Annotated in this window: 55 protein-coding genes (1 of these 55 running past the window's edge); 22 read left to right on the forward strand and 33 right to left on the reverse strand. The window is 65.0% G+C overall.

Features of this window, described 5'->3' with window-relative positions; genetic code table 11:
• Positions 1–205 precede the first annotated feature (205 nt).
• The 15 genes from RA21_RS16055 to ruvC all read right to left on the reverse strand — a co-directional run bounded on the left by RA21_RS16055 (position 206) and on the right by ruvC (position 13637).
• The gene (locus RA21_RS16055; protein WP_019298087.1) at positions 206–781 is read right to left on the reverse strand and encodes an MOSC domain-containing protein; all 576 of its coding nucleotides are present in this window, start codon (positions 779–781) and stop codon (positions 206–208) included.
• A gap of 163 nt (positions 782–944) precedes the next feature.
• A complete protein-coding gene (ftsH, locus tag RA21_RS16060) occupies positions 945–2858 on the reverse strand; it encodes an ATP-dependent zinc metalloprotease FtsH (RefSeq protein ID WP_019298088.1) in 1914 nt (637 codons plus the stop codon).
• A 78-nt stretch (positions 2859–2936) separates the two neighbouring features.
• Complete coding sequence (gene tilS / locus RA21_RS16065; protein ID WP_082008979.1) at positions 2937–4190, reverse strand: tRNA lysidine(34) synthetase TilS; 1254 nt, start codon at positions 4188–4190, stop codon at positions 2937–2939.
• Positions 4187–5020: a tol-pal system protein YbgF gene (gene ybgF, locus RA21_RS16070; protein ID WP_019298090.1), complete on the reverse strand. Its 834-nt coding sequence runs from the start codon at positions 5018–5020 to the stop codon at positions 4187–4189. The genes tilS and ybgF overlap by 4 nt, the downstream gene beginning before the upstream one ends.
• A gap of 4 nt (positions 5021–5024) precedes the next feature.
• Positions 5025–5531 carry a peptidoglycan-associated lipoprotein Pal gene (gene pal / locus RA21_RS16075; RefSeq protein WP_019298091.1) on the reverse strand — a complete coding sequence of 169 codons (507 nt, stop codon included), beginning with the start codon at positions 5529–5531 and terminating at the stop codon, positions 5025–5027.
• Between the two features lie 91 nt (positions 5532–5622).
• Positions 5623–6948 (reverse strand): Tol-Pal system beta propeller repeat protein TolB, encoded by a 1326-nt coding sequence (gene tolB / locus RA21_RS16080; RefSeq protein ID WP_019298092.1) that lies wholly within the window; start codon positions 6946–6948, stop codon positions 5623–5625.
• A complete protein-coding gene (locus RA21_RS16085) occupies positions 6945–8072 on the reverse strand; it encodes a hypothetical protein (protein WP_039150777.1) in 1128 nt (375 codons plus the stop codon). Before RA21_RS16085 ends, tolB begins: the two co-directional genes overlap by 4 nt.
• A gap of 15 nt (positions 8073–8087) precedes the next feature.
• Positions 8088–8579, reverse strand: a complete 492-nt coding sequence (gene tolR, locus RA21_RS16090) for a protein TolR (protein WP_039150780.1) — start codon at positions 8577–8579, stop codon at positions 8088–8090.
• A gap of 4 nt (positions 8580–8583) precedes the next feature.
• Positions 8584–9279 carry a protein TolQ gene (gene tolQ, locus RA21_RS16095; RefSeq protein WP_019298095.1) on the reverse strand — a complete coding sequence of 232 codons (696 nt, stop codon included), beginning with the start codon at positions 9277–9279 and terminating at the stop codon, positions 8584–8586.
• 106 nt (positions 9280–9385) lie between these two features.
• On the reverse strand, positions 9386–9769 hold the full coding sequence (ybgC, locus tag RA21_RS16100) for a tol-pal system-associated acyl-CoA thioesterase (protein WP_019298096.1): 384 nt from the start codon (positions 9767–9769) through the stop codon (positions 9386–9388).
• Positions 9770–9831: 62 nt separating this feature from the next.
• Positions 9832–10374, reverse strand: a complete 543-nt coding sequence (gene thpR / locus RA21_RS16105) for an RNA 2',3'-cyclic phosphodiesterase (protein WP_082008980.1) — start codon at positions 10372–10374, stop codon at positions 9832–9834.
• The gene (locus tag RA21_RS16110) at positions 10374–11039 is read right to left on the reverse strand and encodes a hypothetical protein (protein WP_019298098.1); all 666 of its coding nucleotides are present in this window, start codon (positions 11037–11039) and stop codon (positions 10374–10376) included. The genes thpR and RA21_RS16110 overlap by 1 nt, the downstream gene beginning before the upstream one ends.
• Before the next feature lie 235 nt (positions 11040–11274).
• Positions 11275–12294, reverse strand: coding sequence for a Holliday junction branch migration DNA helicase RuvB (gene ruvB, locus RA21_RS16115; protein WP_019298099.1), 1020 nt, complete (start codon positions 12292–12294; stop codon positions 11275–11277).
• A gap of 159 nt (positions 12295–12453) precedes the next feature.
• Entirely contained in the window at positions 12454–13143 is a 690-nt protein-coding gene (ruvA, locus tag RA21_RS16120) for a Holliday junction branch migration protein RuvA (RefSeq protein WP_019298100.1), read from the reverse strand.
• Complete coding sequence (gene ruvC / locus RA21_RS16125; RefSeq protein WP_039150947.1) at positions 13140–13637, reverse strand: crossover junction endodeoxyribonuclease RuvC; 498 nt, start codon at positions 13635–13637, stop codon at positions 13140–13142. Before ruvC ends, ruvA begins: the two co-directional genes overlap by 4 nt.
• 338 nt (positions 13638–13975) lie before the next feature.
• Here ruvC and RA21_RS16130 point away from each other — a divergent pair, with 338 nt between their 5' ends.
• A complete protein-coding gene (locus RA21_RS16130) occupies positions 13976–14194 on the forward strand; it encodes a DUF1127 domain-containing protein (RefSeq protein WP_019298102.1) in 219 nt (72 codons plus the stop codon).
• 178 nt (positions 14195–14372) lie between these two features.
• On the opposite strand, the gene RA21_RS16135 is transcribed toward RA21_RS16130, so the two are convergent.
• The 4 genes from RA21_RS16135 to RA21_RS16150 form a co-directional block, all read right to left on the reverse strand.
• Positions 14373–14717 carry a hypothetical protein gene (locus tag RA21_RS16135; RefSeq protein ID WP_039150785.1) on the reverse strand — a complete coding sequence of 115 codons (345 nt, stop codon included), beginning with the start codon at positions 14715–14717 and terminating at the stop codon, positions 14373–14375.
• 103 nt (positions 14718–14820) lie between these two features.
• Entirely contained in the window at positions 14821–15693 is an 873-nt protein-coding gene (locus RA21_RS16140) for a 50S ribosomal protein L11 methyltransferase (protein ID WP_019298105.1), read from the reverse strand.
• A 136-nt stretch (positions 15694–15829) separates the two neighbouring features.
• Positions 15830–17065: an MFS transporter gene (locus RA21_RS16145; RefSeq protein ID WP_019298106.1), complete on the reverse strand. Its 1236-nt coding sequence runs from the start codon at positions 17063–17065 to the stop codon at positions 15830–15832.
• A 202-nt stretch (positions 17066–17267) separates the two neighbouring features.
• Positions 17268–19463 (reverse strand): primosomal protein N', encoded by a 2196-nt coding sequence (locus tag RA21_RS16150; protein WP_039150788.1) that lies wholly within the window; start codon positions 19461–19463, stop codon positions 17268–17270.
• Positions 19464–19544: 81 nt separating this feature from the next.
• On the opposite strand from RA21_RS16150, the gene fsa reads away from it, so the two are divergent.
• The 6 genes from fsa (at position 19545) to RA21_RS16180 (ending at position 23366) form a co-directional block, all read left to right on the forward strand.
• The gene (gene fsa, locus RA21_RS16155; RefSeq protein WP_039150790.1) at positions 19545–20198 is read left to right on the forward strand and encodes a fructose-6-phosphate aldolase; all 654 of its coding nucleotides are present in this window, start codon (positions 19545–19547) and stop codon (positions 20196–20198) included.
• Positions 20199–20393: 195 nt separating this feature from the next.
• A complete protein-coding gene (locus RA21_RS16160) occupies positions 20394–21101 on the forward strand; it encodes a DUF484 family protein (RefSeq protein ID WP_039150793.1) in 708 nt (235 codons plus the stop codon).
• Positions 21098–22018, forward strand: coding sequence for a tyrosine recombinase XerC (locus tag RA21_RS16165; protein ID WP_019298111.1), 921 nt, complete (start codon positions 21098–21100; stop codon positions 22016–22018). The genes RA21_RS16160 and RA21_RS16165 overlap by 4 nt, the downstream gene beginning before the upstream one ends.
• Positions 22019–22068: 50 nt before the next feature.
• Positions 22069–22296, forward strand: a complete 228-nt coding sequence (locus RA21_RS23450; RefSeq protein ID WP_019298112.1) for a GDCCVxC domain-containing (seleno)protein — start codon at positions 22069–22071, stop codon at positions 22294–22296.
• A 113-nt stretch (positions 22297–22409) separates the two neighbouring features.
• Positions 22410–22616 carry a hypothetical protein gene (locus RA21_RS16175; protein WP_039150796.1) on the forward strand — a complete coding sequence of 69 codons (207 nt, stop codon included), beginning with the start codon at positions 22410–22412 and terminating at the stop codon, positions 22614–22616.
• Between the two features lie 39 nt (positions 22617–22655).
• Complete coding sequence (locus tag RA21_RS16180) at positions 22656–23366, forward strand: CDP-alcohol phosphatidyltransferase family protein (RefSeq protein ID WP_039150799.1); 711 nt, start codon at positions 22656–22658, stop codon at positions 23364–23366.
• 125 nt (positions 23367–23491) lie between these two features.
• On the opposite strand, the gene RA21_RS16185 is transcribed toward RA21_RS16180, so the two are convergent.
• Positions 23492–23944, reverse strand: coding sequence for a methylated-DNA--[protein]-cysteine S-methyltransferase (locus tag RA21_RS16185; RefSeq protein ID WP_039150802.1), 453 nt, complete (start codon positions 23942–23944; stop codon positions 23492–23494).
• 179 nt (positions 23945–24123) lie between these two features.
• Between RA21_RS16185 and RA21_RS16190 the strand changes: the two genes are divergently transcribed.
• Both RA21_RS16190 and RA21_RS16195 read left to right on the forward strand, forming a co-directional pair.
• A complete protein-coding gene (locus RA21_RS16190; RefSeq protein ID WP_039150805.1) occupies positions 24124–24498 on the forward strand; it encodes a hypothetical protein in 375 nt (124 codons plus the stop codon).
• Positions 24499–24626: 128 nt separating this feature from the next.
• Positions 24627–24977 carry a hypothetical protein gene (locus RA21_RS16195; RefSeq protein ID WP_039150808.1) on the forward strand — a complete coding sequence of 117 codons (351 nt, stop codon included), beginning with the start codon at positions 24627–24629 and terminating at the stop codon, positions 24975–24977.
• Positions 24978–24987: 10 nt separating this feature from the next.
• On the opposite strand, the gene RA21_RS16200 is transcribed toward RA21_RS16195, so the two are convergent.
• The 4 genes from RA21_RS16200 to ileS form a co-directional block, all read right to left on the reverse strand.
• Entirely contained in the window at positions 24988–26010 is a 1023-nt protein-coding gene (locus RA21_RS16200) for a transporter substrate-binding domain-containing protein (protein ID WP_039150810.1), read from the reverse strand.
• Positions 26011–26024: 14 nt separating this feature from the next.
• The gene (locus RA21_RS16205) at positions 26025–27104 is read right to left on the reverse strand and encodes a transporter substrate-binding domain-containing protein (RefSeq protein ID WP_039150948.1); all 1080 of its coding nucleotides are present in this window, start codon (positions 27102–27104) and stop codon (positions 26025–26027) included.
• A 140-nt stretch (positions 27105–27244) separates the two neighbouring features.
• Complete coding sequence (locus RA21_RS16210; protein WP_039150814.1) at positions 27245–28000, reverse strand: hypothetical protein; 756 nt, start codon at positions 27998–28000, stop codon at positions 27245–27247.
• A gap of 234 nt (positions 28001–28234) precedes the next feature.
• A complete protein-coding gene (gene ileS / locus RA21_RS16215; RefSeq protein ID WP_039150816.1) occupies positions 28235–31177 on the reverse strand; it encodes an isoleucine--tRNA ligase in 2943 nt (980 codons plus the stop codon).
• 286 nt (positions 31178–31463) lie between these two features.
• On the opposite strand from ileS, the gene RA21_RS16220 reads away from it, so the two are divergent.
• On the forward strand, positions 31464–31886 hold the full coding sequence (locus RA21_RS16220) for a group III truncated hemoglobin (RefSeq protein WP_039150950.1): 423 nt from the start codon (positions 31464–31466) through the stop codon (positions 31884–31886).
• A 6-nt stretch (positions 31887–31892) separates the two neighbouring features.
• On the opposite strand, the gene RA21_RS16225 is transcribed toward RA21_RS16220, so the two are convergent.
• From RA21_RS16225 to RA21_RS16235, 3 genes are read right to left on the reverse strand one after another with little or no spacing between them, the layout of a single operon-like run.
• Positions 31893–32882 (reverse strand): YcjF family protein, encoded by a 990-nt coding sequence (locus RA21_RS16225; RefSeq protein WP_039150818.1) that lies wholly within the window; start codon positions 32880–32882, stop codon positions 31893–31895.
• Complete coding sequence (locus tag RA21_RS16230; RefSeq protein WP_039150821.1) at positions 32879–33334, reverse strand: GNAT family N-acetyltransferase; 456 nt, start codon at positions 33332–33334, stop codon at positions 32879–32881. The genes RA21_RS16225 and RA21_RS16230 overlap by 4 nt, the downstream gene beginning before the upstream one ends.
• Positions 33331–34746, reverse strand: coding sequence for a YcjX family protein (locus RA21_RS16235; RefSeq protein ID WP_039150823.1), 1416 nt, complete (start codon positions 34744–34746; stop codon positions 33331–33333). The genes RA21_RS16230 and RA21_RS16235 overlap by 4 nt, the downstream gene beginning before the upstream one ends.
• Before the next feature lie 112 nt (positions 34747–34858).
• On the opposite strand from RA21_RS16235, the gene truA reads away from it, so the two are divergent.
• From truA to RA21_RS16250, 3 genes are all read left to right on the forward strand, one after another.
• Positions 34859–35626 carry a tRNA pseudouridine(38-40) synthase TruA gene (truA, locus tag RA21_RS16240; RefSeq protein ID WP_039150826.1) on the forward strand — a complete coding sequence of 256 codons (768 nt, stop codon included), beginning with the start codon at positions 34859–34861 and terminating at the stop codon, positions 35624–35626.
• A 193-nt stretch (positions 35627–35819) separates the two neighbouring features.
• The gene (locus RA21_RS16245) at positions 35820–36554 is read left to right on the forward strand and encodes an NYN domain-containing protein (RefSeq protein WP_019298127.1); all 735 of its coding nucleotides are present in this window, start codon (positions 35820–35822) and stop codon (positions 36552–36554) included.
• A gap of 80 nt (positions 36555–36634) precedes the next feature.
• Positions 36635–37570: an NAD(P)-dependent oxidoreductase gene (locus RA21_RS16250; protein ID WP_039150828.1), complete on the forward strand. Its 936-nt coding sequence runs from the start codon at positions 36635–36637 to the stop codon at positions 37568–37570.
• Between the two features lie 25 nt (positions 37571–37595).
• Here the strand turns inward: RA21_RS16250 and RA21_RS22055 are convergent, their stop codons facing one another.
• The 3 genes from RA21_RS22055 to RA21_RS16265 all read right to left on the reverse strand — a co-directional run bounded on the left by RA21_RS22055 (position 37596) and on the right by RA21_RS16265 (position 40604).
• Positions 37596–38654 carry an ankyrin repeat domain-containing protein gene (locus RA21_RS22055; protein ID WP_082008982.1) on the reverse strand — a complete coding sequence of 353 codons (1059 nt, stop codon included), beginning with the start codon at positions 38652–38654 and terminating at the stop codon, positions 37596–37598.
• The gene (gene gcvH, locus RA21_RS16260) at positions 38623–38982 is read right to left on the reverse strand and encodes a glycine cleavage system protein GcvH (protein WP_019298130.1); all 360 of its coding nucleotides are present in this window, start codon (positions 38980–38982) and stop codon (positions 38623–38625) included. The genes RA21_RS22055 and gcvH overlap by 32 nt, the downstream gene beginning before the upstream one ends.
• A 173-nt stretch (positions 38983–39155) precedes the next feature.
• A complete protein-coding gene (locus RA21_RS16265) occupies positions 39156–40604 on the reverse strand; it encodes a glutamine synthetase family protein (RefSeq protein ID WP_039150830.1) in 1449 nt (482 codons plus the stop codon).
• 214 nt (positions 40605–40818) lie between these two features.
• Between RA21_RS16265 and RA21_RS16270 the strand changes: the two genes are divergently transcribed.
• The 3 genes from RA21_RS16270 to RA21_RS16280 all read left to right on the forward strand — a co-directional run bounded on the left by RA21_RS16270 (position 40819) and on the right by RA21_RS16280 (position 43095).
• Positions 40819–41595, forward strand: coding sequence for an IclR family transcriptional regulator domain-containing protein (locus tag RA21_RS16270; protein ID WP_039150955.1), 777 nt, complete (start codon positions 40819–40821; stop codon positions 41593–41595).
• A gap of 80 nt (positions 41596–41675) precedes the next feature.
• Positions 41676–41990: a hypothetical protein gene (locus RA21_RS16275; protein ID WP_019298133.1), complete on the forward strand. Its 315-nt coding sequence runs from the start codon at positions 41676–41678 to the stop codon at positions 41988–41990.
• Positions 41991–42111: 121 nt separating this feature from the next.
• Positions 42112–43095, forward strand: coding sequence for a type I glyceraldehyde-3-phosphate dehydrogenase (locus RA21_RS16280; RefSeq protein WP_039150834.1), 984 nt, complete (start codon positions 42112–42114; stop codon positions 43093–43095).
• Between the two features lie 51 nt (positions 43096–43146).
• Here RA21_RS16280 and RA21_RS16285 read toward each other — a convergent pair whose 3' ends face one another.
• Together RA21_RS16285 and RA21_RS16290 are read right to left on the reverse strand one after the other, a co-directional pair.
• Entirely contained in the window at positions 43147–43755 is a 609-nt protein-coding gene (locus RA21_RS16285; protein ID WP_039150837.1) for a hypothetical protein, read from the reverse strand.
• Between the two features lie 66 nt (positions 43756–43821).
• Positions 43822–44124, reverse strand: coding sequence for a hypothetical protein (locus tag RA21_RS16290; protein WP_029205023.1), 303 nt, complete (start codon positions 44122–44124; stop codon positions 43822–43824).
• Positions 44125–44560: 436 nt separating this feature from the next.
• Here RA21_RS16290 and RA21_RS16295 point away from each other — a divergent pair, with 436 nt between their 5' ends.
• The 4 genes from RA21_RS16295 to RA21_RS16310 all read left to right on the forward strand — a co-directional run bounded on the left by RA21_RS16295 (position 44561) and on the right by RA21_RS16310 (position 52051).
• The gene (locus tag RA21_RS16295; protein ID WP_039150839.1) at positions 44561–46363 is read left to right on the forward strand and encodes an autotransporter assembly complex protein TamA; all 1803 of its coding nucleotides are present in this window, start codon (positions 44561–44563) and stop codon (positions 46361–46363) included.
• Positions 46360–49989, forward strand: a complete 3630-nt coding sequence (locus RA21_RS16300; RefSeq protein WP_039150841.1) for a translocation/assembly module TamB domain-containing protein — start codon at positions 46360–46362, stop codon at positions 49987–49989. The genes RA21_RS16295 and RA21_RS16300 overlap by 4 nt, the downstream gene beginning before the upstream one ends.
• A 77-nt stretch (positions 49990–50066) precedes the next feature.
• Positions 50067–51104 carry a glycosyltransferase family 2 protein gene (locus tag RA21_RS16305; protein WP_241483514.1) on the forward strand — a complete coding sequence of 346 codons (1038 nt, stop codon included), beginning with the start codon at positions 50067–50069 and terminating at the stop codon, positions 51102–51104.
• Positions 51101–52051: a glycosyltransferase gene (locus RA21_RS16310; RefSeq protein WP_039150846.1), complete on the forward strand. Its 951-nt coding sequence runs from the start codon at positions 51101–51103 to the stop codon at positions 52049–52051. Before RA21_RS16305 ends, RA21_RS16310 begins: the two co-directional genes overlap by 4 nt.
• Positions 52052–52058: 7 nt before the next feature.
• Here RA21_RS16310 and RA21_RS16315 read toward each other — a convergent pair whose 3' ends face one another.
• Entirely contained in the window at positions 52059–52811 is a 753-nt protein-coding gene (locus RA21_RS16315) for a WecB/TagA/CpsF family glycosyltransferase (RefSeq protein WP_039150848.1), read from the reverse strand.
• Between the two features lie 193 nt (positions 52812–53004).
• On the opposite strand from RA21_RS16315, the gene RA21_RS16320 reads away from it, so the two are divergent.
• Positions 53005–54468 carry a membrane protein gene (locus tag RA21_RS16320; RefSeq protein ID WP_039150850.1) on the forward strand — a complete coding sequence of 488 codons (1464 nt, stop codon included), beginning with the start codon at positions 53005–53007 and terminating at the stop codon, positions 54466–54468.
• Positions 54469–54729: 261 nt separating this feature from the next.
• Positions 54730–55721: the 5' portion of a type I polyketide synthase gene (locus RA21_RS16325; RefSeq protein WP_039150853.1), read on the forward strand. 5458 nt of this gene lie beyond the right edge of the window; 992 of the gene's 6450 nt are visible here — the first part of the coding sequence; it begins with the start codon at positions 54730–54732; its stop codon lies off the right edge, out of view.

The raw sequence follows: 55721 nt of genomic DNA on the forward strand, positions 1-55721 counted from the left end.
TCACTCTTGTAGCTCATGGCAAGGTTCCTGCTGAGTTTGCATACAATCGCCGGCACGGGAATGCCGGTTTGGCGGTAGACTTAGCCAAAATGCGGCACAATACGCGCGTGATTTCCGACATTATCACGCCTTGATGCGGCGTGGGGTCTTTCGCAGGCCCTGCCAAGGTTCCTTAAAGGAAACGGAATTCCCCAAAACTGGCCGCCTAGGGCGCCCAGGCGCGCTGATCCGGTACAAAGAGCGCAAGTTCGCCGCCCAACTGCAGGGAGCCGGGACGTTCGACCCAGGCGGTGATTCCCCGGCGATTCTGTGCGGCGGGCTTGAAGCGCGCGCCAAAGCCTGTGTGGTCTTTCTCAATCTCGCGGCCCGGCAGCACGCAGGGACGGTTTTCCATGTCGACCGTCAGCGTTACCCCGTCCGGTCCCTGCAGACGCGAGGACGGCGGCACGAAGGTGAAGTCAGGGATGCCGCGCAGCACGATGGTTGCGCCCAGATGCGCAGGGTTAACGCTGTCCATCCCCATGTCCGCCGCGATTAGGGCCAGTTCCTCTTCCGACAGGATGGTCAGCTGGCGCACGTTGCGGATTTCGGTGCCTTCCGGGTACAGGTTCCTGACCCGCACGCAGGAGGGGCGGTTCCCGCCCTCGTGGCGCCCGCCGGCAATGCCGCCAAAGCCGAGGTCCAGATGATCTGCGGGCACCGCCTGCAGGCCGCTGTCCGCGGGCACATGGCCCAGCCAGGTAATCTGTCCTGTGAATTCCGTTTTCCGCAGCACCGGCATGCCCGCTCTCCCTCGCATAAGTCTTTGACGTTGCAGTGAGCATACAGGCGGCGCGGACCGGCACCAGTGGTGCCGCGATGGTTTTTTGTGGTCCCGCAGTTCAGCGCCGGAAATGAAAAACCCCCGGAGGCCAGCGGCATCCGGGGGTCAAAGCCTTGGGTCATCAGGCGGAGGGCTCAGGCTCCATGCCGCCCTCTGGCGGGGTCTTTTTGGGCTTCGCCTTGGGGATCGCGGTGACCGAGGCGTTGCCCTGATCCTCGCTGTCGTCCTCATCGTCGCCGGCCTGCGGCGGCTCGCCGTTCATCACCCGCTTGATCTCGTCGCCGGTCAGGGTTTCGTATTCCAGAAGGCCCTGCGCCAGACGCTCCCATTCCTCGTTCTTGTCCTTGAGGATCTCCAGCGCCTGCTCATAGCCCTGCTGGATGAAGCGTTTGACCTCTTCCTCGATCAGCTCTTTGGTATTGGCGGACACAGAGAAACCCGCAGTGTTGCCGGAGTAGCCTTCATGGGCCTCGGCATAGTCGATGTTGCCGACCTTGTCCGACATGCCCCAGCGCAGCACCATGGCACGGGCCAGCTGGCTGGCCTGCTGGATGTCGCCGGCCGGACCGTTGGAGACATGGTCCTCGCCATACTTGATGACTTCGGCTGCCTTGCCCGCCATGGTCATTGCCAGTTTCTGCTGGCACTCATCGCGGTGGTAGTTCAGCCGGTCCATTTCGGGCAGCGACACCACCATCCCCAGAGCGCCGCCGCGCGGGATGATCGTTGCCTTGTAGACTGGATCGCACAGCGGCAGGGCCAGACCGACAACGGCATGGCCGGCCTCGTGATAGGCGGTCTTTTCCTTCTGGTCCTGGGTTAGCACCATCGAACGGCGCTCGGCCCCCATCATCACCTTGTCCTTGGCGGATTCGAAATCCTCCATAGTGACAAAGCGGCGGCCGACACGGGCGGCCATCAGCGCCGCCTCGTTCACGAGGTTGGCCAAATCGGCACCGGAGAACCCAGGCGTGCCGCGGGCGATGATGCGCAGGTCCACATCGGGCCCGAGCGGAGTCTTGCGGGCATGCACGCCAAGGATCTTCTCGCGGCCCTTGATGTCGGGGTTGCCGACGGTCACGTTGCGATCAAAGCGGCCGGGGCGCAGCAGCGCCGGGTCCAGCACATCCTTGCGGTTGGTGGCGGCCAGGATGATGACGCCTTCGTTGGCCTCAAAACCGTCCATTTCCACCAAGAGCTGGTTCAGGGTCTGCTCGCGCTCGTCATTGCCGCCGCCATAACCGGCGCCGCGGTGACGGCCCACCGCGTCGATCTCGTCGATAAAGACGATGCAGGGCGCGTTCTTTTTGGCCTGCTCGAACATGTCGCGCACTCGGGAGGCGCCGACGCCAACAAACATCTCGACGAAGTCGGAGCCGGAGATGGTGAAGAACGGCACGCCCGCCTCGCCCGCAATGGCGCGGGCCAGCAGGGTTTTACCGGTGCCCGGAGGGCCGACCAGCAGCGCGCCCTTGGGGATCTTGCCGCCGAGGCGCGAGAATTTTTGCGGGTTGCGCAGGAATTCGACGATCTCTTCCAGTTCTTCCTTGGCCTCGTCGATGCCCGCCACGTCGTCAAAGGTGACGCGGCCGTGCTTCTCGGTCAGCATCTTGGCCTTGGACTTGCCGAATCCCATGGCGCCGCCTTTGCCGCCGCCCTGCATCCGGTTCATGAAGTAGATCCAGACGCCGATCAGCAGCAGGAACGGCAGCAGCGTGATCAGGAAGGACTGGAAACCCGACTGCTGCTGCTTTTCAGCGCGCACCGGGATGTTCTTCTCGATCAGAAGAGCGGTGACTTCGGCATCGGCCGGTTTGATGGTCACATAGTTTTGCCCGTCCGAGGTCGTGTAGCGCACCTGTTCCCCATCCAGAGTGACAGTGCTGACCTTGCCGGTCTCCACCGAACTCACGAAGTCCGAGAAAGTGCGTTCACGGCTCTGCATCGTGCTGCCGGAACCGCTGAACAAATTGAACAGCGCCAGAATCAGCAGAAACAGAACAACCCAAAAGGCGATATTGCGAGCGTTGCCCAAGGAAAGTTCTCCCTATCAGTAAGGCGCACCTGTCAGGCCGCCTGCGTTGAGCTTAAAATAAGGATCATTCGAGCAGGTTCAATGCGATAAAAGGGATGCAAAGAACTCTTCTTCATTTGCCACCGGTTCGGCCGTCCAGCCATTGCCCATTCCGGCCACCGGTGCAGCCGCCAGTTCGGCACCGCGCCACACGGCAGGCGAGGCCTCCAGAACGGTTCCCGGAACCCCGGTTGCACGCCAGGACGGACAGCTGAACAGCCCGTCGCGCCCCAGGGGCCGCACTTCGCAACCCTTTGCATCGCCTCCGAAAACCTTCCATCTGTCATCCCAGATCTGGCCGGGAAGCGAGGTCACGCCTGCAACCGCATTGGCTTCGCGGCAGATCCAAATCTGTTTGGAGGTTGTCAGAAGGTGGCAGCCGGCAACTGTAGCCGCGCCGCCGCCGCGCGCCGCCAGAACGGCGATTTCCATCGGCACCCGGCGCGGCGGATAGGAGGAGCCTGACACCCATTGGATGGCCTTGACCAGCAGGCGGTAGCCGGTTTCGCCGGGGAGAGTGCGGAACTTCCGCTGGCAAAGAACCACCGCGCCGGCCTGCACATGGGCCATGTCGCGGGCGGCCAGGAAGACGTACCAATCCAGCGCTTCGCGCGCCTTGTTCATGTTTTCGGCAACCCGGGACAGCACCGTCGGCGTCAGGCCCAGCGGTGCCAGTTCCGCCAGGGCGCGGCGTGCCCGAACCCGTTCATAGCGGATGTCGCTGTTGCTGGGATCCTCGCACCATTCGATGCCGCGCTCCTGCAGGAACTGGCGCAGTTCGCTGCGGGTCACTTCCAGCAGCGGCCGCACCAGGGTAACGCCCTTGTGCACGCGGCGCGGCGGCATGCCGGAAAGCCCCGACACGCCAGAGGCCCGGGCCATGCGCATCAGCAGGGTTTCGGCCTGATCGTCCGCTGTATGCGCCACGCAGAGGGTAGAGATGCCATGGCGCCTAGCCCAGGCACACAGCAGATCATAGCGCGCTTCGCGCGCCTGTTTCTGCAGGTTGCCCTTGCCGGGACCATCCTCCCACCGGATCACCTCGTGCGTGATCCCAAGTTCAGAAGCAACTTCGCCAACCCAGGCGGCTTCAGCCGCTGATTCCTCCCGCAAACCGTGGTCCACAGTCGCGGCAAGGAGCTCAACCGGCTCACCTTGGAAGGCTTCTTTCATCAGATGCAGCAGCGCCATGGAATCGCTGCCGCCAGAGACGGCAATGCCCAGCTTGCCAGTCAGCCTGGACTGGAACTGGCCGCGCAGCAGTCCCAGGATATCGCGCCGCAGCCCGGTCAAGAACAGCCCAGTTTGGCCATTTCTGCCGCGGCCTCAGCCTGCTGCGCAGCGCCGGGGAACCGCACTCCGACTTCAGACAGCGTGACACAGGCCTGATCGGTCTGGCCCAAGCGGCCCAGGGCCGCGCCCAGTTCGAACAGCGCCTTGGGGGCCACAGGCCCGGCGGAGTTTCCGGTAAACGCCGCCAGATAGGCCCGCGCTGCTTCGCGGGTGTCACCCAGACCGTCCAGCGCCTTGCCGCGGCTGAATTCGGCAGCGGGTGCCAGCGGGCTGCCTGGATAGGACTGGTTGAAGGCCGCGAATTTCTCTGCCGCGTCCTGATACGCGCCGTCCGCCAGAAGCTTTTCGGCGGCATCAAAGTCCGCCTGCTCGCCAATGGCCAGCTCTCCGGCCGCCGGTTCGGTGCCGGCCGTGCCGGCCACCGCACCCGAGCCGCCGGCGGCAGGCAATTCCCCGCCGCCCAGCGTGGTGGTTTCCTTCAGCGCGCCGACATCGCCGCCTTCCAGCTCAACCAGGCGGAACTCCAGGTCGCCGATCCGGTTGGTGCCATCAGTGACGATCCGGTCGACCCGGTGGCCCAGCTGCTCGGTCTGCAGCGTCAGCCGCTGCAGTTCGCTCTCGATCGCGGCAACCCGGTCCAGAACCGTGTCGCCTGACACATTCGCCGAGGGGGCGCCTGTCGTCGACATCTCGCGCTTCAGCCGCTGGATTTCGACATGCAGAACGGTCAGCTCCTGGCGGATGTCCGCCAGCGTTTGGCTGTCCTGCGCCGCCAGCGGCAGCGGCAGGGCCAGAACGGAGGCCAGAAGAACTGTGCGCAGGCGTTTCATCGCGTTACCCCGTCAGCCCGCCGGCCAGCACGGTGACCGCGCGGCGGTTCTTGGAATAGCAGGCCTCGTTTGAGCAGATCTCCAGCGGGCGCTCTTTGCCATAGCTGACGACCTTCAGGCGGTGGCCTGCAACCCCTTGCGAAATCAGGTATTCCCGCGCGGCATTGGCGCGGCGGGCACCCAGGGCCAGGTTGTACTCGCGGGTGCCCTGCTCATCGGCGTGGCCCTCGATGGTGACAACATAATCGGCGTTCTGGGTCAGCCAGCGCGCCTGGCCCTGAAGGATGCCTTGTGCCTCAGGCGTCAGCGTCGACTGGTCCACAAGAAACAGAACCCGGTCGCCGATGGACTGCTGGAAATAAGCCGGGCTTGCCGGATCCAAGGCCCCTGCCCCGGCACCTGCCCCTGCGCCGGCTCCGCCGCCGTTTGCCGTATCATCCCACCGGTTGTTGCTGCAGGCCGCAAGGCCCAGGACGGCAACAGCCGCAATTGCCAATTTCAAACCGCTCATGTTGTCTGCCTATCCCTTTGCGTTTCTTGACCGGAAATTAACATATGCCCGGTTCAGGTTCCATGCGGGTATCCCCGCCTTATAGATTCAATTAATTCTGCAATGGCGACCAGGCCGGGTCCGAGGCCCCGTCCGGTGTCTTCACAGGTTTAAGGTTGCGCCCGGTGATGTCCACAGAATACAGCAGCGCCCGCCCAGCACTGCCCTGGCTTTCGCGGGTAAACATGATCACCCGGCCATTGGGCGCCCAGGTCGGCCCCTCGTCCAGGAAGGACGCTGTCAGCAGCCGTTCCTCGCTGCCGTCGGTACGCATCACGCCGATGTGGAAACGGCCCTTGTTCTGCTTGGTAAAGGCAATCATGTCGCCGCGCGGCGACCAGACGGGCGTGCCATAACGGCCCTGGCCAAAGCTGATCCGCCGCGCCTCGCCGCCGCCTGCCGGCATGACATAAAGCTGCTGGCTGCCGGAGCGGTCGCTTTCGAACACGATCTGGCTGCCATCCGGCGAGAACGACGGCGCGGTCTCGATCGACGGGGCCGAGGTCAGCCGCGACTTGGCCCCGGTTTGGATATCCATCGAGAACAGGTCGGTATTGCCGCCCTGGGTCTGCGAATAGACAATGGTGCGCCCGTCGGGCGCAAACCGCGGCGCAAAGCTCATGGTGCCATCTCCGCTGGACAGCACCTTGCGCTGCACCTGGCCCACGTCCAGCACATGGATCTGCGGGAAGCCGCTCTCATAGCTGGTATAAAGCACCCGGTCGCCGGTGGGCGAGAACCGCGGCGCCAGCACGATCGAGGCGCTGTTGGTCAGGTACTGCACATTGGCACCGTCGTAATCCATCACCGCCAGCCGCTTGCGGCGGTCGTTCTTGGGGCCGCTTTCAGAGACATAGACCACACGGCTGTCGAAATAACCGCTTTCACCGGTGATCCGGCTGTAGATGGCATCCGCCACCTTATGCGCCATCCGCCGCCAGCCGTCGGTGGTGCCATTGAACTGCAGGCCGGTGCCCAGCTCTTTCTCGGCGAACACATCATGGCCGCGGAACCTGACCGTCAGCTGATTGCCGTTGACGCTGACTGCGCCGGTGATCAGCGCCTGCGCATTCACGGCTTTCCAGTCGGCGTATTTCACCGGATTGTCGAAGCCCGTCACCTTGGAGATATGGGCGCTGGCCGGCACTTCCCGGAACAATCCGGTGCCGCTCAGGTCCGCCGCGATAACCCGCGCAATCTGCGCCGCATATTCCGAGGCTGCCGGGGTTTCCGGCACGAAATCCGGCACCGCATAAGGCAAGGGTTCGATCACGCCCTGGTCGATCTCGATGCGAAGCGGGCCATCCTGAGCCATGGCCGCGCCCGCGCCTGCCGCGGCTGCGGCTCCGATCAGAAGGGCTGCCAGTATTTTCCTCATTTGATCCGCATCCTTTCAGGATTGAATGTCATCTCAATATCGCGCCATTGCGCGTATTTTTCAGGGGGAAGCTGAAAGCCTGAGGACCCGCAGCGGATAATCGCCCGCCGGGCCGCCTCATAGGCCTGCTTTGCCGCTGCCGAAGACCCGCCGGTGCTGGACAGCATCCGGATCGAGCCGGTGTCCGGCTTGCCGTCCTGGGACAGCGACACACCGACAACCACAGTTGTCTTCAGCGCATCCGTGGACAGGGAGCCAACGTTCCAGCAGCGCGACACCTCAACCCTCAGCGCGTCCTTTTCGCCCAGCGTCAGCGGCGGGCCGGAGGGTTCCGGCGCCTCCACATCGGCGCCGCCCGCCAGCGCCTCGGCCAGCGCATCCGCCACTGCATCGGCAGTATCCGTCTGCTCTGTTTCAACCGGCTGCGCCGCTTCTGTCACCTGCGGTTCCAGGTCCGGCTGGGGCCGAGCGGGCCGGGTCTTGGGCCGTTTGGAGACCGCGGGCGCGGCGGAGGCTGCCACATCCTCGCCCTCGTTCTCCTCAGTCACAATCCGGTCGCTCGCGGCCTCACGCGCAGTGGCGTCTTGCACGTCCTGCTCAGTCTCGGCGCCTTCTTCCGGCGCCACCTCGGGCTGGACGATATCGTCGATCCTGGTGTCCGGTTCCGGCGGTGCAACCGGTTCCGGCGCCACCCGGTCCACCGGGCGCGGCGCCGTTTCGGGCCGGACCTGCGGCACCAGCGAAGCCACATCCGGCTCTTCCGCAGCAGAGGGCAGCTCGATCGGCACTTCCGGTTCCGGCGGCTGTTCCGGCAGCTCTGTTACCTGCGGATCCGGCTCTGCCGGGGCAATGGGTTCCGGCTGGGTGATTTCCGGTTCCGCATCCGGCTGCGGTGCCGGTTCCGGCGCGGGCTGCACCGCGGCGGGCTCGTTCAGCGGAGCAGGCTCCGGCGACACCTGCGGCGCCTCACGCTGCTGGCTCAGCTTCTCGAATTGCTCGGATGAAATCAGCGCGACCTGCTGCACGTTGGACGGCAAGGGTTCGGACGGAAACCAGGCACCGAAGACAACCCATGTCATCAGCACCCCGTGCCCGGCAAGTGAGATCTTGGTTCCGGTCTGCACCGTCCGCGTCCCCGCCTACTGCCCTGTGCTTTCAGCCCGCTGCCCGTCCAGCGCCGGGCCACCGGTGTCAGTGACCAGCCCCACGTTGGAAAAACCGCCCGCATTCAGCGCGCCCATCACCTGCATCACGTCCGAATAGGCAATCCGCCCGTCGGCGCGCAAGAACACCCGGTCCGAGGAGCGCTCTGCCGCAATCGCGCGCAGTTTGGCCACCAGTTCCTCGCGCGCGACCGGCGTGGTTTGGATTTCCACGCCGCCCTCGGCGGTCATGGTGACGGTCAGCGGTTCTTCCTCGTCGCCGGGCAATGCGCCCGCGGCGGTCTTGGGCAGTTCCACCGGCACGCCCACGGTCATCAGGGGGGCTGCCACCATGAAGATGATCAGAAGCACCAGCATGACGTCCACAAAAGGCGTCACGTTGATTTCGGACATCGGCCGGCCGCGCCCGCGGCGGCGGCCCCGGCGGCGGTTGCTGCCGCCTGAAGGCTGCTGGACTGCGGCGCCCATAGCCTCAGGAATCCAGCTGGCGGCTGAGGATGGTGGCGAACTCGTCGGCAAAGGCCTCGTAGCCGCCGATGATGCGGTCGCTGTCCGCGCTCAGCTTGTTGTAAAAGACCACCGCGGGGATCGCCGCCAAGAGGCCCAGACCGGTCGCCATCAGCGCCTCGGCAATGCCCGGCGCCACAACGGCGAGGTTGGTGTTTTGCTGTTCTGCGATCTCGATGAAGGCGGTCATGATGCCCCAGACGGTGCCGAAGAGGCCAATGAAAGGCGCAGTGGAGCCAACAGTTGCCAGCACCGACAACCCGCCCTGCAGCCCTTCGGTTTCCTTGGCAATCGCCACATCCATCGACCGGTCAATGCGCGCCTGCGCGCCTGGGATCAGCCCGCCGTCGCTGCGGTGGCTGCGCCGCCATTCGGTCATACCGGCCGAAAAGATGCGCGCCGCCTGGCCGGGCGGCTCTGCCCCCACTTGGTCAAACAGCTCATCCAGCGGATTGCCGGACCAGAAGGCGCGGTCAAAGGCGTCTGCCTCCCCGCGCGCTTTGCGGTAGTTTATCGTTTTCTGAATGATGATGCCCCAGGACCAGACCGAGGCCACGATCAGCATCAGCATCACCAGTTTCACGGTTACGGTGGCCCGCGCGAAAAGGCCCCACATGGAGAAATCAATCTCCTGCGCCAGCGCCAGAGTTTCTGCTTCCATTCGCCTGCTCTACGGTTTTCCCAGCCGTTTATCCGGCCTTATTTGGCAAGACGCTAGCGCAGTTCAATGGCAAAGGCCAATAAAACAGGCGGCCGGGCGCCAAATGTTACCGCAATGCGCGAATCTCTGCCGGAAGCCGGGCCGGTTTGCCGCCTGTGGTTATGCAAACAATGGTGACCTGCGCGCGGAACAGCACCTGGCCGTCCCGTGCGACCTCCTGATTCAGGACCATCCGGGCGGGGGTAACATTGTGCATGGAGGTGATGACCAGCAACTCCTCGTCGAACTTGGCAGGTGCCAGGTAATCCGCCTCGATCCGGCGCACCACATAGATCAGCCCTGCCTCGCGCATGGCGTTCTGATCGACCCCGATGCCGCGCACCCAGTCACTGCGGGCGCGCTCGATGAAGCGCAGGTAGTTGGCGTGATAGACAATCCCGCCCATGTCGGTGTCCTCATAGTAGACCCGGACGGGAAATTGGTGGTTCATTGCCTGCTCTCCTGCGTTTGCCCGCGCACCCTATGGGCGGCGCCAAACCGCTGCAAGCCGGCTCATCCCTCTAGCGGATACTCCGCCAAGTTGTCATACCGCGCGCCCTCTGGCGCCAGCGTCGATTGGAACAGCGCAAAGCTCTCCGCTTCGCATTCCAACCGGAACTCCGATGCTACGGCCAGAAAACGGGCAATCTTTTCGACCTGCCCCGCCTCCATGTGCCGGGGAAAACGCGCCAGCGTCACATGGGGGCGGAAGCGTTCGCGGGACAGCTCGATCCCGGCAGTGCGGCAGGCGCTGCGGACGTGGTCGCGCAGGCGGGTCAGCTCCGGCGTTTTCCGCACCTCTGCCGCCAGCACCCGCGGAAGCTTGCCGCCAAAGGTGTCCAGACCGTTGAAGGTCAGCTGCAGGGGCGGCACGCTGATCTCTGCCAGAAGCTGATGCAGGGCCTGCAGCGCGGCCTCCGGCTGGTCATCGAGGAAGGCCAGCGTCAGGTGCATGTTCTCTGCGGGGACTTGGCGTCCCACGGTCAGCCGCTCCTGCACGCGTTCCAGCGCATCCAGGGCTGAGTCCGGCAGCGGCAGGCCGACAAAGGCGCGCATCAGCTCTGCGGCGGTTCCGCCGGCGCCTGAAGCCGCGCAAACAGCCGCAGAGCATGGGATTTATCCTCCGCCGCAACCGGCATCATCCGGTCGTAAGCGGCCGCGATTACTCCCGCGATTTCGGGCCGCAGGATGGTGGCGCCGGTCTCCGGCAGAACCGCCAGCGGCGAGGCCTCGGCGAAGGCGGAGTCGCCCCACATCAGCGCCACCTGCACCGCCTGAGTGAGCGCCAGCGTCTCGGCCGGCATCTGCGCCATTGGTCCTTTCATCCGCAGGAAAACAAACGCCGCCTTGATGCCGCCCTGATCGTCAAAGCGGAAGGCGCGGTACTGGCTGGCATCACCGTCTCTCAGCCGTGCGACCAGCGTCTGCAGCCCCGGGATCAGCCGGTCCAGGTCCGGCACCTCCAGCAGTTCCTCCCACTCGCGGAAGAAGAAGAACATCAGGTTGGAGCCCAGCTCCGGATCGGTTTCGGCCATCTGGTGGCCTGCCAGCGTCATCACTGCTTCCAGTGCGCCCTTGACGGTCTTCAGGGTCTCGTCCTGCACCCCGAACACAATCGGCGCCACCGGCCGGCCCCAACGGGCAAAGGCGTAGGCGCCGTCATTGCGGGTGAACAGGGTTTCGATCTGCTCCGGCGTCAGGTCTGGCAGCTGGGCGGTCATTTGCGTCTCCTTGGTCCTGCCCCGTCTATGCCGTCTGTATGCCGGGACAGCAAGGGGAAGGCTCCCGCGCCTGGCCGGCCTCCTGGCTGCGCCAGGCCGCCGGCAGCAGCCTTGGGCCCGGCGCCGCAGGCGCGGCGCAGTGCATTCAGATAGGTCAGCAATATTGCCCGAATGTTTCGCGCGCGAAACATTTGGACAGAAAGACTGACACAACTTATAGTGGCAAATCCCAGTTTTACCCGAACAGGTCGTTCTGGCTGCGCGGCGGTGGCATGCCGAGGTGCGTCCAGGCCTTTTGCGCCAGCATCCGTCCGCGCGGGGTGCGCTGGATCAATCCCTGTTGCAGGAGGTAGGGCTCGATCACCTCCTCCAGCGCGTCGCGGCTTTCGCTGAGGGCCGCCGAGATTGTCTCAATCCCCACCGGTCCGCCGCCGTAGTTTTCCGCGATCAGCTTCAGATAACGGCGGTCGGCGCCGTCCAGCCCCAGCTGGTCCACCCCCAGCCGCGTCAGGGCACCGTCGGCCAGCTCCCGGGTGATGGTGCCGTCGCCCTCCACAACCGCGAAGTCCACCACGCGGCGCAGGAGCCGCCCGGCGATCCTGGGGGTGCCGCGGGCGCGCCGCGCGATTTCGCGGGCGCCGGCGTCATCGGCGGGGGCGCCCAGTTTGCGGGCGTTGCGGCTGACGATCTCAAACAGCTCGTCGATGGTGTAGAACTGCAGCCGGGTCGGGATGCCGAAACGGTCGCGCAGCGGTGTGGTCAAGAGGCCCATCCGGGTGGTGGCGCCGACCAGGGTAAAGGGCTGCAGCTCGATCCGCACGGTCCGCGCTGCCGGGCCTTCGCCGATCACCAGATCCAGTTCGAAATCCTCCATCGCCGGGTAGAGCACCTCCTCCACCGCCGGGTTCAGCCGGTGGATCTCGTCGATGAACAAGACGTCGCGGGCTTCGAGGTTGGTGAGGATCGCTGCCAGGTCGCCTGCCTTGGCCAGCACCGGGCCGGAGGTCATGCGGAAGTTCACTCCCAGCTCGCGCGCGACGATCTGAGCGAGCGTAGTTTTGCCAAGGCCCGGGGGGCCGTGGAACAGCGTGTGATCCATCGCCTCGCCGCGGCGGCGGGCGCTCTCGATGAAGACGCGCAGGTTGGCGCGGGCCTCAGCCTGGCCGATGAACTCGCCCAGGCCCTGCGGGCGCAGGGCGCGGTCGTTGTCTTCCGGCAACGGCTCGGGGCGCAAGGCGGGGTCGGCGTCAATCATTTGCGATACTCCGCGTGCATCAACTTTTCTGCAGTACCGCCCGGCCGAGAGGCCGGGCAGCGCCCGTCCCGCCCCCCACGGGGCGGGCGCTTCGCTTCCTGCCCCGCCGGGCCAGTCGCTGCCCTAACCGAAGTCATGCAGTTTTTTGCAGACATTCTCTTATCCCTTCGGCGCCAGCAGGCGCAGCGCGGCGCGGATCAGTTCCGGCTCATCCGCATCCGGATAGGTCGCAGCCGCCTCTGCCACCGCAGCCGCGGCATCCGAGGGGCCGTAGCCCAGATTGCCCAAGGCCGACAACGCCCCGGCGGAAGCAGCCGCCGCACCGCTGGGTTTCTTGGGCGGCGCCTTGCGGGCCGGCTTCGCAGCAGGCGCGGGATCGGCATCCTCGACCACCTCCAGCCCTGGGCCGTCCATCGCGTCCACCACGGTGCCACCCATCGCCATCACGCCGGGCGCCTTGTCCTTGAGATCCAGCACGATGCGCTGCGCGGTCTTGGGGCCGACGCCCTTGGCGGCCTTTACCGTGGCCCAGTCCCCCAGTGCAATCGCGCGGCTCACCCCGTCCGGCCCAAGCGCGCCGAGAATGGCCAGCGACACCTTGGCGCCCACCCCCTGCACCGAGGTCAGCAGCCGGTGCCATTCCTTCTCCACCAGCGAGGTGAAGCCGTAAAGCTGCATCAGGTCCTCGCGCACCACCATGTCAGTGTAGAGCGCGATGGCTTCGCCCACACCCGGCAAAGCCGCCATGGTGCGGTCGGAGCAGTAGACGATGTAACCAACGCCGCGCACGTCGATCAGCACGTGATCCTGCGCCCGGTAGTCGAGCCGCCCTGTCAGCTTGCCGATCATGCGCGTTTCTCCCTTAGCTGGCGCTGCTGCGTGCCGCCGTAGTAGGCGTGGCAGATCGCAATCGCCAGCGCATCTGCGGCATCAGCGTTCTTGGGAAGGCACCCCGGCAACTGCAGCTTGACCATATGCATCACCTGCTCCTTCTCGGCGTGACCCACACCCACCACCGTTTTCTTGACCCGGTTCGGGGCGTACTCGCCCACCGGCAGACCCGCCTTGGCCAAGGTCAGCAGGGCCACCCCCCGCGCCTGGCCCAGCTTCAGCGTGCCGGCGCCGTCCTTGTTCACGAAAGTCTGCTCGATCGCCGCCTGGTCCGGGGCGAATTCCTCGATGATCTCGGAAACCTGGTTGTGCAACGACAACAGACGCTCGCCCAGATCGTCGCCGTCAGAAGTGCAAACACCATTAGCAACATGGCTGAGACGGCTGCCGCGCGATTCGATTACGCCCCATCCAAGGTTCCGCAACCCCGGATCAATTCCCAAAATCCGCATGATCTGCCTGCCCTTGCCCGCGAGCCGGCCCGCTGGCCGGAAATTATTTTGACCCAGCACTAGCACAAAAGGCGAACATGTCCAATTGCTTTCATAGCTGATTGTTTCCGGGAATCCTGCAGCTGCGGCCTGGAAACGACCCTTCATACCGGCGGGAACGACATTTTCGGGCCCATTCGGAGCCTGGCCGTAAACCCCTTATTTACAAGGCAAACAGCTATGCAGTTAGTGCATATGACACATGCAATTTCAGGCCTTGCTGCGCTGATTTTTCGCCACTAGATGCCCGCCATCGCAATGACGCGACGGATGCTAACAGCTAATCAGAGGACACGGATATGGCCGCATTTGATACCACCCGCACCACCTATGGTTCCACCGGCCTGTTTGGCCGTTTCGGCGATCTGTTCGCCGCTGCAACCGGCGCCTTCGCCGCCTGGAACGACGCCCGCGTGACCCGCAACGCGCTGAACGGCCTGTCCGACCGCGAGCTGGCCGACATCGGCATGTGCCGCGGCGACATCGATGGCGTCGCCACCGGCAAAACCGTCTTCTGAGACATCCCTGATTTCCGCCCTGCCTCCTCCCTCGGGGCGATTAGGGAAACGCCGCGGACCTGCAATGGCCGCGGCGTTTTTTATTGGCGCGGCCGTGCAGCCAGCCGCCGGCAAAGGAAAAGGCCGCCTGCCCCGTGAGCAGCGGCCTTTCACACTCTTTCCTGCAGTTTGATCCGGGTCAGCGCAGCACTGGCCCGATCTTCTGAGCGATGTAAATGGAAGCAGGATCAGCCTGCATGATAAAGGCCCCCGCGCGCTCAAGCGCACTGCCTTCGGCAAGGGTCCTGACCCTTTCGTCATAGCTGCCAAAACCAAGCGCTGCCATCAGGAAGCCCTTAAACAGCAGGAAGGCCCCGGCAAAGATCACCACGGTGCGGGCCGAGATCCGGGACTGCACCCGGCGCGGCTGAATCACCAAGAGCCCGTCCGGCCGCATCTTCGCGGAAAAGCCTTCGGACATGGCATTATGCTTGCGGTTGATATGCTTCAAACGCGATTGGAACGTATCACGATGTTCGCCCATCACTAGTCTCCGAACTGGCCCCCACCAGCGGATGGCCCATCATTGGCTAAAAATGCGGCAAAAGTGGGGCAAGCCCCTCAAATTTGCCGTAAACTTAGTTCAATCAGCCCGCTTTACGGAGAAGTAACGTTGTCCATTCACCAATTTCGTCCCGGCGCGCCAGATTGGCGCCGTTCTGTGCATAAACGCTGACCACGTCATCGGCCTGCTCGTTCAGGATTCCGGAGAGAATCGCATAGCCGCCGGGACGCAGATTCGCCGTCAGATCCGGCGCCAGGGCCACCAGCGGGCCTTTCAGGATATTGGCGAAGATCAGGTCATAGGGCGCCTGCGCCTGCAATTCCGGGTTGTCGAAACCGGCCGCTTCCAGGCAGGTGACCTGGCCTTCCATGCCGTTGGCCTTGAGATTGGCCTCAGCCACCTCGACCGCGACCTCGTCGATGTCGCTGGCCAGGATGGTGCCATCCCAAACGCGCGCTGCGGCCATTGCCAGCACCGCGGTGCCGCAGCCGATGTCAGCCACCTTTTCGCCGCGGAAGCCCTCGTCCAGAAGATGGTCCAGCGCCTTGAGGCAGCCCAGCGTGGTGCCGTGGTGGCCGGTGCCGAACGCCATTGCCGCCTCGATCAGCAGCGGGATCTTGTCTGCGGGCAGCTTGTCCGCGTCATGGGAGCCGTAAACGAAGAAGCGGCCGGCCTCGACCGGCGCCAGTTCGCGGCGCACATGGGCGACCCAGTCGGTTTCCGGCACCTCTGAGACCACAAAGGGTTTGGCCTCATGCATCGCAGCCAGCAGCGCCAGGCCTGCCTCGTCGGGGGCTTCGGTGAAATAGCCGCCAACCTCCCACAGGCCGGAGCCGTCCTCCATCTCAAAGACGCCGATGCCGGTAGGTTCCGGGATGAGCCGCTCCATGGCTTCGCCCAGCGCTTCGGCCTGGGCTTTTGCAGTGAGCGTGGTGAGGGCGGTGAATGTGGGCATGGCGTTGCTCCTGAAACTGTTGCCAAGCGCCTAGGCTGCCGCGCGGCCCGCGTCAAGCATCCGCCTGGCCTGAGGCCAGGCAGCGCCCGCGCTCACCCCGTGCGCGGGCGCTCCGCCCCTTGGCGGGGCGGAAGGGTCATTCCGCCGGCGCAGGCCGCGCGTATTTGCTGAAGATGGTCTCGTTCCCCGGTTCCGGGTGGCGCGGGATCAGCAGCGACAGGGACAGCGACACCAGCGCCATGGCTGCCGCCAACGCAAAGACCAGGCCCGGCTCATAGACCCAGAGGAGGCCAAGCAGCACCGGCAGGAACACCGCGGCGATGTGGTTGATGGTGAAGGCCACGGCGGCCGTCGGGGCGATATCGCCCGGGTCGGCGATCTTCTGGAAATAGGTCTTGAGCGCCAGCGCCAGGGCAAACAGAACATGGTCCACCACATAGAGCACAGCCGCAATCACCACTCCCCAGCCGAACCAGTAGATGCCGCCATAGGCCGCAAAGACGATGGCGAGCCCTGCGTATTCGAAAATCAGCGTGCGGCGTTCGCCAAAGGCGGCCACGGCCTTACCCAGAACCGGCGCAACGGTCATGTTGATCACCAGGTTGATCAGGTAAAGCCCGGTCAGCTCATGCACTTCAAAGCCGAACTTCTCGACCATCATGAAGCCTGCAAAGACTACAAAGATCTGCCGCCGGGCGCCCGCCATGAACTGCAGCGCGTAGTAGAGCCAGTAGCGCTTGCGCAGGATCAGCTTCTTGGTCTGCGGGTGCGGCGCGTCGAACTGCGGATAGGCAAAGAGCGCAAATAGCGCGATGGCGGCAGTCAGCCCGCCTGCGGCCAGGAACACGGTGTTGTAGCTGAGGCCCAGGCTCTCCCAGGTCAGCACGATCAGCCCGTAGACCACCAGCGTTGCCGCCGACCCGGCCGCCACCAGCCAGCCCAGCGTCTGCGGCGCGCGGTCCTTGGGCAGCCATTGCAGCTGCAGCGACTGGTTCACCGTCTCGTAGTAGTGAAAGCCTATGGAGCTGAGAAGCGTCACCATCAGCAGGCCGCCGAGCGAGGGGAACCAGGCGGTGACTGCGGTGGCCACCCCCAGCATCACCAGCGAGATCAGCCCCAGCACCTGCTCGCGCACGAACAGGATCACCGCGATCACACCAACGGCCAGGAAGCCGGGGATCTCGCGCACGGTATGCAACAGACCGATGTCGGCGCCGTCGAAATTGGCCGCTTCGATCACGAAATTGTTGAGCAGCGCGCTCCAGGTGTTGAAGGCAATCGGCATCGCCAGCGCCATCAGGAACAGAAGCGTCACCGGGCGGCGCCAGAACGGGAGGCCCTGGGCCTCAGAAAGGGGCATCGGTTTGAACATGAGCAAGGGTTTACGCCTGTTCCGCCGGTCTGGCGAGGGGGAAAACCGCCTGCACATTAAGCTCCGCATCAGCGCGCAGAGACTGGAAATGCGAGGCTCTGCCTCGCACAGGGATATGCCGGGCAAGAGAAAGGCCGCTTCTTTCTGGTCAGAAATACCCCGGGGGAGGCCGCAGGCCGGGGGCAGCGCCCCCTGCCCGGTCTCAGAAAAAGCTCTGCGGGTCGATGTCGATGCTGAGGCGCAAGTCGCCCTTCAGCCGCAGCGGCGCGGTCCAGCGGGCCAGCGCCTCCTGCAAAGGCACGCCTTTCGGCGCCTTGACCAGCAGGCGCACCCGGTGGCGGCCGCGGACGCGGGCGATGGGGGCCGGGGCGGGACCGAACAGCTGCGCACCGATCTGGCGCAGCGGTCCGTCGTTGCGGGCCATCGCATTGCCGAGGTCAAAGACCGCCGCCAGATCCGGCCCGGACAGGATGATCCCGGCCATCCGGCCATAGGGCGGCACGCCAGCGGCCTGACGCTCGGCGGCTTCTGCTTTCCAGAAGCTTTCCTCATCCCCAGACAGGATCGCCCGGATCACCGGGTGCTCCGGCTGGAAGGTCTGCATCAGGGCCTCGCCCGGGCGTTCGGCGCGCCCTGCCCGGCCCGCCACCTGGCGCATCAGCTGAAAGGTCCGCTCTGCCGCGCGCAGGTCGGAACCCTGCAGGCCAAGGTCGGCGTCAATCACCCCCACCAGCGTCAGCAAAGGGAAGTTATGGCCCTTGGCGACCAGCTGGGTGCCGAGGATGATGTCGGCTTCGCCTGCGGCGATCTCCTCGATCCGGCTTTTCAGCGCGCGGGCAGAGCCGAACAGGTCGGAGCTGAGCACCGCGATGCGCGCCTCCGGGAACAGGGCTGTGGCTTCCTCCGCCAGCCGCTCGATGCCGGGGCCGACCGGGGCCATCTTGCCCTCCACCTCGCAGGACGGGCAGGCCTCCGGCACCGGCTTCGTCTCGCCGCACTGGTGGCACATCAGCCGCTTCATGAAGCGGTGCTCCACCATCCGCGCATCGCAATGGTCGCAGGCCACCTGGGCGCCGCAGGCACGGCAGATGGTAACCGGGGCAAAGCCGCGGCGGTTCAGGAACAGGAGCGATTGCTCTCCGCGTTCCAGGCGCAGCTTCATCGCCTGTTTCAGGGTGGGCGAGATCCAGGTGGAGGGCAGCAGATCCTCTGACCGCATATCCACCGCGCGCATGTCCGGCAGCACCGAGGCGCCGAAACGGGAGGTGAGGTTCAGGCGGTTGTACTTGCCGGCCTCGGCATTGGCCCAGGTCTCAAGCGAGGGCGTGGCGGAGGCCAGCACCACCTGTGCCGAGCACATCGCCGCGCGCAGCACTGCCATGTCGCGGGCGTTGTACAGAACCCCGTCCTCCTGCTTGTAGGAGGTGTCGTGTTCCTCATCGACGATGATCAGGCCCAGGTCGCGGAACGGCAGGAACAGGGCTGAGCGGGCGCCGATCACCAGCTGGGCCGCTCCCTGCCCGACCATTTTCCAGACCCGGCGGCGTTCGGTCATGGTGGCGCCGGAGTGCCATTCAGCCGGTTTGGCGCCAAAGCGCGCCTCGACGCGGGTCAGGAACTCAGCGGTGAGCGCGATTTCGGGCAGCAGCACCAGCGCCTGCCGTCCAGCACGCAGGGCGGCGGCGACGGCCTCCAGATAGACCTCGGTCTTGCCGGAGCCGGTGACACCTTTGAGGAGCGTGGTGCCATAACGCCCGCTTTGGACGCCCTCGGCCAGGGCGGCGGCAGCCTTGGCCTGATCCTCGGTCAGCTGTTTTGAGGGCAGTTCCGGGTCGAGATGCGGATAAGGGGTGTCGCGGGGGGCTTCCTCCTCGCGCAGGGCGCCCTGCTTGACCAGCCCCTTCACCACCGAGGGTGTCACATCCGCCATATCGGCGAGTTCCCTGGGTGTGAAGGCAAGGCCGCCATACTCCTCCAGCACCTCCAGCACCCGGGTGCGGGCATCCGTCATCCGGTCCGGCACGCCCTCGCCCCGGCGCAGGATCTTGCGCATCGACGGCGGATCGGAAAGACCCGGCGCACGGGTGGCCAGCCGCAGCATCGCGGGCATGGGTGTCAGGGTGTAGTCGGCAGCCTTGCCAAGGAACTGGCGCATTTCGGTCCGCATCGGGGCCACATCCAGCACCCGGATCACCGCGCGCAGCTTGGCCGAATCGAAATCCCCGGCACCCGGCCCCCAGACCACGCCCAGCACCTTGCGCGGGCCCAAGGGCACCTCGACATAGGCGCCGAGGTAGCAGCCGCCCTCCGGCGCGCGGTAATCCAGCAGCCGGTCAAGGGGTTGCGTGGTCAGAACCCCAACCCTCTCGCCTGCCTGAAAGAACTCCTGCCCGCTCATACTGCTGCCTGTGTTGCCGCCCGTATTTCCATGAGGTAAAGGCTGTGGCGACCGAGGCCAACCCATCCAAAGGACTGCCCCATGAAATTCTTCGTAGATACTGCCGAGATCGGCGCCATTGCCGAGCTGAACGATCTGGGCATGGTGGACGGTGTCACCACCAACCCCTCGCTGATCAAGAAATCCGGCCGCGACATCATCGAGGTCACCAAGGAGATCTGCGATCTGGTCGACGGGCCGGTTTCTGCCGAGGTAACCGCCACAGATGCGGAAACCATGATCGCCGAAGGCCGCAAGCTGGTGGAGATCGCCGAGAACATCGCGGTGAAGGTGCCGCTGACCTGGGACGGCCTGAAGGCCTGCAAGACCCTGAGCGACGACGGCCACATGGTGAACGTGACCCTGTGCTTCTCCGCCAACCAGGCGCTGCTGGCGGCCAAGGCGGGCGCGACTTTCATCTCCCCCTTCATCGGGCGTCTGGACGACATCAACCTCGATGGCATGGAACTGATCGAGGACATCCGCACCATCTATGACAACTACGGATTCGAGACCCAGATCCTGGCGGCCTCGATCCGCTCCGTGAACCATGTGCTGGATTCGGCCCGTATCGGCGCTGACGTGATCACCGCTCCGCCCGCGGTGATCAAGGCGATGGTGAACCACCCGCTGACCGACAAGGGCCTGGATGCTTTCCTGGCCGACATCAAGGCGGCGGATATCAAGATCCTCTGATCGTTTCGCGAGACAAACGTTTACGAAAGGCGCCCCGGTCCGGGCGCCTTTTTTGTTTCTTCTTGTGCGGTCTGGCTCTGATGCACGCCCCCCGCAGCAATTTCCGCACATCCCGCATTTTTCCGCGGCATCGTGCAAATCCCATGCTATACACGTTTCCAAACCCGTCAGAGGTCCGGAGCCGTAAGAGTTCACATGAGCAGTTCAAGCAATACAGTCAGCCTGGAAGACCAGTTGCGCGAGGCGATCCTCGCCAAACCCGATGCGGTGCTGGAGGATCAGCACCTGATGAACGCCCTGGTTGCAGCCAATGAGCGGGCGATGGGGTCCAACGTCGTTGACCTGCGCGGCATCGCGATGGAGCGGATGGCGGCACGGCTGGACCGGCTGGAGGATACCCACCGCTCGGTGATTGCCGCGGCCTATGACAACCTGGCCGGCACCAACCTCATCCACCGCGCCGTGCTGCGGCTGCTGGAGCCGCGCGATTTCACCGCCTTTTTGGCCTGCCTTGAGCAGGACATGCCGGAAATCCTGCGCGTCCATGCGCTGGCGCTGGTGCTGGAGACCGCCCAGCCCGGCGGCGCCGAGGTGGAGCGCAAGTCCGGCGCACTGAAGCTGGCAGGCCCCGGCTTTACTGAAAGCTATGCCGGCCAGCCCGGCAGCGACCGCCCCGTGACCCTGCGCCAGACCCAGGGCGGCAGCCCGCGGGTTTACGGGGCTAAGGCCGAATGGATCCGTTCCGAGGCCTGCTTGATGCTGGATTTGGGCGAAGGCCGCCTGCCCGGTATGCTGGTGATGGGATCGGAAGACCCGCATCAGTTTTCGCCGATGCAAGGCACGGACCTCCTGACTTTCTTTGGCGGCGTCTTTGAACGCTCGATGCGCTGCTGGCTGTCATGACGCTGATCTCGCCTGCCTGCCGGGATGCGCTGCAGCTGTGGCTGGAGCGGCTGGGCGGGCTGGAGGACGCCTCAGAAAACACCCTCACTGCCTACCGCGGCGATGTGACCGCCTTCCTTGCCTTCATGACCCAGCACAGCGGCGGGCCGCAGGGGCTGGGGGCGCTGGCGCGGATCACGACTTCGGACATGCGGGCCTGGATGGCGTCGGAGCGCAACTCCGGCACCGGGGCACGGTCGCTGGCGCGCAAGCTGTCGGCGGTCAAGAATTTCTACCGCTGGCTGGCAGAGCGTGAAGGGTTTGAGCCGGCCGCGGTGCTGCTGGCGCGCTCCCCCAAGTTCCAGAAAAAGCTGCCGCGGCCGCTGGCGCCGGAGGCGGCCAAGGCCGTCCTCGAAACCGTTGAGCTGCAGTCGCAGCAGGATTGGGTGGCGGCGCGGGACGTCGCCGTGGTGACGCTGCTGTATGGCTGCGGGCTGCGGATATCCGAGGCGCTTGGGCTGACGGGTGCGGATGCACCGCTGCCGCCGGTCTTGCGCATCCTGGGCAAGGGCCGGAAAGAGCGCGTGGTGCCGGTACTGCCCGCCGCCCGCGATGCAGTGGAGCGTTACCTGTCGCTGTGTCCGCATCCGCAGGAGGCGAAGGCCCCCCTGTTCCGCGGCGTGCGCGGCGGCGCGCTGAACCCGCGCCAGATCCAGGGGGTGATGGCCAGGACCCGCGCCCAGTTGGGCCTGCCCGCCACCGCCACCCCGCACGCGCTGCGCCACAGCTTTGCCACCCACCTGCTGGAGGCGGGCGGCGACCTGCGCGCAATTCAGGAACTGCTCGGGCACGCGTCGCTGTCGACCACCCAGGCCTATACTGCGGTGGACACCACCCACCTGCTGGAAGTCTACAACAAGGCCCACCCGAAAGCGTGACTTGACCCCGCCCGCCTTGCTGGCCTTTGCTGTCAGCAGGAGGGTCTACCATGCCCGATGAACACCCCGCACAAGTGGAACTGACCAGTATCCTGACCTGCCCCGCCTGCGGGCATCAGGCGGCAGAGGAGATGCCGCAGAACGCCTGCCAGTGGTTTCATGAGTGCCCCGCCTGCAAAACCCTGCTGCGGCCAAAGCCCGGCGACTGCTGTGTTTTCTGTTCCTACGGGACCGTTCCGTGCCCGCCGGTGCAAAAGGGGGACGGCTGCTGCGGCTGACCGGTTTACCGCCCGGTTGAATAAAATCCGCACTAATTTCCGCAGCAGGCAGCAAGCCTCTGTTAAGGCGCTGCAGGCCAGATGGCAGAAACCGATCCAGAAAGGATTCTGCCATGACCCCCGCCGGCTTTGCCGTTTTGTTTGCCGATGGCGCCCCTGCCGCCCCTGCCCCGCCGCCTGATGTGCAGCCATGGCAGCGCGACAGGCCCGCACAATCCCCTTTCTCCTCGCCCGACATCACCGACCCGGCGCCGCATGGCCGCCGCATGGCGCGGATCCAGTTGGCGGCGGGTACGGAATTCCGCCCAATTCTGCACTGAACGGTTGCGGCTCCGGGGCAAATTCGCCATCACGGTCGCATGACACCTCAGATCCGCGCTCTTTCCGTTCACCTGCTCACCGCAACCGGCGCCGTCTTTGCCATGCTGGCAATGCTGGCGGCGGCTGAGGGTAAATGGAGCCTGATGTTCCTGTGGCTGGTGGTTGCCTTCGCGGTGGACGGCATCGACGGGCCGCTGGCGCGGCACTATCACGTCAAGCGCTACTCGCCGGAGTTCGACGGGGTGCTGCTGGACCTGATCATCGACTACCTGACCTATGTCTTCATTCCCGCCTTTGCCTTGTTCCAATCCGGGCTGATGGCGGGCTGGACAGGGTGGTTTGCGATCATCGTAATCACCTTTGGCAGCGCGATGTATTACGCCGACACCAGAATGAAGACCAAGGACAATTCCTTTTCCGGCTATCCCGGCGTGTGGAACATGCCGGTGCTGGTGATCTTTGCGCTGGAGCCGAGCCATTGGACCAGCCTGGTGCTGGTGACGCTGCTGTCGGTGGCGATGTTCCTGCCGCTGAAGTTCATCCATCCGGTGCGCACGGTGCGCTGGCGCAAGGTGTCGCTGCCGATGGCGCTGGCCTGGACCTTCTTTGCCGGCTGGGCCGCCTGGGTCGACTTCCACCCGGCCAGCTGGGCCCATTGGGGACTGGTGGTCACGTCGGTCTACCTGCTGTTTGTCGGCATCGCACAGCAGATCGTGCCGGAACGGCAGCGCACGTCCTCAAGGGCTTGAAAACCGCTCTGCCACTTGAAGGGGCACCGCCCCTCTGCGCCCTGCGGGCGCATTCACCCCGGGGTATTTTCAACCAGAAAGAAGCAGCCGCCGCGGCTGTCATAAAGACGCCTCTGCCGTAAAGATCAAATCAGCAGGCTGGCGGCGCCTTCGTGTTTCAGCAGAGCCACCTTGGTCTCCACCCCGCCTTTGCCGGAAAACCCGCCAAGGCCGCTGGCGCCCAGCACCCGGTGGCAGGGGATGATCACCGGGATCGGATTGCCGCCGCAGGCATTTCCGACCGGCTGCGGCGGTGCCCCCAGCTGTTTGGCAATATCGCCATAGGTGCGGGTTTCGCCAAAGGGAATCGCCAGCATCGCATCGCAGACGGCGCGCTGAAAATCAGACCCGTCCACCTGCAGCGGCAAGTCGAACACCGTCAGTTCCCCCGCAAAATAGGCGCGCAACTGATCCAGCGCCTGTGTCAGCAGCGCGGATTGCCCGCTGGCCTCCGCCGTCCAGTCCAGCCGCACGATGGCGCCGTCCCGCTCTGCCACACTGAGCGGCCCGACGGGCGTCTCAAGACTTGCTGAAATCATCCTTTTCCTCCGGCCTGCTCCCGGCTGCATTCTCTGGTGCCGGTGCGCGGTCCGCAAGCCCGGACATCGGTCCCCGCCTGCCGCGTTAACGCTTTGTTAACCAGTGCTAACGGTTTACCGCCAGATTGCATCAAATTCGACTAAAGTGAGTTTCAAGAAGAGAGCTAAAGGTCAGTCAGATGATTTCAGCAGTTTCCAGCCCTGCCGGTTTCTACAACGGCATGAAGCAGATCCAGACCCAGCGCCAGCAGGCACCGGCTTCGGGAACCACTGCACGGGAACCGGCTGATGCGTCTTTGATCAAAGGCATGACGCGCACTCCAGCGCGGGATGCCGTGCAGGCCGGCAGCCCTGCTGACGCCCTGACCGCCCAGTATGTCGGCCCGGCCCGGGAAATGGCGCGGGCCGAGGCGCTGGAACCGCGCCCCGCAAAAGGCATCGACATGGACGCCTACTATCAGGATCTGATGAATGGCTGCCAGGCAGGCCCGAAGCCGGTCAGTGTGCTGACCGCAGAGGCGAACTATGCCAAGGTGCAGCGCATCATTGGCTGACCCGCCAAACCAAGGCCCGTCTGCAAGGGCACATACCACGCCGCCTGAATGTGTTTACCTGCCGTTAAGCCTGTTGTGTTAAAACTGGTTAAAGAACGGTTCAGTGCCTCTGCGAAGGACCCTCTGTGATGTTTATACCAGTTTCGGGACGTATAGATCCCATCAGGCCAAACCGCGGTTTTCTGACCGCCCGCCCGGTTGTCCGCTCCGATGACCCGGACAAGAGCGAAACCGCCGACAACACGCCGCGCGGTCAGGACGAGCATCCGCAGGATGCGCCGCATCCGGAAAACAGTGACCTTATCTGGGACGCCGCGGGACGCGAAACCGCTGCACCCGGAGATGAGCTGTTTTACGAAAACGCTGTCCTGGCAGAGCATCTGCTGATGCAGCGCGCCTGGCCGGCAGACCGGATCCCGCCCGGCGGGGCCCAGGCAGCCTATCAGGGCTATCAGGAGGCCAGGACGCTGACGGCCTGACCTCTCCGTCTTATTGCAGCTGTGCCCAGAACAGCTCCAGGTGCCGCGACATGATCTCTTCGAACCGGCCGCTGTCCCGCAGCTTCTGCAGTCCTGCGTTGATCCGGTAGAGATGGGTGGTGCCGCGCCAGTGGCGCTTGGAAATCACCACATGCAGGCCTTCTTCTGACAGCGGCTTCTCCAGCGGCACCACGGTGTCGCGCAGGTCCTCTGCCACAATGGTATTGGCACCCAGGAACAAGTTCACCGCCGCCGCGTCCACCTGTCCCTCTGACACCATGCGGAAACAATCGGCCGGGGTTTCCGGCTGCACCAAAGTGATCTTTTCGCCATCCAGCCAGCGCCGGTCCGCGCGGTTCAGGTCATGGGTGAAATAGCCCGCCGGGCGGCACAAGGTCTTGCCCTCGACGTCGGCGTCCTTGCTGTATTCAAATCCGCCGCCAGCCCGCACGAACAGCATTATGGGCATGGTCATGACGGGTTCGGAGAAATGGAAATTCGCGCAGCGCTCATTGCCAGGCTCTGCCGCGCAGTCGGGCTTGAGCCACGGAAATCCCATGTCGAACTCTTTCTTGTCCAGCATCGGGAACAGGTGCTTGGACCAGTCGTCCTCCCAGCTGACCGAATAGCTGACCGGTGCTGGTGCCAGCTCAAGTGCTGCGTTGATCAGCTCTGTCACCATGCCCTGCCCCGGCAGGCTGCGGTCGGTGAACGGGCCGTAGCCGCTGCCGGTCAGCAGCGTCAGCTCTGCCTTCTCCTGCCTGAGCGGCGTGGCATCCGGCGCGGTGGCGCCGGTGAGGCAGGGGATGAAAAGCTTGCGGCCCGGCAGCACCGTGGCACCCGCCAGCAGTTTCTGGTTGCGGTAGTAAACCATGGTCCAGCGGTTGCGGTCGCCGTAATGGGTCTCTGCGATGGAGAACAGCGTATCGCCGGGCTGCGCCACATAGTCCACGTCGCAGATCGCCCAGGCCGCAGCGGGTGCCATGGTGAACAGGGCGGCCAGCTGCAGGAGGCGTGAAAAAAGCCGTTTCATTCAGGCACCCCCCCTCAGAACCCGGCCCAGATGCGGGCCATGTGGTCTTCGACGATGGCCTGGTAGCTGCCGTTTTCCTGGATCGAACGCAGGCCCTTGTTGATCATTGCCAGCATTTCACCCGCGCGCGGATGGGTCTTGTGCACCACCACATAGATGCCCAGCACCGACAGCGGCTGCGGCAGAACCGTGAACTGGTCGGCAATGCCCGCCTCCTTCATCACGCTGCGGCCGGTGAATTCGTTGATCGCCACCGCGTCCGCCTCGCCCGCGGCCACCATGTCAAAACAGTCCTTCACCTTGTGCGGCTGCTTCAGGGTGATCTTCTTCTCCGCAATCCAATTGCGGCCGCGCTCATCCAGATCGAAGGTCAGGTAACCAGCGGGGCGGCACAGGGTCTTGCCTTCGATGTCGCTGTCGCTGGTGAACGCAAACGGCCGGTCCTTGTGGGCAAACAACAGCATCAGGGTTTCGAACATCGGCTCGGAGAAGTGGAAGTTCTGGCAGCGGTAGCTGTCGGGCATGGTTTCGCAGTCAGGCTTGTACCAGGGGAAGCCCAGGTCCAGCAGCGCATTGGACAGCAGCGGGTCGAAGTGCGAGGACCAATCGTTGACCCAGTGGATGGCATAGCCCTCAGCCGGGGCGGCCTGGGTCATCGCTGCATTCACCACTTCGGTGATCAGGCCGCCGTTGTGGGACGCCTTGGAGGTGAAAGGCGCATAGTCGTCGCCGGTCAGCAGGTTGATTTTCTGGCGTACAGCCGCGTTGCCCGGCGCCACCTTGACCGGCACTGCAACAGCAGGCGCGGCAGCGGTGATGTCCTTGCCGCCCGGCAAGCCCAGAGGCAGCCCTTCGAGGCAGGCGAGAGACAGTTTCATGCCAACCCGGATCGCGCCAGGTTTAGGGCCGATCTGGTCGATGTTGCGGTTGTGGATGGCGCTCCATTTGCCCGCGTCCTTGTAGAGCTTGTCGGCAATCACCGACAGGCTGTCACCGGATTGCACGGTATAGATGCCGCCGCAGGTTTCGGCAGCAGCAGACGTGGCAAAGAGGCCGGACAGCCCGATGGCGGCGGCAGCGAAAAAGGTCTTCATGATCCCCCCGGAAGTGTGCAGCACCTGATCCGCAGAAATGGCGGGTGGCGCCCATTGTATTGATTTCTTGTTGATTGAGGTCCGCGGGCAGTGCGGCTGCCCGCGCGGCAGCGCCATTCTGGCGCCGCAGCTGACGGGTCTTAGTTTCCGACGAACAGCGCCAGCAGCGTTGCGGTATCCACCTGCCCATCGGCGCCGATCAGGCTGGCCGGGACGGAGATTTCCTGACGCTCATAGGCGCCGTTCACCAGCTGATCGATATAGGCCGCGGACTGGCCCTGCGCGGCAGCGGTCAGCACCATCTTGTAGAGCGCCGAGCCCTCTGCAGGCGCAGCCTGGACTGAAGCGGCGGGCTGAGCCTGCTTGCTGCGCAGCGCTGCCAGCGTGCCTTCGGTGATCCGGGCGACCAGCGCGTCCTCGCCGCTGGCGGCAGTGCCCTCGAGCCCTGCCGCTGCTGCGGCACCAGCCGGGACCGCTTCCACGTTCTGCTCCACCGGCACTGCCACGGCCTGAACAGCCTCTGCAGAATCGCTGCCGCCAAACTGAAAATAGAGCAGCATCGCAGCCGCCACCGCAAGGCCGGCCGCCGCCAGACCCAGCTTGGGCAACGCCGAGGGGCCTTCAGCCGCCACAGGCGCGAACTGCTTCGGTTCGGGAGCGGCTTTCGGCTCCGGCTTCGCGGGTTTTAAGCTTTTTGCCGGCTGGCCTGGCTTGGCGGCCTTGACCGCGCTGGCGGCGGCGCTGGAAGCGGGCTTTGCCTTGGCGGGCTCAGGGTGTGCCGCCACAAGCCCGATCTTGATATTCTTCGGAGCTGACACCCCGTCAATCCGCACTGCCTTGCCGCGCGCCTCACCCGGCTCAGCCGCCGGTTGCGCGTCCGCTTTCAGCTTCAGCATAGAAAACTGTCCCCCTGCCCCATGCCACTTATTGAAATGACGTTTTAAATCTACATGGAATTAACGAATTCTTAACCAATTGTAGAAAACCGGTCAACATCTAGAGGAATCCGATCCTGCAGGACACAAGGCATTTCCCGGAAAAAGTGTGAAAAATGCCATAACATCATCGCAAAAAGGACAACGCCCGGCGCGTGGCCGGGCGTTGCGTGCAATTCAGAGGTGAGGAGCGGCTTACCCCAGCGCGCTGTCGCAGCGGCCGCAGACGCCCTCATGCCCGTGGCTGCCGACATCCGGCAGGATCTTCCAGCAGCGCTGGCACTTGCCGCCGTCGGCCTTTTCAAACACCACCGACACGCCGTCCACTTCCGGCATCCGGAAGGCTTCGGCGGGGGCCGGGTCATTGGTCAGCGCGATGTCCGAGGTGATGCAGATATCAGCGAAATTCACCGATTTCAGCGCCGCCAGCGCTTCGCCGTCGCGCACATGCACCACAGGGGCGGCCTCCAGCGAGGCACCGATCACCTTGTCGGTGCGCTGCACCTCCAGCGCCGCGGTCACCACCCGGCGGGCCTGTCGGATCTTGGACCATTTGGCGGCCAGCGGCTCATTCAGCCAGTCGGCGGGCGTGTTCGGGATGTCCTGCAGGTGAATGGAGCTGCCTTCGCCCGGGTATTTCTCCAGCCAGACCTCTTCCATGGTGAAGACCAGGATCGGCGCCAGCCAGGTGGTCAGGCGGTGGAACAGGATATCCAGCACGGTGCGCGCCGCACGGGCGTTCAGCGTGTCGCCGTCGCAGTACAGCGCATCCTTGCGGATGTCGAAGTAGAAGGCCGACAGGTCCACGGTGGCAAAGTTGAAGACCGCCGAGAACACTCCCTGGAAGTCGAACGACTGGTAGCCGGTGCGCACCTTGTGGTCCAGCTCGGCCAGACGGTGCAGCACCCACTGCTCCAGTTCGGGCATGTCCGCGGGCTCAACCCGCTGATCCTCGCTGAAGTCGCCCAGGGAGCCCAGCATGAAGCGCATGGTGTTGCGCAGGCGGCGGTAGCTGTCGGCGGTGCCTTTCAGGATCTCCGGCCCGATCCGCTGGTCGGCGGTGTAATCGGTCTGGGCCACCCACAGGCGCAGGATGTCGGCGCCGTACTGCTTGACGACCTCTTCCGGCACGATGGTGTTGCCGAGCGACTTGGACATTTTCATGCCCTTCTCGTCCAGCGTGAAGCCATGGGTCACCACGTTGCGGTAAGGCGCCCGGCCCTTGGTGCCGCAGGCCTGCAGCAGCGAGGAGTGGAACCAGCCGCGGTGCTGGTCGGTGCCTTCCATGTAGACGTCGGCGATGCCGTCCTCGGTGCCGTCTTCGCGGTCGCGCAGCACAAAGGCATGGGTCGAGCCGCTGTCGAACCACACATCCAGCACGTCGAATACCTGATCGTAGTCATCCGGGTCCACGGAGTTACCCAGCACCCGCGCTTTGAAACCATCCTGGTACCAGACGTCGGCGCCGTGCTCTTCAAACTCTGCGACGATGCGCTTGTTCACGTCTTCGTTGCGTAAGAGGAAGTCCGCATCGGTCGGCAGCGCGCCCTTCTTGGTAAAGCACGTCAGCGGCACGCCCCAGGCGCGCTGGCGCGACAGAACCCAGTCGGGGCGGCTTTCGATCATCGAATGCAGGCGGTTGCGGCCGGTCTGCGGCCACCATTTCACCAGTTCGTCGATCGAGCGCAGAGCACGTTCGCGGATGCTGCTGCCCATCTCATCCATGCCGTCGTCCAGCTTGCGGTCGACGGAGGCAAACCACTGCGGCGTGTTGCGGTAGATGATCGGCGCCTTGGAGCGCCAGGAATGCGGGTAGCTGTGCTTGATCTTGCCGCGCGCCAGCAGGCCGCCGACCTCAACCAGCTTGTCGATGATGGTCTTGTTGGCATCGCCCTCGCCGCCCTTACGGTTCAGGATATAGGTGCCGCCAAAGAACGGCAGGTCGGCCCGGAAGCCGCCATCGTCCATCACGTTGTAGGTGATCATCTGCTCCAGCATGTTCAGATCACGGTAGAGTTCGAATTCCTCCATGCCGTGGCTGGGGGCGCAGTGGACAAAGCCGGTGCCTTCGGTGTCAGTCACGAAAGGCGCCGCGCGGAAGTCGCGGATACCGTCCCATTCGCCGTTCGAGCCTTCGGCACCGTGCAGCGGGTGGGTCAGGCCGACGCCTTCGAGATCGGAGACAGGAACATCGGCGACCCGGGTGTACTGGTCCTCGCTCAGGCGCGCGCGCTTGAACACCTCAGCCGCCAGATTGTCGGCCAGGATATACTTGTCACCCACGGCGGCCCAGCATTCATCCGGGGTGCCGGTGACCTCATAGAGGCCGTAGGCAATGTCTTTGCCGAAAACCACGGCCTTGTTCGACGGGATGGTCCAGGGGGTGGTGGTCCAGATCACCACCTGGGCGCCGGCCAGCTTGTGATCTGCAGGTTCGGCAACCTTGAACTTCACCCAGATGGTGAAGCTTTCCTTGTCGTGATACTCCACCTCGGCCTCGGCCAGAGCGGTCTTTTCGACCGGCGACCACATCACCGGCTTGGAGCCCTGATAGAGGGTACCGTTCATCAGGAACTTCATGAACTCGTCAGCGATGACCGCCTCGGCGTGGTAGTTCATGGTGAGGTACGGATCATCCCAGTTGCCGGTGATGCCCAGACGCTTGAACTCCTCGCGCTGGATATCGACCCAGCTGTCGGCAAAGGCGCGGCATTCCTGGCGGAACTCGACAACCGGCACCGCATCCTTGTTCTTGCCCTTCTTGCGGTACTGCTCCTCGATCTTCCATTCGATCGGCAGGCCATGGCAGTCCCAGCCCGGCACGTAACGGCTGTCAAAGCCCATCATCTGATGGGAGCGGACGATCATGTCCTTGATGGTCTTGTTCAGCGCGTGGCCGATGTGCAGGTGGCCGTTGGCGTAGGGCGGGCCGTCATGCAGGGTAAAGGGCTTGCGTTCCGCGTCGCCGCCCTTGACCGCGGCGGCCTTGTCGCGGAGTTTGTCGTAGACGCCGATCTCGGCCCAGCGCTCCAGCCAGGCGGGCTCGCGCTTGGGCAGGCCTGCGCGCATCGGGAAATCGGTTTTCGGCAGGTTCAGGGTGTCTTTGTAGTCAGGCGTCTGGGGCGTGTCGGCGCACATCGGGGGCGTCCTTTGGATGATCAAGGTCGAAAATTGGGATATTCGGTTCGGCGCGATGGCTCAAGCGCCTTTGCCCGGCGGCTCAAGGGTTTCAGAGCGCCGGGGATATAATTCGAATAATGATGGCCGCGAATAGGGACATGAAGCGCCTTATAGGACGGGCGCGCGGGAGGGTAAAGCGGCAGATGTGCCGCATTTTGATGAGGGCAGCGGCAAATACGCCTTCCCTCTTCCGCTTCCGCCGCCTTCACCCTATCTAGCGGATGATGGCAGGCCGGAGCAGACAATGACCGACACCGAAACAACAAACCCGCTGGCGCGATTCGAGATCACCGCAGAGGAGATTTCCCGCGTGGTGGCGGTGTTCTACATGCAGGTTCGTGCGGACGATGTGCTGGGCCCGGTGTTTGCCGCCCATGTCACCGACTGGCCGGAACATGAGGAGAAGATTGCGGGCTTCTGGCGCAATGCGATCCTGCGCGAGCGCAGTTACAGCGGCAATCCGATGCGGGTGCACGTCTCACGTCCCGACGTGAAGGCAGAGCATTTCCCGCTTTGGCTTGGGCTGTTCCACCAAGTGCTGCGGGCGGAGCTGCCAGAGCGCACCGCGCTTCAATGGGGCGCCTTGGCCGACCGCATCGGCGAGGGCTTCCGCACTGGCGTGGTGGCCATGCGCCAGCCCAAGAACCAGCCGCCTAAACTGTTCTGACAGCGCCTATTTTTCTTTTGAAAACAATCCCGTCAGCGCTCGCTGCACCACTTTGCGGGTGCTGGGTTTATGCTGCGCAGAGAACGGCATCGGGCGGCAGACCTCCATCGCGGCAATGCCGACACGGGCGGACAAGGCGCCGTTGACCAATCCCTCGCCGAAGCGGCGGGAGAGCTTGGACAGCACCGACCCGCCCAGCACCGGCTCCAGCAGGTCATCGCCAGCGGCCACCGCGCCGGTGGCGGCCAGATGCGCCAGCACCGCGCGGGTCAGCCGCCAGGAGCTGAAGAAACCGGGACGGCCGCCATAGATCCCCGCCACCCGACGGATCATCCGCAGCGAGGAGACCAGCGCCGTCAGGATATCCGCCAGCGCCATCGGCACCAGCGCCGTCACCGTCGCAACCTGCCGGGCCGCAGCCTCCACCTCGCGCAGGGCCAAGGCATCGAGCGGCACCAGCAGCTCCTCCTCCGCCAGCAGGAGGAGCGCGTCGCCATCCATCACCTCCACCTGCCGCTCTGCCAGCCGTGCCTGATGCCAGCTCAGGTCCTCGCGCCCGTTGTAGAAAGCTTCCAGCCGGGTGGTGAAGACGCGGGCGGCGGTCAGATCCGCAACCTCTGCTGCCTGATGGCGCAGCGCATCGACGCGGCGCAGCCGGGAGAGTGCGGCCAGTTCGCGCAAGACCATCGCCAGCGCCAGCAGCAGGAGCACCCCCAGCCCGGCTGTGACGGCCCAGCCCAGCACCGGCACCCGTGCAATCAGGCCGGCGGCAAAATCCCAGGCCGCGACCGAGGCCATGGCGCCAATGACGGCAACCAGCAGCGCCCAGAACCAGCGGGCCAGCCGCGAGGGGCGGCGCGCCGCAATGCGGGCGGCCTGTTCCATCGCGTTTGGCCGCGCTGCCATCGGTACGGGATCGGGCACCGGCGGCGCCTCTGCGACAGAGGGGGCGTCAGCCTCCTCCTCCAGATCAAACAGGACTGGCTTGTTGCTCATGCCGCGGCCTCCTGTACTGCGCGCCACTTATAAGTGATGTCAGGCAGGCCCTCTTCATTGCCAGAGCCATCGCCGCGGGCAACCTCGGCAAACCCCTCCCGCAGATAGAACCGCTGTGCTCTAGTGTTGGCGGCAAAGGTGTTCAGCACCAGCCGCGGCGCTTCCGCCTTGGCCGCATCCAGCAGCATCTTGCCCGCGCCTTGGCCGCAGGCACCGGGAGCGAGGTAGAGAGAGCAGACCTCCTGCTCCTTGCGGGCGAGGAAACCCAGAACTGCCCCGTCCCGCTCCGCCACGGTCACCCAACCCCGGTCAATCATCATGCCGCAGAACATGATCGTTTGGGCCGATGAATAGAGCTTGGGCATCCAGGCGGTATCTTGCTGGAAGCGGTAGAGAATATCACCGGTCGCCCCCGCATCGAGAGGCGTGGCTGGGCGCAGGCAGAGGGTCACAGGGCATCTCCAATCAGGAAGTCTGCGGCGCGGTCCAGGCGGATATGCGGCGGGCCGCTGCCGTGTTTCAGGGTGAGCGGCGCGGGTGCAAATGCCATCGACTGGTAGTCGCCTTCCAGCCAGCGTTCAGCGCCTTGCCGCGCTGGGGTGAGCAGCTGGGCCGGGTCTTGCGGCAAAGCCCCAGGGTAAAAGGCCGCCTGCTTGCCGCTGTCCAGCAGGGTGCCGCGCACGCAGGGCAGTTCGCTGCCGTTGTGGGATCGCATCTCCTCCGTTGTGGTGCGCAGGGAGGCCAGCGCCAGCGCCGCGGTCTCAGCGCCGGCAAAACGCGCACGGTCCTGCGCCTCGCGCGTGAGCGCCTCGATGATGGCGGTCATCTGTGGATGCTGGGCGTGGTGCAAATGGTCGGCCTTGGTGGCGGCAAACAGGATCTTCTCCACCCGTTTGCCACCCAGAAGCCGGGTCAGAAAATGGTTGCGGCCCGGTTTGAAGGCGCTGAGGATATCCGTCATTGCATGGCGAAGATCCTCCACCGCCTGCGGGCCGGAGTGGATCGCCGAGAGCGCATCGACCAGCACCACCTGCCGGTCGATACGGGCGAAGTGATCGCGGAAGAAGGGTTTGACGACCTTGGATTTATAGGCCTCGTAGCGCCGCTCCATTTCCCGCCACAAACTGCCGCGCGGCGGGCTGGCCTCAGCCGGAAGCGGGGTGAAGGTCAGCACCGGCGAGCCTTCCAGATCGCCGGGCAGCAAAAAGCGGCCGGGGGTGCAGTCATAGAACCCGGCGGTGCGGGCGGTTGTCAGGTATTCCGTGAAGGCGGCGGCGAGCGACTGCGCCTGCGGCTCCTCATGTGTTCCAGCGGGGACGGCTTTGGATTGTTCAACCAGAAAGCGGGCCGCCTGCGGGCGGCTGGCAATGCGGGACAGCACATCGGCAGACCACTCAGCGTAGGTTTTGTCCAGCAAGGCCAGATCCAGCAGCCACTCGCCGGGGTAGTCGACAATGTCCAGATGCAGCGTGCGCGGCCCCTGCAGGCCTGCCAAGAGGCCCGCGGGCCGCACCTTGAGACTGAGACGCAGCTCGGAGACCGCCCTTGTGCTATCCGGCCAATGGGGTGACGGCCCGGTCAGCGCCGCGAGGTGGTTTTCATAGTCGAACCGCGGCACGGTGTCGTCAGGCTGGGGCTGCAGGAAGGCGGCCTCGATCCGGCCCTCGCGCGCGGCGCCAAGCTGCAGCATCCGGCCCCGGTCCATGAGGTTGGCAACCAGCGAGGTGATGAATACCGTCTTGCCCGAGCGCGCCAGACCGGTGACGCCGAGCCGTATGGGCCGGTCGAACAGCGCTGCGGAGAGGCCGCTAGTGACGCTCTCCACCCCGCTCATCACCCCGTCTGCAAGGGAGGTTATCACCAAGGCCCTGATCCTGCTCTGTTCTTGCTGAGCACAAGATAGGCAGCATCCCGCCGGGATACCAGAGCGCACGCGGGGCTTGCCCCGGCTCGGCCCTGTTGCTACTTGCCCGGCCATGCCGCGTTTTGCTTTGAAAGTCGAATACCACGGGAAGCCTTTTGCCGGCTGGCAAAGGCAGAAGGAACTGCCGTCTGTGCAGGGCGCGATCGAGGCTGCGCTGGCACGGCTGGAGCCGGGGGAGCACACCATTGCCGCCGCCGGGCGCACCGATACCGGCGTGCATGCGCTGGGACAGGTGGCGCATTGCGATATGGCCAAGGAATGGGACCCGTTCCGCCTGTCTGAGGCGCTGAACTACCACCTGAAGCCCGATCCGGTCGCCATCGTGGACTGCGCCCGGGTGGACGGCGACTGGCACGCGCGGTTCTCAGCTGTGGAGCGGCAGTATCTGTTCCGCATCCTGATCCGCCGCGCACCTGCCACCCATGACGCGGGCCAGGTCTGGCAGATCAATCACGATCTCGATGCGGAGGCCATGCAGGAAGCCGCCAACCATCTGATCGGAAATCATGATTTCACCACCTTCCGCTCCTCGATCTGCCAGGCGGCAAGCCCGGTCAAGACGCTGGATGAGCTGCGGGTGGAGCGGGTGCAGGGGTTCTCCGGGCCGGAGATTCACTTCCACGTCCGCGCCCGCAGCTTCTTGCACAACCAGGTCAGAAGCTTTGTCGGCACGCTGGAGCGGGTCGGTGCCGGAGCCTGGGAACCGGCGGACGTGAAGGCCGCGCTGGACGCTTGCGACCGCGCTGCCTGCGGGCCGGTCTGCCCCGGGCACGGGCTGTATCTGGCGCGGGTGGGATACCCGGACGATCCCTTCGGCTGAAGCTTGAAATCCGGGGGGGTGACATCTGTACACCCCCTGTGCAGCCCCTGTGCACCGGGCCGCTGCCACACCCCTGCCATTCTATCGCCACACCCCTCCCTCACACTCACGCAGGACCTGACCAACCGGCAGCGTTCCTGCGGCGGCACTGCGCGCGGCGGGGCTGCCCAAAAACACGAAGCAGAGACCCCGAATGCCCGCTACAGCCAAACCGCCCCTTCTGGCCGTCCTGATCGACGCCGACAATATCTCCGCCAAATACGCCGAGGCGATGTTCGAGGAGATCGCCTCCTTTGGCGAAGCCAGCATCCGGCGCATCTATGGCGACTTTGCCGGCGGCGGCCCGCAGGGCTGGAACAAGGAGAAGCTGGCGGCGCTGGCGATCGTCCCGCATCAGCAGTTTGCCAATACCACCGGCAAGAACGCCTCTGACATTGCGCTGGTGATCGACGCGATGGACATTCTGCATTCCGGCCGCTTCGACGGCTTTGTGCTGATCTCCTCGGACAGCGATTTCACCCGGCTGGCCAGCCGCATCCGCGAACAGGGGGTGGATGTTTTCGGCATGGGGATGCGCAAGACGCCCGCGGCCTTTGTGCAAGCCTGCAAACGGTTCATCTATGTGGAGAACCTGCTGGAGGAGCCGGCAAAAACCAAGCCGAAACCCAAGAAGGAAGAGGGCAACGGCAATGCGCCGGCGGAGCTGGCGGACCCGACCAAGCTGGTGGTGCGGGCAATGGATGCAATCGGCCAGGAGGACGAGTGGTTCACCCTCGGCCAGATCGGCCAGTATATCACCGCGGCGTTTCCGGATTTCGACACCCGCAGCTATGGCAAGCGCAAGCTGAGCGAGCTGATTGCAACACTGAAGCTGTTTGAGACCAAGCGCGGCGAGGGCAATCAGATCCTGGTGCGGCGGCTGGACTGAGGCTGCGATTACCGTCTTTCGTTTGCGCGCAAACCGTGGCTTAGTCCCGGCAAAGGGACGCGGCGACGGGAGGAACGCGCATGGCAATGCTGATCAGCATCGGCCACGATGGCTGGTATACCGAGGAACAGCTGGCGGAGGAACTGCGGGCAATGGCGCCCGGTGCCGATATCCGGCCGGTCTCTGCCCCCGGCAATCTGGATGAGGTCACGGTGCTGGCGGTTTCCGCGCTGAAGGGAGATCTGCCGGAACATTTGCCGAACCTGAAGCTGGTGCAAAAGCTGGGCGCCGGAGTGGATACCATTGTGGCGCACCCCAGCCTGGCACCGCATGTGCGCGTCGCCCGGCTGAGACCGCTGGAGCCGGCGCATGAGATTGCGGAATTCTGCCTGGCCTATGTGCTGCGCGATCAGCGCAACATGCTGGCCCATGCGGCCTCGCAATCCCGCAGCGCCTGGGAACCGCGGGCGCCGGGGCGCCCGCAGGAAACCACGGTGGGTATTCTGGGCCTGGGCCATATCGGCGGCCTGACGGCGCAGCTGATGCGCGACTTGCGGTTCCGGGTGCTGGGCTGGAGCCGCTCGCCCAAGGAGATCGAGGGTGTGGACTGCTGCCACGGCGATACGGCGCTGGTGCAGATGCTGGGCGAATGCGACTATGTCTGTTCGATCCTGCCCTCCACCCCCGCCACCCGGCAGCTGATGAATGCGGACACACTGGCGGCGATGAAGCCGGGCGCGGTGCTGATCAACGCGGGCCGCGGCGATCTGGTGGATGAACCGGCGCTGCTGGCGGCTCTGGACAATGGCACGCCCGGCCATGCGGTGCTGGATGTGGTGAGCAAAGAGCCGCTGCCCGCGGACAACCCGCTGTGGTCGCATCCGCAGGTCACCCTCACCCCGCATGTGTCCGGCTGGCACCTGGGCGACGCGCTGAAGGACGTGGTGGAAAACCTGCGGCGGCTGGAGGCGGGCGAAGAGTTGCTGCACGAAGTGGACCGCGAACGGGGGTATTGAGCCCTTGCCCTGCGCAAGGCACCTGCTAGTGCGCAAGACTCGAAAGATAGGCGATGATGGCAACCCGCGCGGCGCGGTCCTGCTGGCTGCCGCGGGTCATGTCTGTTCCGGGAACGGTATTGAACGGATCGGCAAGGAAAACATTTAGCTCGTCGGGCGTCCATTGCCCTGTCTGCGCTTTCATCTCCCCGGAATACGGGAACCCTTCGACCGATGCCTTGGCCCGGCCAACGACGCCTGCAAGGCTAGGGCCAGGGTGCTGCCCTGTATTGATTTCACCGGGTGTCAGACCGTGGCACCCGCCGCATTCAAATGCCAGAATGCGTCCTTCCTCGGGGTCGGCTGCTTCCAGCTCCCCGGGCTGCAGGGGCGAGACCGGTGCCGGGCCGGCCCCCATTTCCCGCAGGAACGCGACCATCTCAGTCCGGCCCTTCCGCTGGGCATAGTGCACGGCGGGCCACCCGAAGCGCACCGCCGCCGCATTCACATCGGCGCCGTGGTCAAGCAGCAGGCGGGCCGCCTCAATTGCACCGCGCTCAGCAGCCTGATGCAGCGGCATCAGCAAGTCTTCACCGCCCGGCAGGTTCGGGTCGGCGCCAGCCTCCAGCAGGATTGAGACGATGCCGGTGTGATTGTTTCGGGCGGCAATGCCGAGCGCCGTGCCGAATTCTGTTGCGGTGTCAGGCAAAGCGCCCGCAGACAGCAGGTAGCGCACCGCCTCCTCCTGCCCGCGCTGGGCTGCGAAGTAGAGCGGCCTGGCCAGCGTTTCCGGGTCAGGGCTGGAGCCCTGGGGCAAGGCCGCCTTCAAGGCCGGCATATCGCCCGAAGCGGCTAAGGGGACCAAATTTTGAGCCACAGCTGCGCCGGGAAGAAGAACAAGCAGCAAAAGCAGGCGGGCTGGCCGGAAGAAACGCAGCGGCATCTTGCGTCCTCCTTCAGAATGTCTGACGGACGCAGTGTAACATGGCGGGTGCATCACGCCAAAACGCGTCGGCACAGGCCCTGCGCCGCTGGGAAATTGTGTGGCGGCCCCGAGCGGGGCCGCAGCCGGATCAACTGATGAAATCCTTATACCCGGCCTCATCCATATAATCGTCCATCGGCGACAGGTCCGACGGCTTGATCTTGAAGAACCAGGCGTCGCCCTCGGCGTCCTCGTTCACCTTGCCGGGATTGTCGGCCAGCGCCTCGTTCACCTCGACGATCTCGCCGTCCAGCGGGGCGAGAATGTCGGAGGCTGCCTTGACCGATTCAATCACCACGATCTCGTCGTCCTTGGAGACCTCAGTGCCCGGCTCCGGAAGTTCGACATAGACCACTTCGCCCAGCTGCTCGGCGGCGTGGGCGGTGATGCCGACGGTGATCAGGTCGCCCTCGGGCAGCAGCCACTCGTGTTCCTCGGTGTATTTCATGGGGATGTGTTCCTTCGAAGAGGCGTGGGTTTCAATGTCTCTGGCCGCCGGAAATGGCGCCGCACATGGCAAGGGAGCCCCTCGCATACGCGGGTATACGGTATCAACGGGGGGGCCGGGCGATCAAGACGGCAATTCACCCGGAGATGGAGAATTTGCTGCCCTGCCACCGGTCAGAACAGGTTGAAATACTCCGCCTGCTCCCATTCGCTGACGGTATCAAGGTAGCGTTCCCACTCAAAGGTCTTGAGCTGCAGCAGGTAGTCAGCAGTGTCCGCGCCCAGCGCCTCGCGGCAAAGCGTGGAGTTTGCGAACCCGTCCAGCGCCTGGCCCAGCGAGCGCGGCAGGCGGTCGGCGTCTTCGCTGTAGGGCGACAGGGTGGGTTTCGGGGCCTCCAGCCCCTCCCGGATGCCGGCAGCACCTGCGATGATCTGGGCGGCGAGCGCGTAATAGGGGTTGGCGGAGCTGTCGGGGGCGCGGTTCTCGATCCGACTGGCGGGGTCGCGGGGCTGCATCAGCGCGCGCAGCATGGCGCCGCGGTTGTCCTCGCCCCAGCCGATGCGGCTGGGGGCCAGCTGGAACGGCAGGTAGCGTTTATAGCTGTTCACCGTGGGGGCGATCAGCAGCGAGGTTTCTGAGGCGTATTTCAAGAGGCCCGCCATCCAGGCGCTGGCGGGCGGGCTGAGCATCCCGGCGGTTTCCGGCATGAACAGGTTGCGGCCCGTGGCCAGATCCTGCAGCGACTGATGCACATGCCAGCCGTTGGCCATGGCATTGTCCAGCCGCGGCTTGGCCATGAAGCTGGCGTGCAGACCGTTCCGGGCGCAGACCTCCTTGACCATTGTGCGGAACATCACCATCGCGTCGGCCTGCGCCATGGTGCCGTCGGGGGCAAAGGTGAACTCGACTTGGCTGGGACCCATCTCGATTTCCACCGAGCGCACCGGCAGGCCCAGTTTCTGGGCGTTGCGGCGCAACAGATCCAAGATGCCTTCCGCCTCGCCATAGCGGGTTTCGGTCAGATACTGGTAGCCCTGCGTCAGGTTACGGGTCTGCACCGGGGCGCCGGGGCGGGTGGCCTGGGCATGAGCGTCCGCCTTGTCGGCCAGCTCAAACAGGTGGAACTCCACCTCCAGCCCGAAGGTGGCGGCCATGCCTTGCCCCGCCAGCATCTCCACCTGGCGCTGCAGCACAGCGCAGGGGGCAAAGGGGATGGGCCGGCCGTCCGGGTAGACCGGTGTGCAGAAGATCCAGGCGGAATGGCCGGACCAGGGCAGCGCCCGCCAAGTCTCCGGGCGCGGCACCAGCAGCACGTCGCCTGCCCCCTGCATCGGGCCGGCCAGATCGGCGCCCTCCTCCCACACCGGGAAGGCGGTGCGGTGCGAGGTGTCCTTGAGCAGCAGGGTTGCGGGCACATTGAGGCCGCGGTCAAAGACGGAAGCAAAAGCTTCCGCCATCACCGTCTTGCCGCGCAGCAGCCCGTGCTGGTCGGGGAACAGCACCCGAACCGTCTCGATCCCGTCAAACTGGGCGCGGGAGGTGATTTCCGCCGCCTTCCGGCAGTCCTCAGGTGACAGCAGCCCCAGGCGGGCCAGTTTGCCGGATGTGAAATCTTGTGCCATGGGCGGCCTCTCGGGTGTGGAGCTAATTGAAATTGCACCGGAAACACCTGCACGTCCAGCCGGCGGCGGGATTTGCCGCAACCCGTTGCGCAATCTGGATATTGCGGAGGTTTTGCGCCTTGACAGCGTTCGCAAAGCGAACATTGTTGCCAGCATTCGCACAAAACTGCTGCAGCCAGCGGTGACTACAGGATCAGAACGGGACGGCCAGGTAATGACAGCGGCAGATCAGGACAGGAATATTTCGTCGAGCTTTGCCAAAGGGCTGGCGGTTCTGGCGGTGTTTGACGCAGAGACTCCCAGCATGACCCTGGCAGAGATTGCCCGGCGCAGCGGCCAGGACCGCGCCACCGCCCGCAGGGGCGCGCTGACGCTGGTGCAGGCGGGCTATCTGCGCCAGGACGGTCGGATGCTGTCCTTGACGCCGCGGGTGCTGGCGCTGGCGGGCGGGTTCCTGCAGGCCAACCAGTTCGGCCGCCGGGTGCAGCCGGTTCTGAACCGCCACGCCCGGCAGATGCAGATCGAGGTGACGCTGGCGATGCTGGATCAGGGCCGGGTGCTGCTGCTGGCGCAATCCACTGTCGAGCACGGCCATATCACCTATGGCTTCACCGCCGGCTCGCATATTCCGCTGGCCCATACCAGCCTGGGGCGGATGCTGCTGGCCGGGCTGCCGGAGGAGGAGGCCGCATCGGTGCTGGCAGCGGCGGAAATCCCGCGCCATACCAGCCAGTCGCTGACCGATCCCGGCACCATTCTGCAATGCGTCGCACAGGCGCGGGAACAAGGCTACTGCCTGACGGACAGCGAGTTCGAGGCCGGGATCACCGGCTATGCCGTTCCGGTGTCGCGGCCCGGCCAGACGCCGATTGTGGCCGGGTGCTCCGCCCCGCGGGGATCGCAGCCGGAGGCGGATGCCGAGCGGCTGCTGCGCGGGCTGCAGCTGTGCGCGGCAGAGCTGCGCCAGGCGGAAGCGGTGGATCACCTTTAGGGTCCTGACCCTAAGCAGCACCTTGCAAAGCCCCTGCCCTGCGTTAGGCTGAGGCCAGTGATTTCCGCAGGAGCATTTCGATGATGAAACAGACTGCATTGGCAGCGGCCCTCTGCGCCGCGCTGGCCCCGGCTGCAGGCGCCAAGGGCGTGGAAGGCAAGCAGGTCACCGTGCTGGGCCGCGATTGGGTGGTGGCCCCGGTGGAAGACGCCCCGGGCCGCTACAGCGCCACCCGCACCAACCGGGAGCATCTGGCCTTCCGTCCGCCCGCGGTGCTGACCGCGCGCCAGGCGGTCCGGGCCATTCGCACCGCCACCGGCTGCAGCGTCAACCTGGACACGATGGTGCGCAACATCACCGGCACCTATTACGCCCAGGTGATCTGCCGCAAATAGGCACTCCCCTGACGCTTGTGCGGTTTAGCAGCGTTTTTCTGAAACATCCTCTTGGGAAATGTGATCATTTTCCGGGAGCCCATGGATTGAGCGGTGCCGGTGCGCCTGCCATAGATTGCGCATGAAACTTGCTATCAACGGATTCGGCCGCATTGGCCGCGCCATCCTGCGCCAGATTCTGACCACATCGCGCGGAGACGGCATCGAAGTGGTGCGGATCAATGATATCGCGCCCTTGGACATGTGCGCCTATCTGTTCCAGTACGACAGCACCTTTGGCCCCTTTGCCCATCCGGTGGAGCATGGCGGCGATGCGCTGCAGGTGATGGGGCGCAGTATTCCGGTGAGCCATGAGTCCGACCTGACCAAAGTTGACCTGAGCGGTGTCGATCTGGTCCTGGAATGCACCGGCATTGCACGAACGTCCGATGTGGCGGAACGCGGATTGAAAGCGGGCGCTGCCAAGGTACTGATCTCCGGCCCCTCCCCCGCGGCGGAGCTGACCGTGGTGCTGGGCGCCAACGAGGAGACGCTGGGCGATGCGCGGATTGTCTCCAATGCCTCCTGCACCACCAACGGACTGACGCCGCTGGTCAAGCTGCTGGACGGGATCGCCGGGATCGACACCGCGCATATGACCACAATCCATTGCTACACCAACTCGCAGCCGATGGTGGACGCGCCGCGCGGCGATTTCGCGCGCTCGCGCGGCGGTGCGCAGTCGATGGTGCCGACGACCACCTCAGCCATGCACCTGATCGACGAGGTGCTGCCGCATCTGAAGGGACGGGTCAGCGGGGCCGCGGTGCGGGTGCCGACGGCCAGCGTTTCCGCCATTGATCTGGTCGCGCATCTGAAAACCCCGATGAACGAGGCAGAGTTCACTGCAGCCCTGCGCGAGGGCGTTGCCGCGTCTAAGGTGCTGGACTGGACTGACAGGCCGCTGGTCTCCTCCGACCTGCGGGCGCGGCCGGAATCGCTGGTGATTGCCGGGCCGGAAACCCGCATGGCCGGGGACGCCCAGGTGCGGGTGTTCGGCTGGTATGACAATGAATGGGGCTTTTCGGCACGGATGCTGGATGTGGCGCGGCTGATGGCCGGGTAGACCGGACGCTTTGCACTGCCCTTGCTGCAAGCCCGCCGCCGGCGGGCTTTGCTATTCCTGCCGGCAGCGCCGTTTGCCTGCCAGACGGATCCAGCGGAAGATCAGCGTCAGCGCCAGCATGCAAACGGCCAGGCCAATCAGATCGCCGGCGGCATAGACCGCCATCACCGGCAGCTGATCGCCGGGAAAGATCAGGCCGGAGAAGACCACCGACTGCCCCGACGAATTGATCAGGGAGGCCAGCGCGCCAACCGCCAGCAGGCTGGTCCAGGCAATCCGCCGCTGCTGGCCGGCGTACAGGTTCCACCCGAACATCCTGGCAATTTCAAAAGCCGCAAAGGCTGAAACCGCACTGACAGCGATGGATTGCAGCAGCACTGATTCCATAACCTGCCGCACACCGGCGTCGGTGAATATCAATTCAGAGAGGAAAGCGCCTGCGGCCAGCGGCAGAACCGCCCGCCAGCCCAGCAGCCAGACCGCCAGCACCCGCACCCCGTGCGGCAGGTAGACCAGGCTGGCAAAGACCGTCACCTCCGGCAGGAAAAGACCCTGCACAGGTGTGACCACCCAGGCGGTCAGCCCGTGGCAGATAACATAGGCGGCCGTGATCACCGCAAAACTTTGAAGGCCAGCAAACAGCTGAAAAACTCGTCTCATGCCGCTCCCTTTAGACAGGAGCGGAGAAACCTGCAATCCGTGGAATGTATGAATGACGCAGCGCCGTCACTTTGCCGCAGAATCGAAGCTCACCACATAGTGCTTGGCCTTGCTGCCGCCGGCCCGTTTGATCAGTCCCAGCTCGAGCAGCGATTTCAGCGTGCGGTGGAATGTGGCCTGGGCCAGCCCCTGGACCAGCCGGTGATTGCGGATCTGTTCGGATTGCACCGGCTCACCCGGCGTCCTTGTCAGCGCATTTGCCGCCAGCAGCACATCGCGTTCCGACCGGCTCAGGCTGTCCAGTCCAAGGTCACGCTCCATCTGGTGAAGCATGTCGCGAAGTTCGAATATTGGTCTTAACCGGTCCAAAACCGCTCTCCTGGGTCCTCAACACCTGCATCCCGGCCTGTCCCGGGAGAAATGATACCACGCAACTTTATCAAACTGACAATTATATGGACAGTAAAATCATGCGTGGTATCATTCCAGTCAGGCTGGCTGCTTTGTGAGTGGTGGCTGCGCCTGACGTTACTTTTGTTCTTTGTTAAACAGTGACAGCTCCGGCGGGCATGCCCGCCGGAGCTGGTTTAATCTATCACACACCTCCTTTGGCTTGCCAATCCTCATTGCCCGCGAGGCCGGTAACACGGGGCAATGCGCGGCAATCCGCCATCGCGCGGGGCCGGCGGATTGCCGCCGCTTTGCCGGTTCCATCCGGCAATTTTCCCGTGCTAGGCTCACCTTCAAGGCGCCTGTGCCCCTGTTCGGGTCCAGGCGGATTTTTACGCCCGCTGCCGGAGCAGACATGAATTTTCCTTTCCGCCCCCGCCCCTTGGCGTGCGCTTTAGCCTTCAGCCTTCAGACCCTGCTGCCGCTGCAGGCCAGCGCCGCCGAAGCAACGCTGCAGGCGCCCGGTGCAGATCAGGCCCTGACGGAAAAATTGCGCGGCTCCTCCGCCTCGGTCGCGGCCAGCGGCGAAACCAATGTGCAGGAACTGCTGGCGGCGGCGCTGTCAGATTACCGCACGCTGGTGCAGGTCCTGTATGATGCCGGGCATTTCTCGCCGGTGGTAAGCATCCGCCTGGACGGACGTGAAGCGGCGCAGATCCAGCCATTGAACCCGCCAAGGAGCGTAAAAACGGTGGAAATCACCGTGAGACCCGGCCCGCAGTTTGCCTTTGGCAAGGCGGAGCTGGCACCGTTCCCGCAGAACAGCGATGTGGAGATCCCCGAGGGCTTTGCCTCCGGCAAGCCCGCCGGCACCGGGGTGATCCGCGATGCGGCCATTGCCGGCGTCCGGGCGTGGCGCCGCAGCGGCCATGCCAAGGCGGATGTGGCGGAGCAGAATATCACCGCCAACCACCTGCAGGCGCGGCTGGATGCCCAGCTGAGGCTGGCGCCGGGGCCAAAGCTGCGGTTCGGGCAGATGCGGATCACCGGCGACACCGCTGTGAGCCAGGATGCGATCCGCCGCATTGCGGGTTTCCCGGCGGGGGAGGAGTTCCACCCCGATCTGATCTCCAAGTCCGCCACAAGGCTGCGCCGCACCGGCACGTTTTCCAGCGTGGTCCTGCGCGAAGCGGAGCATCCAAATCCGGACGGCACACTGGACTTTGTGGCGCAGGTGGAAGACTTGCCGCCGCGCCGCCTGACCTTTGGCGCCGAGGTCAGCTCCTCCGACGGACTGGAGCTGTCGGGCAGCTGGATGCACCGCAACCTGTTCGGAAACGCCGAGAAGCTGCGGATCGAAGCGCGCATCAGCGGCATCGGCAGCAGCAACGACATCGACGGCCGCGTCGCAGTGCGGCTGGACCGGCCCGCGAAACTGGGGCCGGACGACCTGATCTTCTATCTTGCAGAAGCCGAGCGGCTGGACGAGGAGCATTACACAGCCACCCGCGTCTATGGCGCCATCGGCGCGCGGCGGACGTTTTCGGAGACGTTTTATGCTGAAGCCGCGCTGGGCGTGTCCTCCACCCTGGCTGAGGACGTGTTCGGCAAACGCAGGTTCAAATACGTGGCAGGCAGGTTCCGGGCCGAATATGACGCCCGCGACAGCCGGGTGAACCCCACCGACGGCTATTTCCTGCAAGGGACTGCCACGCCTTTCATCGGTTTTGGCGGCAGCAAGTCCGGCTTGCAGGTGAAAGGCGATGGGCGCGCCTATTATGGATTGGGCGCTGACGACCGGATCGTGCTGGCAGGCCGCTTGCAGCTGGGGTCCGTGGTGGGCCCTTCACTGAGTGAGGTCTCCCCCACGCTGCTGTTCTTCTCTGGCGGTGCGGGCACCGTGCGCGGGCATGAATACCAGTCGCTAGGCGTGCCAGCGAATGGCGGCACCGCGGGCGGGCGCAGCTTTGCCGCCCTGTCTGCCGAAGTTCGCGGCAAGGTCACTGACAAGATCTCGCTGGTCGGTTTCTACGACCTCGGCTTTGTCGATGCGGACAGTTTCGTTTCCGGTTCATCAGCACGCCATGCAGGCGCGGGCATCGGTGTGCGCTATGATGTGGCCGGGATCGGCCCGATCCGGCTCGACCTTGCCTATCCGGTGGACGGCGGGTCCGAGGACGGGCTGCAATTCTATATCGGGATAGGACAGGCGTTTTGAGACAGGTTCTTGGCTATACGCTCGCATTGGGCCTGACGGCACTGCCTGCTGCGGCGCAGGAAACCACCGAGGAAGATGCTGGCGGGCTGCTGGTCGACTTCCTGGAGGACACCCTGTCCGGCGACAGCCGCTATATCAGCGTATCGGGGCTGGAAGGCGCATTTTCCTCTGAAGCCAAGATCAAGAAGATCACCGTAGCCGACGAGAGAGGCATCTGGCTGACCGTCGAGGGTGCGGTGCTGGACTGGAACCGGCTGGATTTGCTGCGCGGGCGGTTCTCGGTCAATGAGCTTTCGGCGGAGCGCATTGCAGTGGAGCGCGCACCGGAGCCGCTGCCGCCGGACCCGGAGCTGCCGGAGGCGGAGACCACGCCCTTTGCACTGCCGGAATTGCCGGTGGCCATCGAACTGGGCCAGATCAAGGCGGCCCGGATTGAGCTGGGCGAGGACCTGACTGGAACAGCCGCCAGCCTGCGGGTCGAAGGCACGCTGAAACTGGCGGACGGGGCGCTGGACACCAAGCTGGAGGCCGCACGGCTGGACAAGCCCGGCGACCACATCCGGCTGGAAGCGGGATATGCCAATGAAACCCAGCAGATTTCCCTGGACCTTTCGGTGGATGAGGCCGCGGGCGGGCTGATCTCGCGCGGGCTGAATCTGCCGGGCAACCCCGACTTGCAGCTGACCGCCAAGGGCACCGGGCCCGTCACGGATTTCACCGCGGATATCGCCTTCAGCACCAATGGCACCGAACGCCTTGGCGGTCAGGTGGTGCTGGCGGCCCGCCCCTTGCCTGAGGATGCCGCCCCCGAAACCCCGCGCGACATCGGGTTTTCTGCCGACCTGGGCGGCAATATCGACGTGCTGCTGCCGCCGGTGCACCGCCCGTTCTTTGGCCCCGGCCTGCGCCTGAACGTCAAAGGCCTGCGCGAGGGCAGCGGCGCCGTAACGCTGGATACGCTGGTCCTGCACACCAATGCCCTTCGGATCACCGGCGCCGCAGCGCTGGATGCGGGCGGCAAGCTGGCCACCGCCAACCTGAAGACCGCGATCTCCCCGCCCGCAGGCCAGGCTGCGGTCACGCTGCCAACCAGCGACGGCCAGACCACGCTGGCCAAGGCCGACCTGCAGCTGCAGAAGACGCTCGAAGGCCGCTGGGTGCTGGACGGGGTGCTCAATCAGCTGAGCCATCCAGGCGCGCTGGTGGATACCGCCGAAATTCTGGGCCGCGGCACCTTGGATCAGAGCAGCGGCTTTGCGCTGGAAGGCCGTCTGACGGCCGGCCTCAGCGGCTTCCAGCCGCGCGACCCGGCATTGGCCAAAGCGACCGGCAACGAAATCCGCTTTGAAGGCACGCTCAGCACTGATGGCCCCGGCGCGCTGCATATCACGGACATGGAGCTGCGCGGCAGCGACTACCAGGCCGCAGGCGATGTCGCCTTTGATGGTCTGGAAGAGGGGTTGAAAGTCACCGCAGACCTGACGGCGGGTGCTGCGGATCTTGGCCGTTTTTCCGAGCTGGCGGGCCGCCCGCTGGGCGGTGCGGTTCAGGCCGTGGTCAAGGGATCCTTCATCCCGCTGACCGGCGGGTTCGACACCGATCTTTCAGTGCAGGCGCAGGACTTGTCAGCGGGCATCGCCCAGGCGGATGAGCTGCTGGCAGGCACCACCACCGTCGCCCTTAAGGCGGCGCGGGATGAAAACGGCATTGCCATTGACCGTTTTGCCCTGGCTGGCAGCGCGCTGGAAGCCGCCGCGGCAGGCACGCTCAGCAACCAGTCCGGCCAGCTGGACATCACGGCCCGTCTGAACCGGCTGGAGGTTCTGGTACCGCAAGCGCCCGGCACGCTGGAACTGGCAACCACCCTCAGCCGCACCGGCGATACCTTCAGCGGCGTGGCGGAGCTGAAGGGGCCGCATACCTCCAGCGCCAAGCTGGACGGGTCGGTGACGCTTGAGGGGGACGCTGATTTCACCTTTGCGGCAGCCTGGAACGAGCTGGAACGCTTTGTGCCGCAGCTCGCGGGCCGGCTCAGCGCCGAAGGCATGGCGGAACGGCGCAGCGGCGAATGGCAGGCAACCGTCCAAGCCGAAGGGCCTGCGGGTATTTCGGTAGAGACCGAAGCCCGCTTCACGGAAAGCAACGGCAGCACCGATCTGAAGTTCGACGCAGTGATGGCTGAGCTGCAGCGGCTGGTGCCAGACCTGCCCGGCCGGCTGGCCGCCACTGGCACCGCAACCCGGCGCGACGGCACCTGGACCGTAGACAGCACCGCCAGCGGCCCGGCCGGCATCGACAGCCGCATCGAGGGCAGCTGGAACGAGGCGAAGGGCACTGCCGATGTGACGGCCAAGGGCACCCTGCGGCTGGAAGGTCTGAACCCATTCATCTCTCCTAACCTCATGCAAGGGCCTGCGAATTTCGACATGGCGCTGCGCGGGGTTCCGGCGCTGGACGGGGTCAGCGGCACCATCTCCGTGCTAAGCGCGTCGCTTGCCATCCCGGCCGCGGCGCAGCGGGTGGACGATATCAACGCCACGGTCTCCATTGCCCGCTCCAATGCGCAAGTGCAAGTCTCGGCCCGCCCGCGCGACGGCGGCACGGTGCAGATCAGCGGCCCGGTCGGGCTGCTGCCGCCATTCAACGGAAACCTGCAGATCGCGATTGGCGACGTGGTGGTGACAGACCACCTGTCCTATGAGTCCCTGCTGAACGGCAGCCTGGCGATGTCCGGCGCCATGGCCGGCAGCAACCGGATTGCAGGCCAGATCAACGTGGGCGAGACCAGCATCAACCTGAATACCGCAGGCGGCTCCGTATCCTCTGCGCCGATCCCGCCGATCCGTCATGTGGGCGCACCGCAAGAGGTGCGCCGGACCCTTGCCCGCGCCGGGCTGACCGGCAGCGGCAGCAGCGGGGCGGGCGGCTCCGGCAGAACAGACCTGGACATCATGATCAGCGCCCCATCGCGGATCTTTGCCCGCGGCCGCGGGTTGCGCTCGGAACTGGGCGGCCAAATCCACCTGCGCGGCACCACCGCGCGGCCCTCGCCCTCCGGCCAGATCAGCCTGATCCGCGGCACCTTCGATATTCTCGGCCGGCGGCTGGAGCTGGACGAGGGCCGCATTACCCTCTTGGGCGACCTGAAACCCTATCTGGAGTTCAAATCCACCGCCGCCACCGAACAGGGCACCGCGACGCTGGAAATTTCCGGCCGGGTCGACGCGCCGGAGATCAAGGTGACCTCCGACCCGCCCCGCCCCAGTGAAGAGGCCTTGGCACTGCTGCTGTTCGGCGACAACATCGGAGATATTTCACCGCTGGCGCTGGCGCGGCTGGCGGGCTCTGCCCTGACCCTCAGCGGGCGCGGCGGCGGCGCCCAGAGCAAGGTACGGCAAGCCACCGGAGCGGATGACGTCGACATCGGCACAGACAACCTGGGCGCAGGACAGCTGGGGCTGGGCGGCTATGTGGCGGAGAACGTCTATACTGATTTCAACGTCAACACCCAGGGCGACAGTGAACTGAGCATCAACCTGGACGTCACCAAAAGCCTGACGGTTCAAGGCACTGTGGACAGCGAAGGGGAAACCGGCGTCGGCCTTTTCTTCAAACGGGACTACTGACAGGCAGGGCTTGCAGCGGAGGGAATATGCCGGCAAGCTGCAAGCAGAATTCCGGGCAACCGCAGATTGGGGACGCTGTGGGAAGAACACTCACCCAGAAACTGGCGGACCGCGCCAGCCGCATGGCACACAGGGTCAGATTCCGCGCCTCGCTGCGCCATCTGCACGGGCCGGCGGGGTGTTTTGCTGCGCCGGACCAGGTGGTTCTGATCGCCCTCGTGCGCGACGGCGCCTATTACCTGGATGTGTTCTTTGACCACTACCGGCGGCTTGGTGTCTCGGCGTTTGTGTTTTTTGACAACGGCTCTGCTGACGGCACAATCGAACGGATCCGGCAAGAGCCGGATACTGCGGTGCTGCAGTCCTCCCTGCCCTGGCTGGAGTTTGAAAACACCTTTCGCGCCTATGCAGCGGAACGCTATGGCCAGGATCGCTGGTGCCTGTTTGCCGACATGGATGAGCTGTTCGATTTCGAAGGAAGCCGCAGCGCCGGGCTGGCAGGCCTGACCCGCTACCTGGCGCGGCAGGGATACACCGCACTGCAAGCCGAGATGCTGGAGATGTTTCCCAAGGGCCCGCTGGCTGGGGCAGCCGGGCTTTCATACGCAGAGTCTGTGCAGCGTTTCCGTTTCTCGGATGTCAGCGCAGTGCGGGCGGTCCCTTATACGTCTGAGGACACCGGTTTTGCCTATTACCTGCGCCAGAACGCCCTGCCGCCCGGCGGCGCGCAGATGCTGTTCGGCGGCGTGCGCGGCAAGGTGTTTGGCGAAAACTGCTGCCTCAGCAAGCACCCGCTGGTGTTCAACGGGCCGGGCGTCCAGGCAGCAGCGCATCCGCATGCCTCGTCAGGTGTGCGGGTGGCAGATCTGGAAGGCCTGATCCGCCACTACAAATTTGCCGGCGACAGTCTGGCGCGGGATCTGCAGAGCCAGGCGGAGGCCGTGTCGGAACACGGCGAGGACCGCCAGCGCAGCAGCGCAATGCAGACGCAGCCGGACCTGAGCCTGTGGTCTTCGGACGCGGTAGAGGGCGCGGGGATTTCAGAGCTGCAGCGCCGGGGCTTCCTGCGCAGCTCGCCCGCGTACCGGGCTTTTCTTGCCGGAGAGGCCGCATGAGCGCGGCCGCCATCGCCGCGGTTGTCATCGGCCGCAACGAAGGAGAGCGGCTGATCCGCTGCTTGCAATCCCTGCGAGGCCAGGTGCAGCAGCTGATCTATGTCGACAGCGGCTCCACGGATGGGTCCGCAGCTGCCGCGCGGGATATGGGTGCGGAAGTGGTGGCCCTGGACCTCAGCCAGCCCTTCACAGCCGCCCGCGCCCGCAACGCCGGGCTGGCGGTGCTGGAGACCGGGATCGAGTTTGTGCAATTCGTGGATGGCGATTGCGAGGTGAACCCGGACTGGATCGCCACCGCCGCGGATTTCATGCAGGCAAATCCCAAGGCAGCAGTGGCTTGCGGACGGCGGCGGGAGCGGTTCCCCGGGGTGTCCGTCTACAACCGGCTGTGCGATGCGGAATGGGACACGCCCGTTGGCGAGGCCAAGGCCTGCGGTGGCGACGCGCTGATGCGGGTGGCGGCGGTCTATACCGCGGGCGGCTACCGCGATGGGCTGATCGCCGGCGAGGAGCCGGAACTGTGCCTGCGGCTGCGCCGGGCGGGCTGGCAGGTCTGGCGGCTGGACGCTGAGATGACCCTGCATGATGCGCAGATGCTGCGGTTTGGGCAATGGTGGAACCGCAGCCGCCGCGCAGGCCATGCCTTTGCCGAAGGCGCCGCATTGCATGGCGCCGGGCCGGAGCACCACTGGGTAGCAGAGACCCGGCGCGCCTTCCTGTGGGGCGCCATCCTGCCAGCAGCCATCGTGATGGCCGGGCTGCTCCGCCCTGCTCTGCTGCTGGCGGCACTGATCTACCCCGCCCAGGTGCTGCGCCTGTCCCGCCGCATGGGGTTTGAACAGGCTCTGTTTTCGGTGCTCGGAAAATTCGCTGAGGCTGCGGGCGCGCTGGAGTTTTACTGGCGCCGCTGGCGCGGTTCTGCGCGCGGCATACTAGAATACAAGTAGCCCGCCGTCAGCGCGCCCGGATGCGACAGGCCTTAAGTGTCAGCCCGGGCAGAATTGCCAGGCATTTGGCATAACGCGGCAGCAGCCGCGTGGGGCTCGACAGGGCCCGCCAAAGCCATTCCATCGCCATGGCGCGGACCCAGGCGGGCGCGCGTTTCTGATGGCCGCCAAGGAAGTCCAGCCCGGCACCGACGGAGGCAAAGCCTGCCGCGGGCGACAGTTTGCGGCCGCGCTGGGCAAACCGCTCCTGCTTGGGCGCACCCAGCGCCAGGAAACACAGGCAGCGGCCGGTTTCATCCAGCCGGTGCAGGATCTGATCTGCCTCCTCCCCTTCCGGATCGAAGCGGCCGGAAGGGGCGTGGGTCCAGGCCACCTGCAGCCCCGGCACCGCCTCCGTCAGCGCATTTTCAGCGTCCTGCAACGCCTCTTCCGTGCTGCCCGCCAGCACCACCGGCACCTTGGCCTCAGCCGCCAGGCGGCAGAGCGGCAGCACTATGTCGGAGCCTGGCATCAGAGCCACCGGGCGGCGGGCAAGGCGGGACAGCCAGACGATGGGGCGCCCGTCCGCCACCACCAGATCCTGCGCCTGATAGGCTGACAGGAACGTCTCCGACGCCTCCATCTTGACCAGGTGATCCAGGTTCACCGTTGCCAGCGCAAAGCCTTGGCCCGCCTTGAAACGGGCGAGAATTTCTGCCTCTAGCATCGCACGCGCAGGAATGTTCACCGCAACCCGGCGGCCGTGGATTTCAAAAAACATGGGCGTCCCCGGTTCACTTCCGCCCATCTGATACCGTCGCCACCGTCGGCAGACCAGAACCAATGCGCAAGCCGGTCCTGCGCCGTGGCAAAGCTGCATCCTGTTAACCCGATATTGCAAATCCGCGCGACATCGCCGCCCGCAGCGGGTAAAGTTTGACGCAAATACCGGGGAATTGAGGGGGCACGGGGCTTTGCCCAACGCTTTGGCCTATCTGATGCTGCTGGCCTGGCCGCTGGCCAGCCTGATCCTGTTCCGGCGCCTGCCGCTGGAACGGGCGATCCTTTGGTGCATCATCGCGGGCTACCTGCTGCTGCCGCCGCTGGCAGAGTTCGACCTGCCGCTGGTGCCGGACATGGACAAGTTCGCGATCCCCTCGGTGATGGCCTTTGTGCTGTGCGTTTTCCTGCTGCGCAGGCCGGTGCCGCTCTTGCCGCGGCATCCGGCGGTGCAGCTGCTGGTGCTGCTGTTTGTCTTTGGGGTCATCCCCACCGTTCTGACCAACGGCGAGCCGATCCTGTTCCGCAAGATCGCCAACTCCGACCCGATCATCTTTCTGACCGATCAGCTGCCAGGGCTGCGCTGGCGCGACCTGGGATCGGTGATCATCAACCAGGTGATTGTGCTGATCCCCTTCCTGCTGGCGCGCCGGTACCTGTCCACGCCAGAGGCCCAGCGCGAGCTGCTGCTGGCGCTGATGATCGGCGGCCTCGCCTATACCATTCCGTCGCTGATCGAGATCCGCTTCAGCCCGCAGATCAACGTCTGGATCTACGGCTTCTTCCAGCATGACTTCAGCCAGATGATGCGCCAGGGCGGCTTTAGGCCCATCGTGTTCCTGCCCCATGCGCTGTGGCTGGCGTTTTTTATGCTGTCGGCGCTGCTGGCGGCCACCGCGCTTGCCCGTGCCGCCAAGGGCGGGGACCGTGTCCGGCTGGCGCTGGCCGCAGGCTACCTGTTTGCCGTGCTGGTTTTGTGTAAAAGCCTCGCCTCGCTGGCCTATGCGCTGGCCTTTGTGCCGGTGGTGGCACTGGCGCCGCTGCGCTGGCAGCTGCGGGCGGCCCTGCTGCTGGCGCTGATTGCCGTGGTCTATCCGATGCTGCGCAACGCCGGGCTGGTGCCAACAGAGGAATTGGTGGCCCAGGCAAGCACGATCAGCGCCGAACGGGCACATTCGCTGAACTACCGTTTTGAAAACGAAGCCCAGATGCTGGCGCGCGCCGCCGAAAAGCCCTGGTTCGGCTGGGGCGGCTGGGGCCGCAACCTGGTGCGGCACGAAGAAACCGGGCAGATCCTGTCGATCCCGGACGGCCGCTGGATCATCGTGTTCGGCACTTTCGGCTGGTTGGGCTATATCGCCGAGATGGGCCTGCTGGCGTCCCCGCTGCTGCTGCTGGCCCGTGCCGCGGCCCGGGAGCCCCGGGGCAGTGTTTCACCCTATGCAGCCCCGATTGCGCTGATTCTGGCAGCCACCATGGTGGATATGCTGCTGAATGCCACGCTGATCCCGATCACCTGGATGTGCGCCGGATCGGTTCTGGGCTACGCCGAGAGATTGCTCTACCCGGGCTTGTTCCAGAAGAAACCCGCACTATTTGGCGGGGCGCAGGCGCTTTTGCCTGACACCGCCGGGGCTAAGCAGCGCAGCATCCTGTGATGCCGCAATCTTTCCGCTTTTCCGGCCGAAATTGACACAATGCGTCCATAGGACAGCCGCATGGATTGACGAAAGTAAATTTGAGTTCACCCGGCCCCGCGGAACAGATGGGGATCCAAGCCGCCAGGCCGGGACAGCAGCCGGGGAGAACCCCGGCACCCGAAAATAAACCCGTCCGGCGGGCCCTGCCATCTTCGCAAAGCGGATTGGCTGCGGCGTGCCGGGCTGTTTGCGAAAGGCCAGTGGGGTCAGGTATTGACGATGCAGGATCGGACATCCGCAGCGGGGCGCGCCGCCGGGAATAATGCAGGTGATATTGCCATTGTCGGCCTGTCGGTAACTGTGCCCGGCGCCGGTTCTGCTGAGGCGTTCTGGCAGAATCTGCGCGATGGCATCGAATCGATTGAGGTTCTGGACCGCGAGACGCTGCTGGCAAACGGCGAGCGCGCCTCTGTCCTGGCCGATCCGAATTATGTGCCTGCCACCGCACGGCTGCAGGGGTTTGAGGAGTTTGATGCGGACTTCTTCGGATTCAGCCCGAAAGAGGCCGCCATCCTTGACCCGCAGCACCGCAAATTCCTGGAGGTGGCCTGGGGTGCGATGGAAAACGCAGGCCATCCGCCGGAAAGCATCGGCGGCCCCATCGGCGTCTACGCGGGCTGCGGCATGGGCAGCTACTTCTATTTCAACATCTGCTCCAACCCCGCGCTGGTGGACGACGTGGGCATGTTCCTGCTGCGCCATACCGGCAACGACAAGGATTTCCTGTCGACCCGTGTCAGCCATGTATTCGACCTCAAGGGGCCGTCGGTCAACGTGCAGACCGCCTGCTCCACGTCACTGGTGGCGGTTCATTACGCCTGTAAGGCCCTGCGCGAGGGCGAGTGCGACATGGCACTGGCGGGCGGCGTCACCATCGAACTGCCGCAAGGCCGCGGTTACCTCTACAAGGAAAACGAGATCCTGTCGCCCGACGGCCATTGCCACGCCTTCGACCACCGGGCGCAAGGGACTGTGTTTGGCTCCGGCGCAGGTGCAGTGGCGCTGAGGAGGCTGGAGGATGCGATAGCCGACGGCGACCACATCTGGGCTGTCATTAAGGGTTCTGCCATCAATAACGACGGTGCGGACAAGGCAGGCTATCTCGCGCCTTCCGTCGGCGGCCAGTCGGCAGCGGTGCAAAAGGCACTGGTGGCCGCGGGCACCCCGGCGGACACCATCGGCTATGTGGAATGCCACGGCACCGGCACCTA

This window comes from Leisingera sp. ANG-DT (assembly GCF_000813785.1).
GTDB lineage: Bacteria > Pseudomonadota > Alphaproteobacteria > Rhodobacterales > Rhodobacteraceae > Leisingera.

What these genes read in the sequence shown, in the direction of transcription:
- RA21_RS16185 (WP_039150802.1), bottom strand. Translation starts at nt 23,944, where the DNA reads ATGATTTCAGCAAGTCTTGAGACGCCCGTCGGGCCGCTCAGTGTGGCA.
- RA21_RS16110 (WP_019298098.1), bottom strand. Translation starts at nt 11,039, where the DNA reads ATGACCGCCCAGCTGCCAGACCTGACGCCGGAGCAGATCGAAACCCTG.
- RA21_RS16180 (WP_039150799.1), top strand. Translation starts at nt 22,656, where the DNA reads ATGACACCTCAGATCCGCGCTCTTTCCGTTCACCTGCTCACCGCAACC.
- ruvA (WP_019298100.1), bottom strand. Translation starts at nt 13,143, where the DNA reads ATGATCGGCAAGCTGACAGGGCGGCTCGACTACCGGGCGCAGGATCAC.
- RA21_RS16220 (WP_039150950.1), top strand. Translation starts at nt 31,464, where the DNA reads ATGACCGACACCGAAACAACAAACCCGCTGGCGCGATTCGAGATCACC.
- RA21_RS16210 (WP_039150814.1), bottom strand. Translation starts at nt 28,000, where the DNA reads ATGCTGAAGCTGAAAGCGGACGCGCAACCGGCGGCTGAGCCGGGTGAG.
- ybgF (WP_019298090.1), bottom strand. Translation starts at nt 5,020, where the DNA reads ATGAAACGCCTGCGCACAGTTCTTCTGGCCTCCGTTCTGGCCCTGCCG.
- truA (WP_039150826.1), top strand. Translation starts at nt 34,859, where the DNA reads ATGCCGCGTTTTGCTTTGAAAGTCGAATACCACGGGAAGCCTTTTGCC.
- RA21_RS16295 (WP_039150839.1), top strand. Translation starts at nt 44,561, where the DNA reads ATGAATTTTCCTTTCCGCCCCCGCCCCTTGGCGTGCGCTTTAGCCTTC.
- RA21_RS16195 (WP_039150808.1), top strand. Translation starts at nt 24,627, where the DNA reads ATGTTTATACCAGTTTCGGGACGTATAGATCCCATCAGGCCAAACCGC.
- gcvH (WP_019298130.1), bottom strand. Translation starts at nt 38,982, where the DNA reads ATGAAATACACCGAGGAACACGAGTGGCTGCTGCCCGAGGGCGACCTG.
- RA21_RS16205 (WP_039150948.1), bottom strand. Translation starts at nt 27,104, where the DNA reads ATGAAGACCTTTTTCGCTGCCGCCGCCATCGGGCTGTCCGGCCTCTTT.
- tolB (WP_019298092.1), bottom strand. Translation starts at nt 6,948, where the DNA reads ATGAGGAAAATACTGGCAGCCCTTCTGATCGGAGCCGCAGCCGCGGCA.
- thpR (WP_082008980.1), bottom strand. Translation starts at nt 10,374, where the DNA reads ATGCGCGCCTTTGTCGGCCTGCCGCTGCCGGACTCAGCCCTGGATGCG.
- RA21_RS22055 (WP_082008982.1), bottom strand. Translation starts at nt 38,654, where the DNA reads ATGAGGCCGGGTATAAGGATTTCATCAGTTGATCCGGCTGCGGCCCCG.
- RA21_RS16175 (WP_039150796.1), top strand. Translation starts at nt 22,410, where the DNA reads ATGACCCCCGCCGGCTTTGCCGTTTTGTTTGCCGATGGCGCCCCTGCC.
- ileS (WP_039150816.1), bottom strand. Translation starts at nt 31,177, where the DNA reads ATGTGCGCCGACACGCCCCAGACGCCTGACTACAAAGACACCCTGAAC.
- RA21_RS16190 (WP_039150805.1), top strand. Translation starts at nt 24,124, where the DNA reads ATGATTTCAGCAGTTTCCAGCCCTGCCGGTTTCTACAACGGCATGAAG.
- RA21_RS16150 (WP_039150788.1), bottom strand. Translation starts at nt 19,463, where the DNA reads ATGAGCGGGCAGGAGTTCTTTCAGGCAGGCGAGAGGGTTGGGGTTCTG.
- RA21_RS16225 (WP_039150818.1), bottom strand. Translation starts at nt 32,882, where the DNA reads ATGAGCAACAAGCCAGTCCTGTTTGATCTGGAGGAGGAGGCTGACGCC.
- RA21_RS16160 (WP_039150793.1), top strand. Translation starts at nt 20,394, where the DNA reads ATGAGCAGTTCAAGCAATACAGTCAGCCTGGAAGACCAGTTGCGCGAG.
- RA21_RS23450 (WP_019298112.1), top strand. Translation starts at nt 22,069, where the DNA reads ATGCCCGATGAACACCCCGCACAAGTGGAACTGACCAGTATCCTGACC.
- RA21_RS16140 (WP_019298105.1), bottom strand. Translation starts at nt 15,693, where the DNA reads ATGCCCACATTCACCGCCCTCACCACGCTCACTGCAAAAGCCCAGGCC.
- ybgC (WP_019298096.1), bottom strand. Translation starts at nt 9,769, where the DNA reads ATGAACCACCAATTTCCCGTCCGGGTCTACTATGAGGACACCGACATG.
- ruvB (WP_019298099.1), bottom strand. Translation starts at nt 12,294, where the DNA reads ATGATTGACGCCGACCCCGCCTTGCGCCCCGAGCCGTTGCCGGAAGAC.
- RA21_RS16270 (WP_039150955.1), top strand. Translation starts at nt 40,819, where the DNA reads ATGACAGCGGCAGATCAGGACAGGAATATTTCGTCGAGCTTTGCCAAA.
- RA21_RS16135 (WP_039150785.1), bottom strand. Translation starts at nt 14,717, where the DNA reads ATGGGCGAACATCGTGATACGTTCCAATCGCGTTTGAAGCATATCAAC.
- pal (WP_019298091.1), bottom strand. Translation starts at nt 5,531, where the DNA reads ATGAGCGGTTTGAAATTGGCAATTGCGGCTGTTGCCGTCCTGGGCCTT.
- tolQ (WP_019298095.1), bottom strand. Translation starts at nt 9,279, where the DNA reads ATGGAAGCAGAAACTCTGGCGCTGGCGCAGGAGATTGATTTCTCCATG.
- RA21_RS16245 (WP_019298127.1), top strand. Translation starts at nt 35,820, where the DNA reads ATGCCCGCTACAGCCAAACCGCCCCTTCTGGCCGTCCTGATCGACGCC.
- fsa (WP_039150790.1), top strand. Translation starts at nt 19,545, where the DNA reads ATGAAATTCTTCGTAGATACTGCCGAGATCGGCGCCATTGCCGAGCTG.
- tolR (WP_039150780.1), bottom strand. Translation starts at nt 8,579, where the DNA reads ATGGGCGCCGCAGTCCAGCAGCCTTCAGGCGGCAGCAACCGCCGCCGG.
- RA21_RS16285 (WP_039150837.1), bottom strand. Translation starts at nt 43,755, where the DNA reads ATGAGACGAGTTTTTCAGCTGTTTGCTGGCCTTCAAAGTTTTGCGGTG.
- RA21_RS16275 (WP_019298133.1), top strand. Translation starts at nt 41,676, where the DNA reads ATGATGAAACAGACTGCATTGGCAGCGGCCCTCTGCGCCGCGCTGGCC.
- RA21_RS16265 (WP_039150830.1), bottom strand. Translation starts at nt 40,604, where the DNA reads ATGGCACAAGATTTCACATCCGGCAAACTGGCCCGCCTGGGGCTGCTG.
- RA21_RS16250 (WP_039150828.1), top strand. Translation starts at nt 36,635, where the DNA reads ATGGCAATGCTGATCAGCATCGGCCACGATGGCTGGTATACCGAGGAA.
- RA21_RS16130 (WP_019298102.1), top strand. Translation starts at nt 13,976, where the DNA reads ATGGCCGCATTTGATACCACCCGCACCACCTATGGTTCCACCGGCCTG.
- RA21_RS16145 (WP_019298106.1), bottom strand. Translation starts at nt 17,065, where the DNA reads ATGTTCAAACCGATGCCCCTTTCTGAGGCCCAGGGCCTCCCGTTCTGG.
- RA21_RS16055 (WP_019298087.1), bottom strand. Translation starts at nt 781, where the DNA reads ATGCCGGTGCTGCGGAAAACGGAATTCACAGGACAGATTACCTGGCTG.
- RA21_RS16200 (WP_039150810.1), bottom strand. Translation starts at nt 26,010, where the DNA reads ATGAAACGGCTTTTTTCACGCCTCCTGCAGCTGGCCGCCCTGTTCACC.
- ruvC (WP_039150947.1), bottom strand. Translation starts at nt 13,637, where the DNA reads ATGCGGATTTTGGGAATTGATCCGGGGTTGCGGAACCTTGGATGGGGC.
- RA21_RS16310 (WP_039150846.1), top strand. Translation starts at nt 51,101, where the DNA reads ATGAGCGCGGCCGCCATCGCCGCGGTTGTCATCGGCCGCAACGAAGGA.
- RA21_RS16280 (WP_039150834.1), top strand. Translation starts at nt 42,112, where the DNA reads ATGAAACTTGCTATCAACGGATTCGGCCGCATTGGCCGCGCCATCCTG.
- RA21_RS16315 (WP_039150848.1), bottom strand. Translation starts at nt 52,811, where the DNA reads ATGTTTTTTGAAATCCACGGCCGCCGGGTTGCGGTGAACATTCCTGCG.
- RA21_RS16165 (WP_019298111.1), top strand. Translation starts at nt 21,098, where the DNA reads ATGACGCTGATCTCGCCTGCCTGCCGGGATGCGCTGCAGCTGTGGCTG.